This is a genomic window from Microbispora sp. H10836 (genome assembly GCF_012999525.1).
Lineage (GTDB): Bacteria > Actinomycetota > Actinomycetes > Streptosporangiales > Streptosporangiaceae > Microbispora.
Window position 1 is genome coordinate 277,293 of the sequence record NZ_JABBWU010000007.1, and the last position, 55,766, is coordinate 333,058.

Genomic DNA, 55,766 nt, shown 5'->3' on the forward strand with positions numbered 1-55,766 from the left:
GGAGGAGCGCGGCGGCAGCGCCATGGCGGTCGCCCGGCTCAGCCCCGCGCGGACCACCCACGAGAGCCACCACGGGTACGGGCGCAGCCACGACTTCGCCTCGGCGCGGGCGACCGCGGTCGCCGAGGCACTGGAGCGGATCGCCGGCATCCATCCGCGCGGGCGGCGGACCGTCGTGCGCGCCGCGTACGACGACATCGCCGACCGTGCCCTCGACCCGAGGACGCTGGGCCTCTACCCCGACGACTGGTACGACCAGCCCGACTTCTGGTTCACCCGCTTCCGGCCGGAGCGGCCCACGTCGTGGGTGTGGGCGTACTCGTTCCAGCGGGACGAGCCGGTTCTGGTGCCGGAGAGCTACGCGTACTTCGGCCCTCGGCCGGCGGAGGACCGCGGGTTCGCCTACGAGTGCTCCAACGGGTGCGCCCTCGGCGGCCACCCCGCCGAGGCGATCCTGCACGGCCTGCTCGAGGTGGCCGAGCGGGACGCGTTCCTCACCACGTGGTACGCCCGGATGCCCATCCCCCGCGTCGACCTGGCGTCGGCGGACGACCGGCGCATCCCCATGATCGCCCAGCGCGTACGGGATCGGCTGGGCTACGACGTGCACGCGTTCGCCGCCATGCTGGAGCAGCGGGTGCCGGTGTTCTGGGTGATGGCCGTCGAGGCGACGGGACGGCCAGACCGGCCGCGGGCGCTGTGCGGAACCGCCGCCGATCTGATGCCCGAGCGTGCGCTGCGCCGGGCGCTCGACGACCTCGGCCCGATGCTGGCGGGGCACATCGAGCGGTACGACCCGGCTGAGGCGGCCCGGCTGGCGGCCGACCCCGGCAAGGTGCGGCTCCTGGAGCACCATCCCCTGCTCTACGGTCACCCGGAGGCGTTCGGGCGGCTGGGCTTCCTGCCGGTCGACGGGCCCGCCCTGACGGTGCCGGAGGTCACGGCCCGGCTCGGCTGGCCGGAGCACGACGACCTAACCGCGGACCTCGCCGAGCTGGCCGGGCGCTACCTGGCGAGCGGCCTCGACGTGGTCGCCGTCGACATCACCTCTGCGGAGGCCCGGGCGGGCGGCTTCGCCGGCGCGAAGGTCATCGTGCCGGGGGCGATGCCGATGACGTTCGGGCACCGTTACCGGCGTGTCCACGGCCTGCCGCGGCTGCTGTCCCTGCCCCGGCTGCTCGGCTACCGGGACGACGACCTGCGGCCCGAGGACCTCAACCCACACCCCCATCCCTTCCCATGACGCGCCCCACCGGCACCGACGAAGGAAGCGAGGCAGACCGGATGCACGGCATCACGGCGACGAGCGCGCCCGGTGACGCCACGCGCCGCTACCTGGCCGCGATGCGTGACCGGGGCCCGCTGTCCGTCGACTGGGCCAACGCCCCGACCCGGCACAAGCGCTACCCGGGGGCCGAGCGCGTCGTCCTGCCCTGGGCCACCCGGGACGACACCGCCCTCGGCCTGGTCGGCGAGCTGCTGCGGGAGCTGCTCGGCATGGCCAGGGTGGTGTGGTTCCACCCGATGGACGACCTCGGCGACCCGCTGAGGGAGCCGCCCATGTTCCTCCTCGGCCGCCCGGCGCCGTCGGGCGGCGGGCTCTACCCCATCGAGGCGTACGTCGCGGCCGGCGAGCGCCGCGTTCCCGGCCTGCCCGCCGCCTTGTACCACTACGACCCGGTCCACCACGCGCTGGAACGCGTGCGGGAGGGCGACCACGCCCCGGCTCTCGCCGGCCTGTTCGCGGACGCGCCGGACCCGGACGTCACGCTCGTGCTGTCGGCGGTGTTCTGGCGGTCGATGTTCAAGTACGGCGACTTCGGCTACCGCCTGATGTGCCAGGAGACCGGTGTGCTCATCGCCCAGGCGCTCGCCGTCGCCGGACGGCTGCGCGTGACCGGCCGGGCGCACCTGCGATTCCCGGACGAGGAGGTCGACCGCCTGCTGGGGCTCGACGGCGCGCGGGAGGCCGCGATGGCCGTGCTCACGTTCACGCTGCCCCGAGCACGCGACTCTCTCGTCAGCCGGGAAGTCCCGCGGACCCCCGGCTGCGGGAGCACACGGCGACCGGCGACCCGGGAGGCACTCGGGGAGGCGGCCCGGGAGAGCATGCCGCTCCCCCTGCCCATGCCCGACGGCCCCGCCGCCGCTCTGCACCGGACGAGCACGGCCGGCGGCGCCGCGTCCTCGTCTTCCTCCACCCGGCTGAGGCCCGCCCCTCCCCCGGGGATCGGCCCGGCCATCCCCGTCCCTGAGCCGGAGCCCGGGGTGTGCCTGGCGACGGGGGTTCCGCGCCGCGCGTCCCCGCCGGCCGGTTACCGCCCGGTCCCCCTGCGGGCGGGTGAGCTCGGCGCCATCCTGGCGGCCGCGGGCGGTGGTTACCCCGCCGACCTGCCCGGGGCCGGGACGGGACTCGCGGCGACCGCCTTGTGCCTGCTGGCCCTGCGTGTGCACGGGCTGCCCCGCGGCGCGTACTGGTATGACCACGACCGGCGGGTGCTGCACGAGGCCGCCGGCCAGGACCCGGTGCCCGCGGTGACGGCCGGGCGCCTGCTGGGCAACACCCGGGCCGCCCTGCGGGGAGCGGCCGCCGTGCTCGTCCCGGTGGGCGATCCCCTGGCTGGCGCCGGCCTTTTCGGTGACCGCTGGTACCGCCTTCAGCAGGCCGAGGCGGGCCTGGCCGCCCAGCGGGCGGCGCTGGCCGCCGCCGCCCTCGGCCTGGCCGCGCGCATCCACTCCGACGGCGCGAACGACACCACCGACGAGGTGCTCGGGATCGCCGGAACTCCGCTGCGGAGCCTGTCCTTCCTGGCGATGGGCACGCCCCTGACCAGCGGGCCCCTCGTGGCCCGCGGGATCCCGGCCGGCTCACACGAGGAGGTGAGGCCCCCCACAGGATGACGCCGTGCCCTCCGGCGCACGGCCGTACGGCAAGCGGAAAACAGTACGGCAAGCAGTGATCTCAAAAGGAGACGCAACATGTCCAACGACAGCCTGAAGCTCGACCTGCGCGGCCTCGATGTCGACTCCATCGACGTGCTGTCCGCCGACTCCATCGTGGCGGAGGGCCACGGCGCCGTCGAGACGGGCGCCTCCTCCGCCGCCGGCTACTGCTCCTCCTACCTGTCGGCCACCAGCTGCTGGACTCCGGAGGCGTAAGCCCCGCGGCGCCCGGGCCGCGAGCCGCGGGCGGCGATCAGGACCGGTGACCCCGCTGGGCCGCCGGTGAGACGAGCAGCAGGGCCGAGGGCGCCCACGGCACGGGCGCCCTCGGCCCCCGGCGACCCACACGAGGAGCGCGTTCCTTTGACTCATCTGGCGCATGCCGCCCCCGTCACCGAGAGCGGCGGTCCCGCACGGCTCGCCGGTCGAGATTATGCCGTGTCGCCGATCTTCGCGGTACGCGTCGCGGGCCTGCCCCTGGCAGGGCTCGACCGGCTGCGCTGCACCCGCACCTGGGAGGTCGTGGACGAGCTCGCGGACGTCTCGGCGTGGCTGCGGCGGGAGGGCGCCGACCTGTCCGGCCCGCTGCACGACGTGATCGGCGGAACGGGGGCGGGCTCCCGCAAGGCGGGGCTGGTCGCCCTGCGGCGCGCGGTGTTCACCGGACGCCGGCCGTCCGGCCGGGCCGTCTCCGCCGAGGTGATGGCCGCTCTCCCCCGGGACCTGGCCGAGCGGATCAGGGAGTGGACCGCACGCAGGGACCACGCCGACACGCTGCGGGCCGCACTGCCCGCCCTGCTGGCGGAGGAGACCCGGGAGAAGACGGCCCTGCTGCGCGAGGTGGTGGCCGACCCCGCCTTCCGGCGCGGACTCGCTCTGGGCAGCCCAGTGCTGGCCGCCCGCCTCGAGGCGTGGCTCGCGGGTCCGGCGGACCGCCCGCCGGATCGGCAGGAGCTGCTGCGCCTGGCCAGGTACGTCGCCAGGGTGACGGTCAAGACCAGCCCGTACGCCACGTTCACCCTCAGCGGCCTCGGCCGGTGGACGGCGGGCGGGCCCGCGGTGCGAAGCGGCGGCGAGCCGTCCTGGCAGGTCGTCGCCGAGCTCGACCGGGCGGTCCTGCGCCCGCTGTGGTCGGCGCTCACGCGGCACCGGGCCGTGCGCGAGCGGGTGCGGCTGCGGGTCAACCCGTCGGCGGCCGACGACGGGAGCCGGATCTGGTTCCTCGGTCCCGGAGCCGACGAGCCGCTGTCGAGCGTGGCCGCCGGCCCCGCCGTGCGCCAGGCCCTCGATTGGGTCCGGGGGCGGCCCTTCCCCACCCTCATCGAGGCGCCCGGGATCGAGCCGCTGGTCGACGCGGGGCTGCTGGAGCTGGTCCCGCCGTACGACGAGCAGGCGGCCGATCCGGTGGGGCGGCTGGCGTCCTGGCTCACCGAGGGCCGGGCGGCGGCGCCGCACGCGGCGGCGGTCGCCCGGATCGCCGAAGCGCTGCGGGAGGCCGCCGGTGACTCCTCGCCCGGCATGCCGCACGAGGAGACCTCAGACCCCGCCTCCGTAGCGCGCGAGGCGCTGGTGGAGGTGCTGCCGGCCGGGCCGTCACTGCCCGACAGGAACCTGCTCTGGCACAGCGCCGTCATCCCCGGCGTCGCGGGACGGCTGAACGCGACGGCCTGGCGGCACGTGTTCGACGACCTCGACGCCGTACGCCGCCTGCTGGGCCTGTTCGATCCCGACCTGCCCGTCAAGATCGCGGCCACCGCCTTCTTCCTCGATCTGCACGGCCCCGGAGCCCGGATCCCCGCCCTGGACTTCTACCGTCAGATTCACTCCGGAGCCCCGGGGGCTGGCGGCGCGCTGCTGCGCGGAATGCTGCGCAACCCCGTCGCCGTCCCCCGCGCGGTGCCCGGGGAGGAGCCCCCGCGTGGCCTGCGCGAGCTGTCCGAGCTGCGGCGGGGGTTCTGGGAGCTGATGGGGGCCGGGCCCTCGGCGCGGAAGGCGACGGTCCAGGCCGCCGCCGCCCGCCTGGTCGAGGTGGCCGCCTCGTGGCCGCGCTTCGTCCAGCCGCCCGGGTCGGTCTGCTGTTACCTGCAGGCCGTGTCCGACGGGCCGAACGGGGTGCGCGCCGTCGTCAACTCGGTCTCCGCCGGGTACGGCCGGGGGCTGTCGCGGCTGCACCGGCTGGTCGCGCTGGCCGGAGGGGAGATCCCGCCCGCCGCGGAGCTGCGGGCCGACCAGGGTGACGTGCTGGTGGCGGAGTGCCGGGGACTCGTGGGCGGCGGGCTCAACGTGCGCCCCGCGACGGCCGACCTCGCACTCGACTACCCCTTCGCGCCGGGGGACGACGACCTGCCGCCCCTCGCGCCCGCGCACCTCGCGGTCGGCTACGACGCCGGGCGCGACCGGCTGGCCCTTCTCGACGGACAGGGCCGCACCGTCCGGCCGGTCCACCTGGGGATGACCGCCCAGCACTGGCTGCCGCCGTGGCTGCAGTTCCTCGTACGAGCCTTCGGCGAGCCGTCCACGGCCATGGTGCCGGGCTGGGTCTTCCGCACCCGCGGCGACGTGCCGGCCGAGGGCGAAGTGGAGCGGTGGCCGCGGATGGACGTCGGGCGGGTGACGCTCGCCCGTGCGGCCTGGCGGCTGCGGGCCGGCGACTTTCCCGTGCCCGCCAAGGGCGAAAGCGAGGCCGCCTACCTGCCGCGGCTCGCCGGGTGGCTGGCGACGCACGGCGTTCCCCGCCGCTTCTTCGCCCGGGTGGTCGGCCTCGGGGACGGCCTCCTGGTCGGGCTGCTGAGCAAGGACCGCAAGCCGATGTACGTCGACGTCACCGACATGCTGCTGCTGGCCGGGTTCGTGCGCTCGCTGCGCGACCCCGGATCGCTCGTGGTGCTGGAGGAGGCCCTGCCCGACCCGGCCGACGCCCCCCTGTACGGCACCGGGAGACGGGTCACCGAGTACGTCGTCCAGCTGTCGGCGAGGCCGGTCCGATGACGGCGACGCGGACGGATGCCGCCGCGCAGGATGGAGACCGTTGGGTCAGCGCCCATCTGTTCCACTTCGGCGACCTCGACGCCCTGGTCACCGGGGTCGTGGACCCGGCGGTCCGGGAGCTGGTTTCGGATGGGACGGCGCGTGGCCATTTCTTCCTCCGCTACTGGGAGGGCGGCCAGCACGTGCGGCTGCGGCTTGAGGTTCCGGACCCCTCGCGGGTCTCCCGCGTTCACCGCCTCGTGCGCGAGCGGGCGGCGGCCCACTTCGCCGCGCACCCATCTCCCCCGGTCGATCTGGAGGCGTACCGCGCTTTCGCGGCGGCCGTCGCCCGGGGCGAGCGGCGCGAGCGGTACGACGACCGGCTGCGCCCCGCCGACTCGGTGGAGTTTGCCGCCTACCGGCCCGAGCACGCGGCCTACGGTGACGCGGCCTGCGTCGCCGCCGCCGAGCGGCACTTCACGGTGTCGAGCACGCTCGCGCTCGACGTGCTGAGAGCGGGAGCGCGGATGGAGCAGCGCGCCGCCATCGGGCTCGCCGCGCTCACCATCGCGCTGGCGGCCTGCGAGCCCGACCTGCCTACCGCCGCGCGCGCGTTCGCGGAGACCATCCGGGAGGCGGACCGGCGGCCCGAGATCCCCGGCGGGGAGAACGACTGGCTGCGCCGCCGCGACGCCCTGCTCGCCCAGACCCGCGCGCTGTGGGATCTGCCGAGCCGCGCTGATCTGCCTGACTCCGCCGGCGGCCTGCTCGGCACGTGGGCGTCGTCGGTGCGCGCACTGCGCGACGACCTCGACGCGCTGCACGCCGCGGGCAGGTGCAGGCCGTCCGACTCGGGCTCGCCGCACGCCTTCCTCGCCACCGCCGTGCCGCCCGAGCGCCGCACGGTGCCGCTGATCCTGCTGCGATGCGCCCATCTGTTCCACAACCGGCTGGGGCTGCGCGCGGGAACCGAGCACCACGTGTCCTTCCTCGTCGCCCGCGCCCTCACCGACCTCGCCGGCCTGGCCGGCTCCAGGAGGTGGTCCCCCTGACCGGCTCGCCCACGCAGGACGCCCCGATCTGGCACTGCGTCCACGTCTATTACCACGCCCCCGACAAGGACGGGCTGCTGCTCGACGCCGTACGCCCCCTGCTGGAAGGACTGCGCGGCCAGGTGGAGGCGGCGTACGTGCTGCGGCACTGGAGGCAGGGCCCCCACGTGCGGATCAACGTCAAGGCGACGCCCCGGCTGTGGGAGGAGGTCGTGCGCCCGCGCGTCGACCAGGTCGTCGGGGCTTACCTGCACGGGCATCCCTCCACGACCGTGCTCGACCCGGACGAGAGTCTGACGCGGCACCGCCTGCTCGCCGTGCGCGAGCAGGAGCACGGGCCGCTCACCCCGTGGCCGCCCGACAACTCCATCCGCGACGCGACGTACGACTCCCGGCGGCACATCCTCGGCAGCGACGAGGCGGTCGACCTGCTCACCTCGTTCTACGCCGAAAGCACGCCGCTGCTGTTCGCCATGCTCGACCATGTGCGCGGGGGTGATGACAGCAGACTGGGCCTGGCGATGACCCTCATGCTGACCGTCGCGCACACCTCACACCCCATCACCCGCAGCTACCTCTCCTACAGGATGCACGCGGAGGGGTTCATCACCTGGGCGGCCGACCCCGAGGCCACCCGGGCCGCCTTCGAGCGCGACTTCCGTGAGCGGCGCGAGGCGCTGACATCGCGAGTGCGGGACGTCGTCGCCGCGCTCGACGACCCGGCCGCCCCGCCCGCGCCGTTCGCGCGGGAGTGGGCGGCGCTACTGGAGCGGTACCGCGGCCGGGCGGGCGCCCTGATCGACGACGGCCGGCTGGTCCAGCCGACGACCCGGCCGGGCGAGGTGTTCGAGGCCAGACTCGGCGACCTGCCGGTGCCGCGGCGCGAACCGAACGAGCTCCAGCGCCTGATCTTCGACAGTCCGGCCTACCACGAGGCGGTCTTCGCCGACCCCGGCTTCCTGCGCTACCGGGTGCTGCTCAACTACACCTACCTGCACCTCACCCGGATGGGCCTGACCCCACTCGACAGGTTCCGGATGTGCCACCTGCTGGCCGACGCGGTCGAGGACGTCTACGGCCTGTCGGCCCTCGACGCGCTCCGGCGGTTCGCCGCCGCGAAGGAGACTCGCCCCGGAGGGTGACAACGGTGAAAGCGGTCATGCCCTGACGGCGAAGGGACAACATGCTGTTACCCGGACGACGCGAACGCAGGGAGATCCACAACTGGGCCCGGGACCTGCTGACCTCCCTACGCGACGATCAGCAGGCAGGCGTCCTGTGGCTGAGGACCTGCGGCCCTCGCTGGACGAGCGTGCTTGGCAGACGCACGAGGTCGACAAGGCCAGAGCCCTGTACACACCGCACGCGGCCAGGAATCTGGCCCAGGCCCCGGCATGGCAGGTTCTCCAGCCCCTGATGGACGACCTGCGCGGGCCGGCTCACGGGACTGAGCTGTTACCAGCAGGAATGCTCCGGAGTCCGAACTAAGATGGTCGGTTTGAAGGCGATCTGCCCAGAAGCCGCCCTGATGCGCGGAGCGCGGGCCGGAGGGGGGCGGCCGCGTCGCGGCGAAAGATTTCTCCGGGGCGGTGTCGATCCGCGCGCCGCTCGTTCGACGTGTGGGTGCGAGGGCCGAGAGGCGGCTCCGCCGGACGAGGAGAACGCGATGCCGAAGTACCTGCTGATCATGCGGGGCACCGACGAGTCGAACGCGGCCATGATGGCCGACATCGACGAGATGATGGCCAGGACCCACCAGTTCATCGAGGAGATGGTCAAGGCCGGCGTTCTCCTCGCGGCGGAAGGGCTGGACGATCCGGGCCAGGGCGTCGTGGTCGACTTCAGCGGCGAGGCCCCGGTGGTCACGGACGGGCCGTACGGCGAGACCAAGGAACTGTTCGGGGGCTTCTTCCTGCTGGACGTCGCCTCGAAACAGGAGGCGGTCGAGTGGGCAAAGCGGGTCCCGGCGGCCCCCGGGTCCAAGATCGAGGTCCGGCGGGTGCCCGGGAGCGACGAGGTCCCGCAGGTCGCCGAGTGATCGCCGAGGGCTGGGCCGGGCGCGCGAGCAGCGGCCGGATCTGATGGGCACGGCCGATGTCGAGGCCGTCTGGCGGATCGAGTCGGCGCGGATCGTCGCCGCGCTGACCCGGTTCACCGGTGATTTCGGGGTGGCCGAGGACGCGGCCCAGGAAGCGGTGGCCGAGGCGCTGGTGTCGTGGCCGCTCGCCCCTCCGGCGAATCCGGCCGGATGGCTGATGGCCACGGCCCGGCGGCGGGCGATCGACGCGATCCGCCGCCAGGCCGCCCTCCGGGACCGATACGCCCTGCTGGCGGCGGACTTGGCGGCCGACTCCGAGGCCGACGAGGAGATCGACCCCGACAAGATCGATGACGACGTGCTGGCGCTGATGTTCGTCAGCTGCCACCCGGTGCTCTCCCGCGAGTCCCGGGTGGCGCTGACCCTGCGCGTGGTCGGCGGCCTGACCAGTGAGGAGATCGCCCGCGCGTTCCTCGTCCCCGTGGCGACCGTGCAGGCCCGCATCACCCGGGGCAAGAAGACGATCGCGGCGGCCGGGGTGCCGTTCGAGCTGCCGCCGGCCGCCGAGCGCCGGGAGCGGCTGGGCGGCGTGCTCAGTGTTCTGTACGTGATCTTCACCGAGGGGTCGACGGCCACGTCGGGCGACCGGCTGCTGCGCCCCGAGGTCGCGTACGAGGCGATCCGGCTGGCCCGCACGCTGGCCGCGCTGCAGCCGGACGAGCCGGAGGTGCACGGCCTGCTGGCGTTGTGCGAGCTGACCGCCGCGCGTTTCCCGGCCCGGACCGGCCCGGACGGTTCGCCGGTCCTGCTCGACGAGCAGGACCGGCGGCGGTGGGACTTCTCGGCGATCCGCCGTGGGCTGGCCGCGCTGGCCAAGGCATCGACTCGCGGCCTCGGCCCCTACGGCCTGCAGGCCGCGATCGCCGCCACCCACGCGTCGGCGCCCTCGGTCGAAGAGACCGACTGGGACCGGATCGTGGTGCTCTACGAGGCACTCGGCCGGATCGCGCCCTCTCCGGTGGTCGAGCTCAACCGGGCCGTCGCCGTTGCCATGGCCTCGGGCCCCGCGCAGGCGCTGGCCATCGTGGACGAGCTGATCGCCTCGGACCGGCTCCCTGGTTCGCATCTGGTCCCGTCCGTACGCGGTGAGCTGCTGGCCCGACTCGGACGGCGGCCGGAAGCGCGCGCTGAGCTGGAGCTGGCGGCCCGGCTGTGCGCCAACCAGCGCGAACGCTCAGTGCTGCTGCGCAAGGCGGCCACGCTGAGCTGACTTCTCCGGCTCGGCCATAGGGTTGGCGGCATGCCGCTGCGACTTGTTCAGGTGAACTTCAAGGCCCGGGATGACGCGGCGCTCGGCCGCTTCTGGGCGGAGGCGCTCGGCTGGGGTGTCTCCAGCGAGGGACCCGGCGTGACCAACGTCGAACCCGTGGGCTTCGCCTGGCCGGACCCCACCGCCGTCTGCGTCGACGTCGTCACCGTTCCGGACCCCGAGACGGTGAGGTATCGCGTGCACCTCGATCTCGCCACCACCTCCGCGGCCCATCAGACGGAGTTGGTGGCGCGTCTGAAGGAGCTTGGTGCGACGCCGGCCGACGTGGGCCAGGGCGAGGTCCCGTGGACGGTTCTGGCCGACCCGGAGGGCAACCTGTTCTGCGTGCTGGAGCCCCGGGAGGTCTACCGGGACACCGGGCCGATCGCCGCGGTCGTGGTTCACTGCGCCGACCCGCGGGCCATGGCCCGGTTCTGGGGCGAGGCGGTGGACTGGACCGTGCACGAGGTGACCGACGATCACGCGAGGCTGCGCTCCGCCAAGGGCGTCGGGCCCTATCTCGAGTTCCTCCGCGCAACGCCCGGCGTGGCGACCGCGTGGACCCGCGTCCATCTCGACGTGCTGCCCCACCCCGGAGACGATCAGGCGGCGGAGGTGGCCCGGCTACGGGCCCTCGGCGCGACGCTCGCCGACGTCGGCCAGGGCGACGTCCCGTGGATCGTCCTCGCCGACCCGGAGGGCAACGAGTTCTGCGTCCTCGGCCCGAGCTGACGCGAGGCCTCGTCAGGATCGAACGGATGCGGGCCCCGGCAGGCCGCGCGTACCGACGGTGCCGGTCACTGAGTCACCTTCTGGAGGAACTCGCCCACGTTGACCGCGGTCCTGCTGATCTTCTCTTCGAGCGTGAGCGACTCGGGCATCCGCCCGCCGGGCCCGACGTCCTTCTTGCCGCGCAAATACAGGGAGCAGGCCAGGTCGGTGCAGACGTAGACGCCCACGGAGTTGCCGCTGCCGCCGGCGCGGCGGGCCGTCATCAGCGACACGCCGTCGCCGCTATGGGTGGTCAGGCAGAGCGAGCACATGCTGCGCCGCACGTGTCCGGCATTGGAAGTGGCCCGCCGCAGCGCCACCCCGACCAGCCGGTCCCCCTGCTCGGCGACCAGATAGGCACGGCCCGGGGACGCGGGGTCGTGCCAGCCCAGGAAGTCCAGGTCGTCCCAGGGCCGCGCATCCAGGTCCCTCGGTACGGCGAGGCGTTTTGCTTCGCCCTTGGTGCAGTTGACGAACGAGGCGCGGATCTCGCGCTCGGCGATTGGCTTCATAGGATTCAAGCTATCCACTGCCGCTTCTAAGGGCAATCGATTAAGCTTTTACCTAGGAGTCCTAGGAAGAGAAGGATGGCGGATGGCACGAGCCGGGGTGACGGCCGAGCGGCTGACCGAGGCGGCGGCGGAACTGGCCGACGAGGTGGGGCTGGAGAACCTGACGGTCTCGGAGCTGGCGCGCAGGTTCGGCGTGAAGGACGCCAGTCTGTACTCGCACATCAGGAACGCCCACGAGCTGCGGGTCCGGGTGGCCGGGCTGGCCCTGGCCGAGCTCGCCGACCTGGCCGCGGCGGCGCTGGCCGGACGGGCGGGCAAGGACGCGCTGGTCGCCTTCGCCGGCACCTACCGCGACTACGCGAGGGAGCATCCGGGCAGGTACGCGGCGATGCAGGTGGATCTCGACCCGGATACCGAGGCGGCGGGCGCGGCCCGGCGGCACTCCGACATGACGCGGGCGATCCTGCGCGGCTACTCGCTGGCGGAGCCCGACCAGACCGACGCGGTCCGGCTGCTGGGCAGCGTCTTCCACGGGTTCGTGAGTCTCGAGATGGCAGGCGGCTTCCGCCATCATCCGCGTGCCGCGGACGAGTCCTGGAGCCGGATGCTCGACGCGATCGATGTCGCCCTGCGCAACTGGCCGGCCGAGCGCGCGGAGCCGGACACGAGCCATGGCTGAGGTGCGGGCCTGTCAGGCCATGGCGAGAAGGCCGACGGCGGCGGCCCCCAGGCCGATCAACTGGCCGCGGTGGATGCGTTCGGCGAGCACGCCGCGGGCGAGCAGGACCGTGCCGGCCGGGTAGAGGGCGGTGATCACGGCGACGACGGTGAGGTCACCGCTGCGGGCGGCGAGCAGGAACAGCAGGTTCGCCACGGAGTCCAGCACGCCCGCGCCCGTAGGCGACGGGCGCGCCGCGCCCGCACCGTGTCCGGCGCCGGCCAGCACCACCGCCACCAGCGCGAGTGGCAGGCCCACCGCCGCGGCGGCGGCCAGGTGCTCGCCCTGCAGCAGCCCCACGCCGACGGGCAGCGCGGCGGACACCAGCGCGGTCACGGGCGGCAGCACGTTCGTCGGACCGATCGCCAGCGTGCGGTAGAGCAGGGCGAACGCCGCGGCCGAGGCGATCCCCGACGCGGCGCCCCAGCCCAGAGCCCCGCTGCTGAACGAGGCGCCGAGCAACGGCCACAGCAGCAGCTCGACCGCGAGACTGGCCAGGGCCGCGACCATCACGGTACGCAGCACATGAGCCTTACGGGCACCCAGACCGCCGAGGAAGTCGGCGCATCCATAAGCGAGAGAGCTGCCGAGGGCCAGCAGCAGAGCGATCACGGCACGTCCTTTACCACCGAAGACCGCGTCCGTGTCGTCTCGGCCGACGCCGTCGTGGCCGCCCGCGGCCGGCCGCCGGAATGCTTTCCCGCCCGTCCTTCGTCGCCGAACATGAAAATCCGTCGGAAATGACATCGCGCGATGGGCGGCAGGCGACGGCCGCCGAATTTCGACCGGCCCCTATCGCCCGAACTCGCCGGTCCGATCCTCCTTCGACGCGACTCGGCGCTGACGCCGTTTCCCTTCGTCCTCCTTGTTCTCTCCGATGCATGCATCGTCCGTGATATGCCGATATATGCTGCCAAACGAGGCAAATCGGAAAGGTTGTTGACAGTGCGAGGGGGGCGCGCCATTTTGTCTAAGGAGCGATCCAGCAATTTACCTAAAGGTCGCTCTTTTTGCTTATAGAAAGGGCCGGAGCGGTTGGGGGACGTTCACGCCTTTCGCCATCGTCGACCACTGGAGGAACTCGCATATGAGGCGTTCTCATGCGCGTGGCCACGCGCCGGGTCCGTCGCACAGGGCGTTCGCCGCTCTCGGCGCGCTGGTCCTGTCGGCGGCGGCCCTGACGGCCCAGCCGGGTCCGGCCGCGGCCGACCCCGGTGATCCGGGCGTGCCCGCGTCACCGAAGACCGTCTTCGCCGAGGACTTCGAGCACGGTCAGGGGGCCACACCCATCCTGGTCAGCGACTACACCGGAGCCGCCCCCGTCAACCAGACCTACACCGCCGACCCGGCCTGGCTGACCCACTGCAACGGCTGGATCGCCTCACAGCAGAACCCCGCCGTCGCACCGGCGAACTCCGGCTGCGGCGACGTCTGGGCGACGGTGAAGCAGATGGCCGGCGCACTCGGCCAGTGGGCGGACGGGGACCCGGCCGCCAACCACGCCGTCACGGCCTACACCGAGGGCGCCGATCCCGGATCGGGCAGGACCCAGCTGGAGTCGAACTTCTCCATCGACATCGGCCCCAAGCGGTTCCTGGCCTTCTCCGTCGACGTCGCCGAGACCAACTGCTTCGCCAACCACGCCAAGTTGGGCTTCTACCTGCTGGACGCCGTGACGGCCGTGCCCGCCTTCACCACCCCGATCGAGCCGTGCGCCCACCCGGGGACGACGATCGGTTCGGTGGCCGTCGGCACCTACACCAGCGACGGGCCCATCCTCTTCGGCGGGGGCGCCCTGCGGCTCAGGCTGGTCAACTTCCAGGCCAGCGGCATCGGCAACGACGCGGCGTTCGACAACGTACGCATCCTGGACGTCACACCCCGGCTCGACGTCTCCTACAGCCCCGATTCCGCCCGCGTGGGCGAGACCGCGGCGCTGAAGTTCACGATCACCAACACCAGCGAACTGGCCGTGAAGAAGGGCTGGTCGTTCAAGGGCAGCCTGCCGAGCGGGCTCACCGTCGCCGGGGCGCCGTCCACCGACTGCGTGGACGCGACCGTGACCGCGCCGCAGGGAGGCGGGCAGGTAACGGTGACCGGGACCTTGCCCGCCGGAGCCGCCTCCTGCACCGCGACCGTCACCGTCTCGGCCGCCCACACCGGCACCTACCGCACATGCGCCGCGGACGTCACCGACCGCACCGGGATCGACCCTCCCGGCTGCGCCGAGGTCACCTTCACCCGGCCCGTCCTGGTCTTCGACGCGCACGCGCACGGCGGCCGGGTCTCGGCCCCGCTGGTGACGGTCGCGCCGCTGGTTCCCTCCGACGTCACCTGCACCGACGCCCCGGGCTCCGACGACGGCACGCTCCTGCAGGCCACGCTTCCCGGGCTCGGCTCACTGGGCGCGATCACCACGAAGGCCGCCGGCACGGTCGGAGACGACGGCCTGCGCACCGCGTCCGCCTCCGCCAAGACCGCGGGGGTGAACCTCCTCGGCGGTCTCGTCACCGCCGACGAGATCACCGCCAAGGCCAAAGCCCGGGACGGCGAGACCGGGCAGGTCGACGTCGACGGCTCGGTGTACATCACCAACCTCAAGGTCGGCGGCGTGTCGATCATCGACCCGAAACCCAACCTGACGATCAACATCCCGCTCGTGGCGAAAGTCGTGATCAACGAGCAGGTGACCACCGCCGATGGCGCCGGCGTGGTGGTCAACGCCATCCACGTGCGGACGCTGGCGGGGGTGGACATCGTGGTCAGCCACGCCCGGGCCGCCCTGACCGTCCCCGGCAAGCCGTGCCCGTCCGCCTGACCATCCTGACCGGCCCCGCCGCCCACGGCGGCCGCCTCGACGCGAGGAGACAGCCTTGACCGACAGGAGATTCCGGGCGCGCTCGCTCGCCCTTGCCGCCGTAGCCGCCCTAGGCGTGGTGGCGCCGGCCGCCGCGAGCCCGGCCCAGGCCCGGCCGCTCGCGCTGGTGCAGTGCCAGGGGACCGAGTCCGACGCCTACGACCCGGGGGTGGTCTTCCAGCCCCGGAACTTCGAGATCACCACCACCGGCCGGTTCACCTCGTGCCTGGGCGGAGGCGATGTGACGAGCGGATCGTACGACGAGCGCTTCACCATCCTCGCCGGCTGCAACGACCTCCTCGACGGCTTCCAGAGCGCGCGGACCGTCACCTGGAACACCGGGGAGGCCAGCGTCATCGAGGGCACCGGCAGCAGCACCGCCGTGGCCGGGCAGGTCGTCACCACGTTCACCGGCACCGTCACCTCGGGTCCGTTCACCGGCCGGTCCGCGGTGCAGCTCATCGCCCTCCCCCAGCCGAACCTGCTGATGTGCCTCACCACCGGCTTCACCGGAGCGACGGGGGTGACGACGCTGACCATCACCTGAGCTCCCGTACGGGCGCGGTGACGAGTACGCCCCGTCCCGGCATCCGCCGGGGCGGGGGGTTCCCTGCACGGGAAGAGGCCGACCGGCGGCTTCCCCGCGGACCGTACGGCACCGGCCCGGGGGAAAAGCCGGTGCGCGCTGCCGGCGCCGGCTGACACACTCCCCGGCATGGCCACACCGGAACCGAAGACGGACCTCCAACGTTATCTGCAGACCGCCCGCGACGCCCTGTTGTGGAAGCTCGACGGGCTCTCCGAATATCAGATCCGCCGCCCGCTGACCCCGACCGGCACCAACCTGCTTGGGCTCGTCAAACACCTCGCCGGGGTGGAGGTGGGCTACTTCGGCGACACGTTCGGGCGGCCGTTCGGCGAACCGCTGGAATGGACGGAGGACGACGCCGAAGACAACGCGGACATGTGGGCGACCGCGGACGAGTCTCGCGACCACATCGTCGGGCTGTACCGCCGGGTATGGCAGCACTCCGACACCACCATCGCCACGCTGGCGCTCGACGCGACCGGTCATGTGCCGTGGTGGCCGGACGAACGGAGCACGGCGACGCTGCACCAGATCCTGGTGCACGTGATCGCGGAGACCAACCGGCACGCCGGTCACGCCGACATCGTCAGGGAACTCATCGACGGAACGGCCGGCCTGCGGGACGGGAACCTCAACCTGCCCCACGGCGATCAGGCGTGGTGGGAGAGCTACCGCAACCGTCTGGAGCACACGGCGCGGGAAGCCGGCGAGGGCTGATCACGGGCGGAGGGGAACCTGCCGCAAGCACGGTCGCGGCGCACCGTCCTCGCGGCCGCCGCCGGGGCAGCGCGCGCCGGTGCTCAGCCACGATGCCGATCACGCTTCCGCGTGTGGTCTTCTCGAGGCGCGCGCCGCCGGGTCAGGGCGCGGCGGCGAGGACGGTCACCGGGTCGCCGACCTGGATCTCGCCGTAGTCGCGGGGGATGAAGCGGACACCGAACCAGGTCTTGCCGTCCCAGCGGCGGTGGCGGGCCAGGGTGCGAAGGGGTTCCCTGCCCTTTTCGAGGGTGATGGGGTCGTAGGTGGGCACGGCGCAGCGGTCGCACAGTTCGGACATGCGGAAGCGGAGTGCGCCGATACGGATCTCGCGCCAGCTGTCCTCGACGTAGGGGGCGAAGCCGTCCACCACGAGGTTGGGGCGGAAGCGGGCCATGTCGAGGGGGGCGGGGACCTCCTCCTGACGTTCGCGTGCCCCCTCGGCGATCCACTCGTCGAGCCGGCGCAGGGAGGAACGGGAGGTGAGCAGGAAGGGAGCGTCCCCGGCCAGGCTGACGACATCGCCGGGAAGTCCGCCGTGGGATGCCGGGACGGCGCAGCGGCGGGGGTCGTCGAGCCAGACGAGGCGGGCGGGCTTTCCCAGCAAGCGGGTGAACCAGGCATGGGCCTGCGGATGGGCGAGGACCGCCGTGTCCAGTTCCACGAAGTGGACGGGGACGTGCTCACCCGTGGCCGGGGGCACCTTCAGCTGCGGCAGACCGGGGGCCTCAAGCAGGAGGCCGTCCTCGGCCGTACGAGTGGCGACGACGGAGAGCAGGCGCGGATTCTCCCCGACCCAGTGCAGGTTGCCCGATTCGTCCACCACGGCCCACCGGCGATCCCCCGCCAGCCCCCACGGCTCCACGACCGCCGAATCAACAATCCACCCAGAAACCGACTTCACCGGATATCTACGGATCTCGGCCAGCTCCACGCCGCCAGCGTACGTCCGGGAATCACTCCTCGAAAGCGGTGAACTCCGGCCGTTCCGCCGTATCCTGCCCGGCTCCGCGACAGTTCAGTAGACAGTGTCTACAAAGTCTTGGTAGACACTGTCTATGGACGATGCGGGTTCTTTGCGGGAGCGGCTCGTGGAGGTGGGGGTGCACCTCGTGCTGACCGAGGGCACCGCCGCGCTGGGGCTGCGGGAGATCGCCCGCCGGGCCGGGGTGTCGCACGGGGCTCCGCGCCGGTACTTCCCCACGCACCACTCCCTGCTGTCGGCCATCGCCCGCCGGGGCTTCGCCGACCTCGAGGCGCGGTTCGCCGCCGCGATGGCCGGGCTGACCTCACCGCGCGATCGGCTCCAGGTGTTCGCGCGGGAGTACGTCGGCTACGCGCTGGAGTGCCGGGGCATGTTCGAGCTGATGTTCCGCCACGAGCTGCTCGACAGCGACCGGCACGGCGCGGACGGGCCGAGGCTGCGCGAGTCCACGCTCCCGCTGTTCGAGCACCTGGCCACGCTGGTCGCCCAATGCCGGGAGAACCAGCGCCGGGAGAACCAGCGTCCGAAGAAACAGGGCCGGGACCAGGCCGACCCTCCGGAGGACCCCTCGGTGACCGCCGCCGCCTTCTGGGCCAACCTGCACGGGATCGCCCAGTTGTGGACGTGGGGCAGCCTGCAGCTCGTCCTCGGCGCCAGTGGCCCGCCCGGCACCGAACGCCTCGACCGGCTGGTCGCCGAGGTGCTGGACGCCCATCTCGGGCCCGTCGTCCCATGACCGCGCGCAGTCGTCTGGCGCTGGTGGTCAGCGCAGCCGCCGCGATGATCGTCGCGTTGGACGGCACCGTGCTGGTCGTGGCGCAGCCGAGCCTGCGGCGCGACCTCGCCGCGAGCGTCACCCAGGTGCAGTGGACCAGCACCGGCTACATGGTCGCGGTGGCCGCGCTCCTCGTCATCGCCGGCCGGCTCGGCGACCGGTACGGCCATCGGCGCCTGCTGGTCGCCGGTGTGCTCGGCTTCGCGGCCGCCTCGGCCGGGATCGCGCTCGCGCCGACCGCCGGCTGGGTGATCGGCCTTCGGGTCGTCCAGGGCGTTTTCGGCGCGTTCGTCCAGCCGGCGACGCTCGCGCTGCTGCGGCTCGCGTATCCGGCCGACCGGCTCGGTACGGCGATCGCCATCCGCACCAGTGCCATCGGCGTGGCCGGCGCGGCCGGGCCGGTCCTGGGCGGCGTCGTCGTGGCGGAGCTCGGCTGGCGCACCGTCTTCGTGCTCAACATCCCGGCCGCCGTCCTGATCGCCGCGCTCACCCTCGCCGTACGGGCACCCGCGCCCGAACGGCCCGCGCACTCGCGGCTGGACCTGACCGGCGCGGCGCTGCTGGCGGGCACGCTCGCGATCGGCGTGCACACGCTGGCCGGTGTGCCCGTCCACGGCTGGACCGCCGCGCCGACGCTGCTCGGGCTGCTCACCCTCGCGGGCCTGACCGCCGTGTTCGTCGCGCACGAGCGCCGCGCGGCGCATCCGATCGTGCCCGCCGCGGTCGCCCGGTCGATGCCGGTGACCGCGTCGATGCTGCTCCTGCTGGCCGTCACCAGCGGCGTCTTCGGCGCGCTGTTCGCCGCCACCTTCGTGCTGCAGGAACGGCTCGGGCTCGGCCCGCTCGCGACGGGCCTGCGGCTGCTTCCGGTCACGGTGGTCATGGTCCTCGGAGCACCCGCGGCGGCCGCCGCCCTGCGCCGGCACGGTCCGCGCCGTACGGCGGTCACCGGGGCGACTCTGGTCGTCGTGGGCATCGCGGGCGGTTCCGGGCTCGGCTCCGGCGGCCCCTGGGCGGCCACCGGCGCCGCGTTCGCCCTCGTGGGGGCGGGATTCGCGGCCGTCATGGTCACCGCTACCGGGACCGTCGTCGGCGACGCCCCGGCCGGGTACGCCGGAGTCGTCGGCGGGCTCAAGCAGACCGTGATGAACATCGGCCCCAGCCTGGGCATCGCGGTGGCCGCCGGAGCGACCGCCCTGGACACGCCCGCGGCGGCGGGCGTGTCGGGGTCCGGCCTCACACTGCCGGTCATGGCGGGGCTCGCCACCCTCGGCCTGCTGCCGGCCGCGCTTCTGCCCGCCGGGCCTGCCCCGCGTCCCTCCCCCGCTCCGGCCGGAGCGGCCGGAGCGGCCGGAGACGCGCCCGCTGCCTGAGGCGGCGGCCGACAACGACGTGCGCCGGGTGGCCCGGTGCGCGGCACCCCTCAGCCCGGCCGTGGGGCCGTCCACCGGACCAGGAACGACTCCGCCCCGGCGACCCGTACGCGTTGCAGGTGCACGGGTGTGAGGCCGTGACGGATGCCGAGCGGCACCTCGCCGACGCCGGGCAGCAGGACCACGGCGGTCCCGCCGGGCGCGAGCACCCGGCGCACCTCCGCCCACCAGCGTCCGGCGGACGCGGCGAGCAGACCGCCCGGGGCCACCTGACCGCCCCAGGGCGGGTTCGCCAGCACACGGTGGGCGACGCCGTCCGGCAGCGGCAGGCGCCCGGCGTCGGCCCGGGCCACGGCGACGGGCAGCCCCGCGGCGTTCTCCCTCGCTGCCGCCACCGCCCGCGAGGCCAGGTCGAACCCGCAGGCGCGGATGCCCGCCCGCTGCCGCACCGCCTCCACCAGCAGGGTGCCGGCGCCGCAGCAGGGATCGAGGACCGTGTCACCGGGCTCGATGCCGGCCATGGCCACCATGGCGGCGGCGAGCGGGGGATGCAGGGTCCCCGGGACGGACCGCCGCTTGTAGGCCCGCCGGTGCAGCGGGCGCTCGGCGATGCGCAGCAGCAGCGTGGCCCGCTCCCCGTCGAGGGTGACCCGCCAGCCGCCGTGGCCCGGCGGCGGCGCGCCACCGCGCCGCGAGTGGTAGCCGACCCCCAGCCGGGCGGCCAGGGCGCGGCCGACCGCGTCCTCCACGTCGTACCGGGTGAAGTTGCGCCTGCCCAGGAACGACGCCGAAACCTCGACACCCGTGAGCGCGCCGGGGCCGCCGTGGTCGCGGCGCAGCCGCGTCAGGGTGGCGAGGTCGGCGGCGGCGGCGAGCTCCGCCAGGGCCGCGACCCCCGTCCGCGACGGGCCGACGTCGGTGCCCCGCGCGGCCAGCAGGAACACGTCGTCCGCCGTGCGCAGGCCCAGTACGAGGCCGTGCGGCGCGGGCGGCCGCGACGCGCGGAAGTGCACCTCGCGATGCCCGATGTGAGTGATTACGCCGAGGCCGTGCCGCAGTATCTCGGCGGCGACCGTCGGCTCCAGTCCGTGGACGCACCGCGCCACCAGACTCGCCGCCGTCATGGGACGGTGGGAGCGCTGGGACGCGGAGCGGAGAAAGTGACAGCGCGTACGCGCATGGTGATCGTTGTTCTCCCGCGTCGGCCCGGGACGGCGCGTCGCCGTCCCGCCTCGTCGGCGACGGGCGGGGCCTCGCTTCGCCGACGGCGGCTAGCGGAGGGGGAAGAAGAACGTGAACGTCACGGTCGCGATCGTAGGGCCGCGGGGGCGCCGGATCAACTTCTCCGCTCCGGCCTGGGCCGCCGGCCGTGGACCTGGACCCCGGCCCGGCCCCGTGCGGGTGAACGGGCGCTCTGGTGTAGGGTGCCGGTCACGGCGGCGACGACGCGAGGAGGTGAGCCCCATTACCGCTGAACAGGTCGGGTGCTCCCCTCTCCCCGCACGTACGGTCGCGTAGAGGCAGGCGACCGCGGGAGCGCCCTCGGCACACCGGAAGGTTCTCCCTTGTCACTGTCCCTCTCCCCCGCTTTTCCCTCGGTCGTGGCCCGGTTGCGGGCCGCGGGGTGCGTGTTCGCCGAAAACGAGGCCCGTCTGCTGGTCTCCGCCGCGCGTACGCCCGCCGAGCTCGACGACATGGTGGACCGGCGCGCCCGCGGCCTGCCGCTGGAACACGTCATCGGGTGGGCCGAGTTCTGCGGCCTGCGGCTGGCCGTCGACCCGGGGGTCTTCGTGCCCCGGCCGCGCACCGAGTTCCTGGTCCGCCGGGCCGCCGCGCTCGCCCCGCCTGGCGCCGTCGTCGTCGACCTGTGCTGCGGTTCGGGCGCGATGGGCGCGGCGCTGGCCGCAGCCGCCGGGCCGGTCGAGCTGCACGCCGTGGACGTCGACCCCGCCGCCGTACGCTGCGCCCGCCGCAACCTCGCCCCGGCGGGCGGCAGAGTGTACGAGGGCGACCTCTACGCGGCCCTGCCCGCCGCGCTGCGCGGCCGGGTGGACGTCCTGGTCGCCAGCCCCCCGTACGTGCCCACCGGCGCGATCGGGCTGCTGCCGCCGGAGGCGCGCGTGCACGAGCCGCAGGTCGCGCTCGACGGCGGCGCGGACGGGCTCGACGTCGTACGGCGGGTCGTCGCCGGGGCGGCCGATTGGCTCGTGCCGGGCGGCCACCTGCTGGTGGAGACGAGCGAGAGCCAGGCGGAGGAGACCGCCGAGGCCGTCGGCCGCGCCGGGCTCGCCGCCCGCCTGACCCGCGACGAGGAACTGGACGCGACCGCCGTGATCGGAACCCGGCCGGGCGGCGCGCGCAGGTGACGGCCCGCGGGGATTACCGGTCGCCGGGGTTCCGGGTGCCCTCGTCCGGGCTCTCGGGGAGCAGAGGAGCACACCCGTGACAGAAGCGACGTCTTTCCTGCTGGAACGCCTGCACGCGGCCGGTCTGACCGACGTCGTCGCGGTCGAGCCGGCCACTGGAGGTCTCGCCGCGACGGCGGGGCTCGCGCGCCGCGGTGACGGCACGCCGGTGTTCGTCAAGGCGTTCGGCGAGCCGCCGTCGGACGACGCCTTCGCCGCGGAGGCCGAGGGGCTCACCGCGCTGCGCGAGGCGGGCGGCGTCGCCACGCCCGAGATCATCCTCGCCGGCCGCGATCTGCTCGTGCTGTCCGCGCTGCGGCCCCGGCCGGGCACCGAGGCCTTCTGGGCGCGGTTGGCGCATGCGCTCGCCCACCTGCACACCACCACGCGGCACCCCCGGTTCGGGTGGCACCGCGACAACTGGCTGGGCCGTCGCCGGCAGGTCAACACCTGGGCTGACGACGGGTTCGAGTTCTTCGCCCGGCACCGTCTGCTGCGCTGGCTCGGCGAGCCTCGCGTCCGGGAGGCGCTCGACACCGCGGACCGGGCGGCGCTGGAGCGGCTGTGCGACCGGCTGCCCGAGCTGCTGCCGGTCAGGCCCGCGTGCCTGACGCACGGCGACCTGTGGGCGCTGAACGTCATGGCCACCCCCGATGGGCGGCCCGCGCTGATCGACCCGGCCGTGTCGTACACGTGGGCCGAGGTCGACCTGGCACACCTCTGGACGACCGCGCCGCCGCCCGAGGCGCACGTGTTCTTCGAGCTGTACGCCGAGCTGACCGGGCTCGACCGCGACTGGCGCGAACGCATGCCGATCATCCAGCTACGCCAGCACCTGGCCGTGATCGCCCAGTTCGACCCCGACTGGGGCGCCGCCGACCTCGTGCGGGCCACGCTCGCCCCGTTCCGGCGGAGGGGGTGAGGTCGGCGGAGGGCACGGGGAGTAGGGGCGGTTGCCGTGGGCCGAACCGGTCGATCGGCTCCCGGAGCTCTCGTCTATCGTCGGGGCCGTGCTTTCCGACGTGCGGCTGCCGCAGGCCGAGACCCAGGAGCAGTTCATGGCCGTCCGGCGGGACGAGTCCCGTCTCGGCCCGGCCGTGTCGGCCCTGCTGGGGCATCTCGGGCTCGGCGGCGAACGCCCTGAGCGCTTCGCCGACGGGTCGTTGCCGGTCTACGCGGTGGGCGACCGGCACGTGCTCAAGCTCTACCCCGAGGTCTACCTGCCCGAGGAGTACGACACGGAGCTGACCGTCCTGCGGGCCGTGGAGGGACGCCTGCCGATCCCGACGCCCCGGGTCCTGGAGGCGGGAGGGCTCGACGGGTGGAGCTACATCCTGATGACGCGCCTGCCCGGGGAGAGCCTCGCCCTGGCGTGGCCGGGCATCCCTCACGACAACCGGGTGGAGCTCGCCGCCGCCGTGGGCGAGACGCTCGCCGCGCTCCACTCGGTGTCCTCCCCCGGCCTCGACGCGGTCGTGGGGCCGCACGACTGGGACGGCTTCCTCCGTACGCGGCGGGACGCGTGCGTGGCGCACCACCGCGCCGACGGGCTGGAGGAGGCCTGGCTGGCGCAGATCCCGGACTTCCTCGACAGCGTCGAGCTCACGCCGTCCGCGCCCGTGCTGCTGCACACGGAGGTGATGCGCGAGCACCTGATGGTCGTGCGCGACGGCGACGGCCGGCGGCTGTCGGGCCTGTTCGACTTCGAACCGGCGATGCGGGGCGCGCGGGAGTACGAGTTCGCGTCGGTGGGGCTGTTCCTGTCCTGTGGCGAGGGCGAGATCCTGCGCCGCCTGCTCCTCGCGTACGGCTACCGCGACCGTGACCTGAACGAGGAACTGAGCAGGCGGCTGCTGGCCTACGCCCTGCTGCACCGGTACAGCAGCCTCGCCTGGTACCTGACCCGCTTGCCCGCGCCGCCGCGGCCCACCCTCGACCGCCTGGCCACGCATTGGTGGGCCTTGTAGGGCCGCGCACGTCCCGGCGCGCTACCCCGAGGCGCCGGCGACGTAGTCGTGCAGGCGGGCGGAGCCTTCGAGCATGGCGACGGCCGTGGCGGCGAGGGCGGCCCGGCGTTCGGCGAGGGCCGCGCGCAGCGCCTCGGTGCTGCCGGTGCGGCGCAGGCCGTCCAGCACGTCGCCGATCCGCGCCAGCGGATACCGGCCCTGCCGCAACATGTGGATCATGCGGGCGTCGCGGACCTCGGCGGGGCCGTACCACCGGTAGCCGGTGCCGGGCTCGCGCTGCGGGGTCAGCAGCCCGGCGTCCTCCCAGACGCGCAGCGCCGAGGCGCGTACGCCGAGGAGCGCGGCCACCTCCCCGATCCGCAGGGGGGACCGCGGCGCCATCGCACCGCCGGGGTCCTGCCCGGCCACCGCTTCGAGCGCCTCCCCCGTCGCCCGCAGGGCGAGCCGCTGCTGGTGCAGTGCGGCGTGGCAGGCGTCGACGAGGGCGAGCGCGCCCGCCAGGTCGCCGTCGTGCACGGCCAGCATGATCGAACGGGCGGCATCCCAGCCGTACCCCTTGGCCAGCGCCCGGTAGGCGAGCAGGGCGTCGCGGTGGCGCGTGTCGAACCTGCGGTAGCCGGCGGCCGTCCGCTCGGCGGGCGGGAGGATGCCCGCGTCTGCGTAGTTGCGGATCTGCTGGGTGGAGACCCCCGCCTCCCGCGCCAGGTCGACCGGGCGCAGCGCCCTGCGGCTCATCGCTCCCGCCTCATGCCGGCCGGCTTCACCTCGGTTGGGACTTCACGTCGCATCGGCTCATCGTAGCCGCCTGCGAGTCTCAAGTGATCTCCGTCAGGTGACGGCCCGGCGTACGGCGTAGACGACGGCGCCGGCGGCGAGCACGGCGGCCCCGGAGACCACCGAGGACAGGGGCAGGGCGAAGGCCAGGACCAGGCAGCCGGCCAGGCCGAGGATGGGCACCACCCGCGGTGGCCGTCCCTCTTCGGGCCCGAGGGTCCAGGCGGCGGCGTTGGCGATGGCGTAGTAGACCAGCACGCCGAAGGAGGAGAACCCGATCGCGCCGCGCAGGTCCGCGGTCGCGGCCAGGACCGCCACGACCGCGCCGACGGCCAGTTCGGCGTGGTGGGGCACCCGGAACCGGGGATGGACGGCGGCCAGGACGTGCGGCAGGTGCCGGTCGCGGGCCATGGCCAGCGTGGTGCGGGACACCCCGAGGATCAGTGCGAGCAGCGAGCCGGTAGCGGCGACCGCGGCGCCCCCGCGGACGACCTGGGCCAGGCCGGGATGACCGGCCTCCCGCACGGCGGCGGCCAGGGGCGCGACCGCGTCCGCCAGTCCCGTACCGCCCAGCACGGCGAGCGCGGACACCGCGACCGCCGCGTAGACGACCAGGGTGAGCCCGAGCGCGAGCGGGATCGCGCGGGGAATGGTCCGCACGGGGTCGCGCACCTCCTCACCGAGGGTGGCGATGCGCGCATAACCGGCGAAGGCGAAGAAGAGCAGGCCCGCCGCCTGCAGCACCCCGCCGGCGGTGACGCCGGCCGGCACGTACAGCTGCCCCGGGTCCGCCGCGCCGGAGGTCAGGCCCGCGACCACCACGGTGGCCAGCACCGCGACGACCACCCCGACGATGACCCGGGTGAGCCAGGCGCTCTTGTGGATCCCGGCGTAGTTGACCGCGGTCAGCGCCACCACGGCGGCCACCGCCACCAGATGGGCCCGCTCCGGCCACACGTAGGAGCCGACGGTCAGCGCCATCGCCGCGCACGAGGCGGTCTTGCCGGTCACGAACGCCCATCCCGCCAGGTAGCCCCAGAAGTCCCCCAGCCGCTCCCGTCCGTACACGTAGGTGCCGCCGGAGGCGGGGTGGCGCGCGGCCAGCCGGGCCGAGGAGGTCGCGTTGCAGTAGGCGACGACCGCCGCCAGGGCCAGCCCGAGCAGCAACCCGGACCCCGCCGCGCGCGCCGCGGGCGCCAGGGCGGCGAAGATCCCCGCACCGATCATCGAGCCCAGCCCGATGATCACCGCGTCGGGCAGGCCCAGCCGGCGCTCCAGCGGCCCCTGCCCGGCGCCGGTCGGCGTGCCCCTCATGGCGACCTCCGATGTCGAGGGCTTCGCGGTCTCAGGGCCACAGGCGGTGACGCGTCCAGGCGCCGTCCGCACGCGCATAACGCAGGCGGATGTGCCGGCGGTCGCGGTCGGCCTGCCAGAACTCGACGTCGTCGGCGCGGACGCCGTAGACGGTCCATCCCGGCGCGACCACCCCGGGATCGGCCTCGATCCGCGCGTGTGCCGCGCGGAGGGCGGCGTCGAGGTCGGACGGTTCGTCCAGGACCTGCGACTGGCGGCCGGTCAGGGCGTCGGCGCGGGCGCCGGGGGAACGCGCGAGGAAGTCGGCGGCGCCGCGCCCGGCGTCCGCCGGGACGGCCGCGCCCCGCACCCGGATCTGACGGCCCTGCTCGGGCCAGTAGAAGCTGAGAGCGGCGTACGGCGTGGCGGCCAGCTCCCGGCCTTTGCGGCTGCCCGCGCTCGTCGCGAAATACCAGGTGCCGTCCGCGTCGAGGTCCTTGCAGATCAGCACGCGGGACGAAGGCCGCCCGGCGGCGTCGGCGGTCGCCAGCGCCATGGCGTGCGGTTCCCGCACTCCGGCCTTGACGGCCGAGGTCAGCCATTCCACGAACAACGCGACCGGCTCCGCCGGCGCGGCGTCGACGTCGAACCCCGGCAGTTCGGTGCCGAAGACCGGAAGCCCCCGCAGCAGATCACGTATCGAACCCGCCGGACCGCTCTCCCCCACGATCACCCCTCCACCTCGCGGCGCGATGAATCCACGGCTGTTCCATCAAATGCGCTTGATGTATCGTCCGGGTCATGGCGTCGTCGAGTCAAGCCACCCCGGCGTTCGTGCGCCTGGCCGCGCACCCGCTGCGCTGGCGGCTGCTGACCGAGCTCGCCGCGGGTGATCTGCGGGTCCGCGAGCTCACTGCGCTGGCCGGAGCGCCGCAGAACCTGGTCTCCTACCACCTGCGTCTGCTGCGCGACGGCGGCCTGGTCACCGCCACCCGCAGCAGCCGCGACGGCCGCGACAGCTATTACCGGCTCGACCTGGACCGATGCGCGCAGGCCCTGGCCGGCGCCGGGGCCGCCCTGCATCCGGCGCTGCGCGGCGTCCCCGAGCCGCCGGCGCATCCGGCGGGGTGGCCCCGGCTCTCGGTGCTGTTCGCCTGCACGGGAAACAGCGCCCGCTCGCCGATCGCCGAAGCTCTGCTGCGCCGCCACACCTCCGGTCTCGTGACCGTGACCAGCGCCGGCAGCCGGCCCCGGCCGCAGATGCACCCGCAGGCCGTACGGGTCCTGCGCGAGCGACACGGCATCGACATCGCCGACCGGCGACCCCGCCACCTGGGCACGCTGCGCGGCCGCCGGTTCGACTACGTCATCACCCTCTGCGACAAGGTCCGCGAAACCTGCCCCGAATTCGGCGACCACGCGCGGCGAATCCACTGGAGCACCCCCGACCCGGCCGCGGCGGACCGGCCGGAGCCGGACGGCCACGCCGCGTTCGACCGGACCGCGGCGGACATCGACACGCGCGTCCGCCACCTACTACCCGTCCTGGCCCACACCCCGGAGGCTCCCCGATGACCGCGACCGACCGCTACGCCGGCGTCCGCTACCTCGTCGACGACGTCCAGGCGGCCGTCGACTTCTACACCACCCATCTCGGCTTCACCCTCAACAGCAGCGCCGCACCCGCCTTCGCCGACGTGGTACGCGGGCCGCTGCGGCTGCTGCTGTCCGGACCCGCCAGCTCCGGCGCCCGCGCCACTCCCGCCGATGTCTCCGGCGCGGGCCGCAACCGCATCCACCTCATCGTCGACGACCTGGACGCCGAGATCGCCCGGCTCCGCGCCGCGGGCCTGTCGTTCCGCGGGGAAGTGGTCGCCGGCCCCGGCGGCCGGCAGATCCTGCTCCCCGACCCCGCCGGCAACCTCGTCGAACTGTTCCAGCCCGCCAATCGGCCCTGACCTCGGCCGGCCAGGCCGATCGTTTACCTGCGCCACCGCGTGGCCTCCGGCCGTGCGGGGGAGTCTCCGATCGCGTACGAGCACGCGGGCGGCGCCCGGCGACCGGGCGAGGACGGAGACGTCGTGGACGATCGTGATTCACCGGCGGTGCGCCGCCGCGACCTGCTTGGACTGTCCGCCGCCGCCCTCGCCGGGGCGGTGACCGGCGCGGCTCCGGCGGCGGCTGAGCAGGAGGCGGAGGTGACTCCGCCCGAGGACCTCATGCGCGAGCACGGCGCGCTGAAGCGGCTCCTGCTCGTCTACCGGGAGGGCATCCGGCGCATCGAGGGCGGCGAGCGGACGCCCGCGCAGCCGCTGAACGCCGCCGCCCGCATCATCCGCGGCTTCATCGAGGACTACCACGAGCATCTGGAGGAGAAGTACGTCTTCCCCCGGCTGCGCGAGGCCGGCAGGCTCACCGGCACCGTCTCGGTCCTGCTGCTGCAACACCGCCGAGGACGCGAGCTGACCGGGCGCATCCTCACCGCCACCCGGCCTACCAGGGGGGCCAGGGCCGCCCACACCCTGGTCGCCGACATGGCGGCGTTCATCCGCATGTACGAGCCGCACGAGGCGCGGGAGGACACGGTGGTGTTCCCCGCCTTCCGTGAGGTCGTCCCCGCCAAGGAGTTCCTCCGCCTGGCCGAGGTCTTCGAAGACGAAGAGCACCGGCGTTTCGGTCCGCGCGGCTTCCAAGGCGTGGTCGACCAGGTCGCCGACATCGAAAAGGCACTCGGCATCTACGAGCTGTCCCGCTTCACTCCCGCCGGGTGACGGACGGACCTCGACCGGCTCGTCAGCGGCAGCCGGGGCGGCGGAGGGTGCGGCGCACGGCCAGGCCGCCGAGGGCCGCCGAGGCGAGCGTCAGGATCCCCGCTTCGGTCCACTGGAAGCGCCAGAACCTGGACGGCGGATGGTAGTACACCGCGTACCGATAGCCCTTGCCGAACAGGCACGCCTGCCACGCCTCGGTGTTCTTGTCGCTCTGCCCCACGTCCACCCGGCGCGGGCAGCCGCTGTCCGACAGGTCGGCGACCTCCCTCCCCGACGGTTCCACCCAGGCGGCGCTCACCAGCCGGGTGTCGTGGTCGTCCAGCACCACGGTGCCGGACAGCTCAGTACGCGCCGGCTCGGCGTAGTAGTCGCTCAGCCGGAACAGGGTGAACATCGTCATCGTCACCCCGGCCACGACCAGCGCCATCGCGGGCAGCGTACGCCGGAACAGGGTGCCGGCCACCGTGCCCAGCGCGAACGCGTACAGCCACCACGCCGCCGGATCCACCCCGACCATGTTGAATACGCCGATGTTGCCGAACGTGGAGTCGACCCCCGCCTTGAACACCGGCCGCCACAGGCTCACCATGAGCGACAGCAGCAGCCCACCCGCCACGACCGCCCCGCCCAGGATCGACAGTTTGACCGCCAGCCACCGCCCCACGGGCACGGACTGGGTCCAGGCCAGGCGGTGGGTGCCTCGCTCGTACTCCCGGCCGAGTAGCGGCGCGCCCCAGAACGCCCCGATCAACGCCGGGGCCACCAGCGGCATCCAGCCGAACAGCGAGTAGACCGCGTCATAGCGGTGCTCCAGCGCCACCGCCAGGTCTCCGCACGCCACGGCGGGCCCAGGGCAGCCGGGCGGGGCGTGCTCGGCCACGTACCAGCCGGCCTCCACCGCCGAACCCAGCAGCAGCACCCCCAGCAGCGCCAAGAAGGCCGCTGTCACGAGGATCTGCGCCCGGTGCTGGCGCCATGTCACCCAGATCACGCGCCCACCCCCGTCGGTTTCGGCAGTGCCGCCGACTCGGGGCTGCGCAGGTAGCCCATGACGAGCTCCTCCAGACTGGGGCTCCGCGCCTGCCAGCGGGGATCGAGCGGGGGCGCACCCCTGACCAGCATGCTGACCTGCCTGCCGGTACGGCTCGCGCTCACCACCCGCGTTGCCGCGATCGACGCCTCATCCGGCCCGGTGACCACGAGATGCCCGTCGAGCAGTTCCTCGATGTCACCACTGACCTGCAGCCGACCTGCGTTGAGCACGATCAGCCAGTCGCATGTCTCCTCCAGGTCGGAGACGACGTGCGAGGACAGCAGTACGGTCAGCTGCCGCTCGGCCACCTCCGCCATGATGGAGCGCATCACGTCGTGGCGGGCGAGGGGGTCGAGGTTTGCCAGCGGTTCGTCCAGCACGAGCAGGTCGGGCCGGCTGGCCAGCGCCAGTGTCACCGCCACCTGCGCCTGCTGGCCGCCCGACAGCCTGCTCACCTTCCGCTGCAGTGGGATGCCCAGCCCGGCGAGCCGAGCGGCAGCGGCGTCGTCGTCCCAGCGCCGGTTCATGCGGCGGCCGAAGGTGAGCATCTCGGCGACGGTGAAGCTCTCGTACAACGGTTTGTCCTGCGCCACGAACGCCGCTTCGCCGGTTACGCAGACGCTACCCAGTGCGGGCCGCAACAGGCCGACGGCAGTGTGCATGAGGGTGGTCTTGCCCGCGCCGTTGGGCCCGACGAGCGCCGCCACGCGTCCTGAGGGCACGGACAGCGAGCAGTCGCGCAACACCCACGTACGGCGATACCGGACGCCGAGCCCGGTAGCCTCCAGCGCGGAACTCATGCCACGCCCTCCTTCGCCGCGTCGGCCAGGACCACGGTGAACAGCGCTCGGAGGTCCTCCTGATCCAGCCCGGCCGCGCGGGCCTCACGCACCCACGCTTCCAGACCGCGCCGCAGCCGCGTGTGCTCTGCGAGCGTCGCGCCCGCGATGCCCTGTCGGACGAACGTCCCCATCCCCGGCCGGCCCTCGACCAGCCCTTCGCGCTCCAGCTCCCGATACGCCTTGAGCACGGTGTTGGGGTTGATGGCCAGGCTCTCGACCACCTCGCGAGCGGTCGGCAACTGGTCGCCGGGCCGCAGCATACCGAGCCGGAGTGCCTGTTTCACCTGGTGAACGAGCTGCAGGTACGTCGAAACCCCGGAGCCGCGATCCAGGTTGAACTCGATCAAGCAATATCACCCTTTCACTATTTGATTAGTGAAAGCGTGGTGAACTGCCTGCCTGTTGTCAACCCTGGTCGCCGGCTTCGTCCAACGGCGGGACGTGCGGCCTACGATCTGTCCGTCCAGGCGTCGTCACCGAGGCGGGCGGCGCGGGCGTTGAGATAGCGCCGGCGCGGCAAGCCCGCCGCCCGCCGGGCCGCCGTGAGGTAGGCCTCCCGTGCCGCGGCCCGCTCCCCCGCCATCTCCAGCAGGTGCGCGCGCACCGCGGGCAGGCGGTGATCGCGGGCGAGCCGCTCGTCGTCCTCCAGTCCCGCGAGCAGATCCAGCCCCGCCCGCGGGCCCCGGCTCATCGCCACCGCGACCGCGTGGTTCAGCGCCGTCACGGGATTGGCCGACATCCCGGTCAGCACCGCGTACAGCGCGGCGATCTGCGGCCAGTCGGTCACCTCCGCGCTCGGCGCCTCGTCGTGCAGGGCGGCGATCGCCGCCTGGATCTGGTACGGCCCGGGCACGCCCCGGGCCAGAGCGGCGTCGACCAGCGCCACGCCCTCGGCGACGCGGGCGGCGTCCCACAGGGTCCGGTCCTGCTCGGCCATCGGGATCGGCGTGCCGTCCGGGGCGGCGCGGGTCGCACGGCGGGCGTCGGTGAGAAGCATGAGCGCGAGCAGCCCGGCCACCTCGCCGTCGCCCGGCAGCAGCCGGTGGAGGATGCGGGCCAGCCGGATCGCCTCGGCCGCCAGGTCCTCCCGGCGAGGCCCGGCCCCGCCGGCATCCCCGGCGTACCCCTCGGTGAAGACCAGGTAGAGCACGTGCAGGACGGCGCGCAGCCGCGCGTCGCGGTCGGCTTCCGCGGGCATGCCGAACGGAACGCCGCTGTCCCTGACGCGCTGCTTGGCCCGGGTGATGCGCCGGGTCATGGTCGCCTCCGGCACCAGGAACGCCCGCGCGATCTGCGCGGTGGTCAGGCCGCCGACCGCACGCAGGGTGAGGGCGATCTGCGAGGCGGGCGACAGCGCGGGATGGCAGCACATGAACAGCAGGGTCAGCGTGTCGTCGGCCCCGGCCGCGGACCTGTCCGCCGCGGGCGCGGGCCGCCATTCGGGCAGCGCCCGCCTGCCGGCGGCCTCCTCCCGGCCGCGCCGGGCCTGCTCGGCGCGCAGCAGATCGGTGAGCCTGCGGCCGGCGACGGTGACGAGCCAGCCCATCGGGTTGCCCGGCAGGCCGTCCTCCGGCCAGCGGACGGCGGCGGCGAGCAGCGCCTCCTGCACGGCGTCCTCGGCGGTGTCGAAGTGGCCGTACCGCCGCACGACCGCGCCGAGGACCCGCGGCGCCAGGCCGCGCAGCAGGTCCTCGGTCTCGCCGCGAGGCGTCGTCACAGCTCCAGCTCGGCCTGCGACTCGGCGATCGGACGCACGTCCACGTACCACTCGTGCGCCAGGGCCGCGCCCTCGGGATGCGGGGTGCGCGCCAGGCGTGCGGCGATCTGCGTCGCCCGGTCGAAGCTGTCGCACTCGACGATCGTGTAGCCCGCCAGGACCTCCTCGGTCTCGGCGTACGGGCCGTCGGTGACGACGGGGACGCCCTCGCGCAGCCGGATCCTGCGGGCGTGGACGGGGGCGGTCAGGCCCTGGGCGTCGACGAACTCGCCCGACTTCACCAGGTCGTCGTTCCACTCCGTCATGAACGCGTGCATCGCCGCGACGTCGGCGGCCGACCAGGCGGGCGTGTGGCCCGGCCGTCCCGCGAGGACGTCGTAGTCCTGCTGCGAGCCGTACAGCATGATCATGTATTTCACGGTTCGCTCCTCTCCGGCGGGCGCCTGCCGCACCGCCGCGCAAAGGACGTCGGAGCCGGCCGTCCGATCCGGACACACTCTCACGCACACGGGAAAGTTTCACGCCCGGGCACGAAGGCCGCGTCCCGGAGCAGCGCGATCTCTCCCACAGCCGGACACGCGGACCCGGGCCGTTGGCGCGCGCGCCCGCGTCGTCCATGGTGTGCGGCATGGCTCACTGGGCACGCGTGTCACGGATCCTGGCCGGCGTGGTGGTCACCGTGGCATCCACGGTGGCATCCACGGTGCTGCTCCCGCCGATGGTCCCGGCGTCGGCGGCGGGCGCGGAGGCGGCGGCCCTCGCCCCGCGGCAGGATCCGGGGGAGCGGCCCGGGCGGCCGCCGGGGCGGCAGCTGCGCTGGGGCGACTGCGCGGGGGTCGGCGACCCGGCCCTGCGCTGCGCGGAGGTCACCGTGCCGCTCGACCACCGCCGTCCCCGCGGCCGGACGATCACGATCGCGATCTCGCGGCTGCCCGCGACCGACCCGGCCCGCCGCCGGGGCGTGCTGCTCACCACCGGAGGCGGCCCCGGCGGACCGGGCGTGCCGCTGCCGTCGACCCTGGCGCCCCTGCTGTCGCCCGAGGTACGGGCCCGATACGACCTGATCGGCTTCGACATGCGCTTCGTCGAGCGGAGCACGCCCATCGGCTGCGGGCAGGACCTGGAGGAGACCGGCGGCTACTGGGTGCGCACCGCCACCCCCGGGAGCTTCCCCGCCGACGCCGCCGAGGCCCGCGCGTACGCCCGCGACTGCGTGCGCGCCGCCGGGTGGGCCCTGCCGTACGCCACGACGGCGAACGCGGCCCGCGACATGGACGTCATCCGGGCCGCGCTCGGCGAGGAGAAGATCTCCTACCTCGGCGGGTCGTACGCGGGGATGCTCGGGGCGACCTACAGCACCCTGTTCCCCGGCCGGGTGGACAGGTTCGTGCTGGACAGCCCGCCCTACGGCGACACGGCGTGGCGGCCGTACGAGCTGGCGCGCACCCCCGCGTTCGAGGCCGGCACGGCCGCCTTCGCCGCCTGGGCGGCCGCGCGCGACGCCGACTACGGCCTCGGCGCCACCGCGCAGGAGGTCACCGGCGCCGTCACCGGGCTCATCCGCCGTGCCGCGACGAGCCCCCTCGTCGTCGCGGGACACGCCTGGACCGGCGGCGAACTGGGGTCGCTGCTCGTGGCCGGCATCTACGACGAGCGTTCCTTCGGGCTGGTCGCGGCGGCCTTCGCCGACCTCGCCGCCGGGCGGGAGCCGTACGTGCCGTTCCCCCTCCGGCCGCTGCCGCCCGCCGGGGTGCCGGGCGTCCCCGCGGACAACCACACCGCGACCAACATGGCCTACCGGTGCGGGGACGGCCCCTGGCCGCGCGACCCCCGCGACTACCTGCGCGACCTCGCCTCCTACGGCGCGCGGTATCCGCTGTTCGGGCCGACCAACGCCAACATCACGCCGTGCGCCTTCTGGCCCCGTATCAAGGACGAGCCGGTGCGGCTGTCGGCCAACCGGGCGCCCGGGGTCCTGGTGACCGCGGCGCTGCGCGACGTGGCCGTCCCGATCGCCAACAGCCGCGCCGTCGCCGCGCACATCCCCGGCTCGCGCCTGGTGACCATCGACGCCCACACCCACGCGCCGTACCCGTCGTTCGGCGACGCCTGCCTCAACGGCGCCGTCGACGCCTTCCTCACCACCGGGACGCTCCCGCCCGCCGACGTCGCCTGCTGACCGGATCGGCGGGCAGGCCGCGTTCGCCCGGCTCAGCGGGTGAGAAGGGCGCGCAGGGCCCCGGCGACGACGGCCGGGGCCTCCTCGGCCATGAAATGCCCGCAGGCGACCGTGGAGTGCACCAGGTCGGGGGCCCAGGCGCCCCACAGCGCCACGGCGTCGTACCCGAGCGCGGCCCCCCAGTCCTGCTGGAGCACGCTCACCGGCATCCGCAGCCGGGCCCCGGCCTCCCGGTCCGCCCGGTCGTGGTCGGCGTCGATCCCCGCCGACGCGCGGTAGTCCGCCACGATCGAGGGCACCGCCGTACGGCAGGCGTCCAGGTAGGCGGCGCGTACGTCGCCGGGGATCGCCCCGCGGTCGAGGGTCCACAGGTCGAGGAAGTGGCCGAAGAACGCGTCCGCGCTCGCGCCGATCACCCGCTCGGGCAGGCCGGGCGGCTGGGCCATCAGGTACAGGTGGAACCCGACCGCGGCGGCGGCGCCGTGCATCACCTCCCACATGTCCAGCGTGGGGAGCACGTCGAGGCAGGCCAGGTGGCTGATCGCCGCCGGGTGGTCGAGCCCGGCGCGGAAGGCGACCAGGGCGCCGCGGTCGTGCCCGGCCAGCGCGAACCGCTCGTGTCCCAGCGCCCGGGCCAGGGCGACGACGTCGGCGGCCATCGTGCGCTTGGAATAGGTCTCGGGACCGGCCTCGGCAGGCTTGTCGCTGGCGCCGTAGCCGCGCAGGTCGGGACAGATCACGGTGTGGCCGGCGGCCAGGTCCGCGGCGACGTGCCGCCACATCAGGTGGGTCTGGGGGAAGCCGTGCAGCAGCACGATCGGGCTCCCCGACCCGGCGACGGCGGTGTTCAGCGACACACCGTCGGCGACCGGCACGCGCAGGTAGTCGAAACCGGGAAGGACAGGCGCCATGACGCGTTCCCTTTCTGTGCGGGATCGGATGTGCCCCCAGGCTGCCGGGCGTGAATGAGCATCCGGTCAGCGCGCTACCGTGACAGGTGCCGTGACCTGGAGGGGGGCGCAGGTGGGGATCGCGTTCGGGGTGCTGGGGCCGGTGACGGCCTGGGACGGCGCCGGCGCCGCGATCGCCCTGAAGGGGCCCCGGCACCGCGCGGTGCTGGCCCGGCTGATCGTCGCCCGCGGCCGCGTCGTCCCGGTCACCCGCCTCATCGACGACCTGTGGGACGAACCGCCGGCGGGGGCGCTCGGGGCCGTACGGACGTTCGTGGCGGCGTTGCGCCGCGCCCTGGAACCCGACCGGCCGCCCCGCACCCCCGCGCGGCTGCTGGTCACCGAGGGACCGGGGTACGCGCTGCGGGCCGCGACCGACGCGGTGGACTCCTGGCGTTTCGAACACGCGGTGGCCGCCGCCGCGGCGCTGCCTCCGCACGACGGGCTCGGGCGGCTGGAGGAGGCGCTGGGGTGGTGGCGCGGCCCCGCCTACGCGGAGTTCGCCGACCAGGACTGGGCTCGCGCCGAGCGCTCCCGCCTGGCCGAGCTGCGGCTGCACGCGGTCGAACGCCGGGCCGAGGCGCTGCTGGCCCTGGGCCGGACCGCCGAGGCGGTGCCCGACCTGGACGCGCACACGGCCGGGCATCCCTGGCGCGAGGAGGGCTGGCGGCTGCTCGCGCTCGCGCTGTACCGCGGCGGGCGGCAGGGCGACGCGCTGGCCGTGCTGCGCCGGGCGCGGGCGCTGCTGGTCGACGAGCTGGGAGTGGACCCCGGCCCGGGGCTGCGCCGCCTGGAGACCGACATCCTGCGCCAGGCCGGCCACCTCGACCCCACCCCGGCCGGAGCCGCCGGCGCGGCCGAACGGGTGTGGGCCGAGGCGACCACCGCGTACGACCGCACGGTCGCCACCGGAGCACGGGCCCGTCTGGAGTCGACGGCCGGGCTGCTGCGCGACCTCGCCGTGACCGGGGGCGGCGGCCTGCGGGCGGCCCGCGAGCACCGCGTGGCCGCCGTCGAGGCGGCCGAGGAACTGGGTGACGCGGAGCTGACCGCCCGGGTGATCGGCGCCTTCGACGTCCCGGCCATCTGGACCCGCTCCGACGACCCCGGTCAGGCGGCGCGGATCGTGGCGGCGGCCGGGCGCACACTGGCCGCCCTCTCCGCCGGTCACGAGGCCGCCGGTCACGAGGCGGCCCGGGCCCGTCTGCTGGCGACGATCGCGCTGGAGTCGCGCGGCGCCCGCTCCGGCCCCGGGCCGCGGGCGGCGCGGCAGGCCGAGGAGATCGCCCGCCGCCTGAACGACCCCGCGCTGCTGGCGTTCGCGCTGAGCGGCGTGTTCATGCAGACCTTCCACCGCACGGGCCTGGCCGCCCGCCGCGACGGAATCGGCGCCGAACTGGTGGACCTGTCCGCCCGGCACGGCCTGGTCACCTTCGAGGTGCTCGGCCACCTCGTCCGGATGCAGGCCGGGTCGGCCCTCGCGGACTTCCCGGCCGCCGACGCGCATGCCGCCGCCGCCGAGGGCCTGGCCGTACGGCACGAGCGGCCCCTGGTGCGGGTGTTCACCGGCTGGTACCGGGCGCTGCGCCTGGACGCGACCGGGCGGGCACCGGTGGAGGAGGCCGAGGCCGCCTACCGGGAGGCCGCCGCGCGGCTGGACGGCGCCGGCATGCCCGGCATGGAGCGCGGCCTGCTGCCGCTCGCGCTGCTGTGCCTGCGCCTGCGGCACGCGCAGCCCGCACCGGACGACGTACACGCCGATTGGGGGCCGTACGCGCCGTGGGCCCGGCCTCTGGTGCTGCTGGCACGCGGCCACCGGATGGAGGCCGCGGCGGCGCTGCGCGCACTTCCCGAGCCGCCGGGCGACCTGCTGACGGAGGCCCTGTGGTGCCTGGCCGCCCGGGCGGCCCTCACCCTCGGCGACCGCACGACCATGGAACGCGCGTACGCCGCGCTGCTGCCCGCGGCGGGTGAACTGGCCGGGGCGGGCAGCGGCGTGCTGACGCTCGGCCCGGTGGCGGGACACCTGGACGACCTCGCCGCCGCGCTCGGCTACGAGACGAGCAGGGGCGCTTGCCTCAGCGGCGGCGGGGGCGCGGCCTGCGGGCGGGCGCCCGGCCCGCCGCCGCGGGCGGACGGGCCGCGGGGCCCGACCAGTGCGTCGGCCGGGTGAGGCCCGGGGGCAGCTTGGTGGCCTCGTCCCCCTTGGCCGCGTTCACCTGGGCCTGGGTGAGGAAGACGCTTTCGGTGAGGTCGGCTCCGCCGAGATCGGCGCCGCGCAGGTCCGCCCCGATGAGGTCCGCCCAGCGCAGGTCGGCCCCCCGCAGGTCCGCCCCGATGAGGTAGGCGCCCCTCAGGTTGGCGCCGCGCAGGTCGGCCTTCCTCAGCCGGGCGCCGATGAGATCGGCTCCCCTGCGGTCGGGAGCGCGGCCCCCGGCCGGCGCCCGCACCAGCTCGCTCGTCCGCAGCAGCAGCACGTTGACCTTCTCGCGGTGGGCGGCGACGTCCACGCCAAGCAGGTCGTCGGGGGTGCCCGTCGTCAGCCGCTCGGTCTCCTCGAACGCGCCGCGCAACTCGGCGTGGATCGGGCGGGCCGCCGGCAGGGCCAGCGCCTCGTCCAGGTACCACAACAGCTCGTGCAGGTGCCGCATGACCGGGAAGACCTCGAACATCCGGGCCGCGGTCCGCGGTTCGTCCCGCCAGCTGCGCCCGAAGGTGACCTGCGAGACCTTCTGCCCGGCGCCGAAGCAGTCGTAGACGGTGCAGCCGGGGAAGCCGCTGTCGCGCAGCCGGGCGTGGATGCCGCAGCGGAAGTCGTCCCGCAGGTTGGGGCACGGTCGTCCGGCGTCCTTGGTGATCGCGAAGTCGGCCGAGGCGGCGAAGGGCAGCGCGACGCAGCACAGCCCGAAGCAGTTCGCGCAGTCGGCCCGCAGGCCGATCCGCCTGCCGCCGGGGCCCGCCGGGGCGTCCGCGCCGGTGCCTGCGGGGTCGTGCGTGTCGGGCAACGTGCCTGATCTCCTCGTGTTCCGCGGGCGATCGGCCGCTCGCTGGCCCGGCGCCCAGCTAGAAACGTATCCCACCCGCCGAGCGCCGTACGCCGGGCCGCCCGCGCGGACCAGGTCCGCGGGCTCGAAGACGATCGGAGGCGAACTGGACGATTTCGTCCAGTTTATGGTGGTATGTCGGGTATTATCGGGCTGATCTCCAGCGGGACCGGGTGCGCGAAGGCGGGGTTGTCGCATGGCCGATCGAGGGTCGAGGAAGGATTCCCCACGGCTCACCGCGCGCGGCGCGGCCACTCGCGACCGCATCGTCGCCACCACCGCCGACCTCATGTTCAGGCAGGGGGTCGCGGCCACGACCCTCGATCAGGTGGTGGACGCCTGCGGCATCAGCAAGTCACAGCTCTATCACTACTTCCCGGACAAGGAAGCCCTGATCGCCGAGGTGATCGCGATGCGGAAGCATCGCATGGTCTCTACCCAGAAGCCGCAGCTCGACCAGGTGCGCTCGATGCGAGATCTCGAACGATGGCGCGACTGGCTGGTGACGAGCCGCCGGGAGCGCGGCGAGCCCTACAGGTGTCCCATCGGCTCACTGGCCAACGAGGTCGCCGGCCGGTACGACGACGCCCGCCGCTCCCTGGCGGGCATCTTCGACACCTGGCAGGGACTGCTCGCCGACGGCCTCGCCCGGATGCGGGAAAGCGGCGAGCTCGACCCCGGCACCGATCCCCGGGAACTCGCCGTCGCGGTCATCGCCGCCCTTCAGGGCGGCTACCTGCTCGCCGAGACCATGCAGGACGAACGGCCCCTCATGGTCGCCCTCGACATGGCGTTGGACCACGTGAAAGCCCACGTCAGGGCCCCTGTCGCCAATTTGACACAATCGGACAACTGACCGCAAAGTGGACGAAATCGTCCAATCTGCCCTTCGTGGTACCGACCGTCCACGGGTGCGGCAGGAGAATGGTGAGGCCGATGCCGTTCCTGCGCTCGATCCAGAAGCGCTACACGACAGCCGTGGCGGTGTTGTCCCTGCTCTTCACGGTCCTGGGCGGCGTGAGCCTTGACCTGGCGATCCGCTACAGGGTCGAAGACAGGGTGTTCTTCGACGCCGAGCAGGTCGCCGCCCTGTGGAGCGCGCAGGTGCGCAACGGCACGCTGCCGCGCACCGCCCCCGTCTCGGGCACAGTCGACCTGGTCCAGCTGGTGGACGCGCGGGGCAGGGTCGTGGACGCCAGCCCGGCGGCGACCGGACGGCCGCCTCTGAGTGATTTCAGGCCCGGGCCGGACGACCGGCTCCAGCGGCGCGTCGAGTGCGGGCCGGGCGAGCGATGCGTCCTGCTCATGGCCAACCGCGTGTCGCCGGCCCCCGACGCCCCCGTCGTCTACGCCGGAACGGCCGAGCCGCCCCTCCTGGCGACACACCACCTCGAATACCTCATCGCGGGGGCCGCGCTCCTCATCGTCCTGTCGGGTGGCCGCCTCATGTGGTGGATCATCGGTCGAGCGCTACGCCCGGCGGAGCAACAGTGCCGGCTCGCCTCCGTCACCTCCCACGAGCTCAGAACACCGATCGCCGGACTCAGGCTGCAACTGGAGGAAGCGCTGCTCCACCCCGACCACGTCGACCCCCGCGACACCATCCGGGGAGCGCTGTCGGCCACCGGCCGCCTGGAGGCGATCGTGCAGGACCTGCTGACGATGACCCGGCTACGCGGCGGCCAGCCGGCACCGCACGAGCCGATCGACCTCGGCGCGCTGGTGACCGAGGAGGTGAAGGCACACCCCGGCCGTACGCCCGTGGAGGTCCGCACGACCGGGGACGTGTGGGTGCACGGCTCACGGGTGCAGCTGGTCCGGTTGGTGAACAATCTGCTGAGCAACGCGCGCAGGCACGCGGCGACCGGCGTCACAGTCCAGGTCGGGTCCGCCGGCGGCCAGGCGGTCGTGACGGTGACCGACGACGGGAACGGCATCGCGCCCGACGACCGCGAGCGGGTCTTCGACCGGTTCACCCGGCTGGACGAGGGGCGGCGCAGGGACGCCGGCGGCACCGGGCTGGGTCTTGCGATCTCCCGCGACATCGCCCGGGCGCATAGGGGAGCCCTGCGGATCGAGGACTCTCCCCGCGGCGCGCGGTTCGTCCTCCGGGTGCCGCTCATGCACCGGAACGCGATGGGCGGCCTCCCGCCCACACCGGAGCCCTCGAGAAAAATCTTGAAAAAATCCGGGAGAGGTGTCGATACGGGGTCGTCCCGTTCGAGGAGTGAGTGAAGGGCCGGTGAGGGACCGGCCCTCGCCCGAAGGGACAACCGCCCATGACCACCGCCACCGCTCACGCCGGCACCCCGTCCCGCGCCTGCGACCGCGAGAGCGCCGTCACCCGCAGCCTGCTGGGGTACGGCGTGATCGCCGGCCCGATCTACGTCGGGGTGTCGCTCACCGAGGCCCTCACGCGGGACGGCTTCGAGCTGACCCGGCACGCCTGGAGCCTGCTCGCCAACGGCGACCTCGGCTGGATCCACATCACGAACCTCGTCCTGGCCGGGGCGATGACCATCGCCTTCGCCGCGGGCCTGCGCCGGGCCGCCGGACGCGGCTGGGCCCCCCGCCTGCTGGCCGTCTACGGCCTGAGCCTGCTGGCGGCCGGGGCCTTCCGGGCCGACCCGGCCCAGGGTTTCCCCCGGGGCGTGCCCGGCGGCGAGGTCAGCTGGCACGGCATCGCGCACCTTGCCTCCGGCGGCGTCGGATTCGCCTGCCTGGTCGCGGCCTGCTTCGTCCTCGCCCGCCGCTTCGCCCGCAGCGGGCGGGCGGCCTGGGCGTGGGGGTCGCGGGCGACCGGCGCGCTGTTCGCGGCCGGCTTCCTGGCCATGGTCTCCGCCGCGGGCGCGGCCTGGTCCAACCTCGCCTTCACCGGCGCCGTGGTGCTCGGCTGGGCCTGGATCGGCGCCCTGGCCGTGCACGTCTACCGGAACGCCTGACCCGTCCCACGATCACCTGATAGATCATTGCTTGGAGGGAGACGACCGATGCGATACATGGTTCTGCTCAGGGCCGCCCAGCCCGCCACCCCGCCGCCCGCCGACCTCATGGAGGCCATCGCCAAGCTCGGCCAGGAGGCGACCGTCGCCGGGGCCCTGCTCGACACCGCCGGCCTGGCCCCCAGCGCGTCCGGGGCGGCCGTACGGCTCGCCGAGGGCGGGCTCAGCGTGACCGACGGCCCGTTCGCCGAGTCGAAGGAACTGATCAGCTACGCCCTGTACGACGTGCGGTCGAAGGAGGAGGCGGTCGAGTGGACCTCACGCTTCATGCGCCTGCACCGCGACCTGTGGGAAGGCTGGGAGGGCGAGGCCGAGGTGGTCAAGGTGCTCGGCCCCGAGGACTTCGCCCCGCCGGCCTGAGCACCCCGTGACCGGCACCGAGCCGCGGCTCGCGGCGCACCGCGCGATCGAGGCGGTCTGGCGGATCGAGTCGGCCAGGCTCGTCGCGGGGCTGGCCCGCCTCGTCGACGACGTAGGCCTGGCCGAGGAACTCGCCCAGGACGCGCTGCTCATCGCGCTGGAGCAGTGGCCGGAGGCGGGCGTGCCGGACAACCCGGGCGCCTGGCTGATGGCCACCGCCAAGCACCGCGCGATCGACCACCTGCGCCGGCGCGGCCGCTACGAGCGCAAGCTCCAGGAGATCGGCCGCGACATCGGCAGCAGGCCGGAGCCGGACCCGGACGCCGACATGGACGACCACATCCGCGACGACATGCTGCGGCTCATCTTCACCGCCTGCCATCCCGCCCTGACCACCGAGGCCCGCGTCGCGCTGACGCTGCGCCTGCTCGGCGGCCTGACCACCGGGGAGATCGCCCGGGCCTTCCTCGCCACCGAGCCGGCGGTGGCCCAGCGGATCGTCCGCGCCAAGCGCACCCTGACCGCGAAAGAAGTCAGGTTCGAGATGCCGGCCCCGGACGAGCTGGCCGGACGGCTGGCGTCCGTGCTGGAAGTCGTCTACCTGATCTTCAACGAGGGCTACTCGGCCACGGCGGGCAACGACTGGACCCGTCCCGACCTCTGCCACGAGGCGCTGCGCCTGGGCCGTCTCCTGACGGGCCTGCTCCCCCGCGAACCGGAGGTGCACGGCCTGGCCGCGCTGATGGAGCTGCAGGCCTCCCGCCTGCGCGCCCGCACCGGACCCGGCGGCGCCCCGGTCCTGCTCGCCGACCAGGACCGGCGGCTGTGGGACCGGCTGCTCATCCGCCGCGGGCTGGAGGCGCTGGAGCGGGCCGAGTCGCTCGGCGGCGTCTTCGGCCCCTACGCCCTGCAGGCGGCCATCGCCGCCTGTCACGCCCGCGCGGCCCACGCCGGCGACACCGACTGGGAGCGCGTCGCCGCCCTCTACCGGGTGCTCGCCCACGTCTCCCCCTCCCCCGTCGTGGAGCTGAACCGCGCCGTCGCGGTCGCGATGGCCGGCGACCCCGCGCGCGGGCTGGAGATCGCCGACGCCGTCGCCGCCGACAAGGCCCTGCGCGGCTACCCCCAGCTGCCCGCCGTACGCGGGGACCTGCTGGCCCGGCTGGGCCGTACGGAGGAGTCGCGGCGGGAGTTCGAACGGGCGGCGTCGCTGACGGGCAACGAGCGGGAGCGAGCCCTGTTCCTCGGCCGCGCCGCCGGCGGCCGATAACCCCCGCCGGGCGGCGACCACGCCGTACGGCCCGACGAGTCGAGGAGAAAGCCGGTCATGTCGGTGACGCGGGAAGTGCGCGCCTACTACGAGCAGGACAGGGAGCACGGCAGGCTCCGCGCGGGGCGAGGCCGGCTGGAGCTGTGGCGGACACAGGACGTGTTGCGCCGGGCACTGCCGTCGCCGCCCGCCCGGGTGCTCGACGTCGGCGGCGGCACCGGCGTGCACGCCGAATGGCTGGCCGCGGACGGCTACGAGGTCGAGCTCCTCGACCCGATCCCGCTCCACGTCGAGCGGGCCGGGGCCCTGACCGGGGTGACGGCCCGGCTGGGCGACGCACGCGACCTGCCCGCACCGGACGCGAGCACGGACGCGGTCCTGCTGCTGGGCCCGCTCTACCACCTGGCCGACCGCGCCGACCGGGTCACGGCCCTGACCGAGGCGCGCCGCGTGGTGCGCCCCGGAGGACTGGTGGCCGCCGCCACCATCAACCGCTACGCCGCCGTACACGACACGATCTACCTCGGGCACTACACGCAGGAGCCGGAGCGGCGCGCGGCGCACGAGGCCGTGACGGACGGCGTCATGCTGTCCCCCGGGCACGGCTTCTCCGCCTACTTCCACGAGCCCGACGAGGTTGTCGGGGAGTTCGCCGACGCCGGACTGCCCGAGGCCGAGCGGTACGGCCTGGAGGGCGCCTTCTGGCTGTACGGCGACGTCGACGACTGGCTCGACGACCCCGAACGCCGCGCGCTCATGCTCGACGCCCAGCGCGCCCTGGAACGCGTGCCGTCCCTCCTCGGCGTCAGCGGCCACCTGCTCACCCTCGCGCGCCGCCCCGCGTAGACCCCCTACAGCGCAGGCTCCTGCTTGGCCTTCGGGCGGGCACGCAGGTGGGCGCGCTCACCCTGCTGCCCGAACAGGCTGAGGAACTCCACCGCCTGCGCGTCGGCGGCCCCGAACCAGTGCGGCAGCCGGGTGTCGAACTCGGCCGCCTCACCCGGGGAGAGCACCAGATCCTGCTCGCCGAGGACCATCCGCAGCCGCCCGTTGAGCACATAAAGCCACTCGTAGCCCTCGTGGGTCTTCGGCTCCGGCTTCCTCCTGCCGCTGCCCGCCGGAATCACCAGCTTGTACGCCTGGATCCCCCCGGCCCTGCGGCTCAGGGGCAGCATGGTCATGCCGTTGCGTACGACCGGGCGCAGATGCACGCGGGGATCCCCGGTCGGCGGGGCGTCGACGAGCTCGTCCAGCGTGACACCGTGCGCCCGGGCCAGGGGCAGCAGCAGTTCGAGGGTCGGCCGGCGCGCGCCCGACTCCAGGCGCGACAGCGTGCTCACCGAGATGCCGGTCGCCGCCGACAGGTCGGCCAGGGTCGTCTCGCGCTGCCGGCGCAGCGCGCGCAGCCGCGGCCCGACCGCGACGAGCGCGTGTTCGAGGTCGTCGTCCACCCCGACAGCTTGCCATACCTCCAGCGACGCCAACGAAGAGCCGGAAATGAGACGTCAGCCCATCATTGGTAGGTTCCTGGGCAGACATTGACCTATTGAACGGAGGAGCAGCGCCGTGGATGTCGAGCAGACGGTGTTGCCGGGGATCGGGTTGCGGCACGAGTTCACCACCCGCTCGGGACGGCGAATAGGAGTCGTCTCCCACCGCACCGGGCGACGCGACCTGGTGATCTACGACCCCGACGATCCCGACAGGGCCTGTGAGACGGTGAAACTCAACGACGAGGAGGCCGACGCGCTCGTCGAACTGCTCGGCGCCCCCCGCATCGTCCAGCGGCTCAACGCACTGCACCGCGAGGTCGAGGGCCTGGTCAGCGTCCAGCTGCCGATCTCGCCGGGCACCCCCTACGCCGGCCGCCCCATGGGTGAGGCCCAGGTGCGCACCCGCACCGGAGCCTCCATCGTGGCCGTGGTCCGCGCCGGACGCGTCTTCGCCAGCCCCGCTCCCGACTTCGTCCTCGCCACGGACGACGTCGTGGTCGTGGTGGGCAGCGAGGACAGCACCGCCGCCGTCGCCGACATCTTCGCCAGCGGCTGAGGGCAGCGCGTGCACAATACCGCGATACTGTTCCTGGAATTCGGCGCCGTCGTCCTCGGACTCGGCATCCTCGGGGCACTGGCGCTGCGCGTCGGCATCTCCCCGATCCCCCTCTACCTCATCGCGGGCCTGGCCTTCGGTACCGGTGGCATCCTCCCGCTGGCAACCAGCGAGGAGTTCATCGCCACCGGCGCCGAATTAGGTGTCATCCTGCTGCTGCTCACCCTCGGCCTGGAATACAACGCCGACGAACTGGTGACCAGCCTCAAGGGCAACGCCCGCGCCGGCCTGGTAGACCTCGTGCTCAACGCCGCCCCAGGCGCGATCCTGGCGCTGCTGCTCGGCTGGGGTCCGGTCGCCGCGGTCGCCATGGCCGGTGTCACCTACGCCACCTCCTCCGGCATCACCGCCAAGGTCCTGTCCGACCTGGGCTGGATCGGTAACCGTGAGACCCCCGTGGTGCTGTCGCTGCTGGTCTTCGAGGACCTCACGATGGCGGTCTACCTGCCGGTCCTGACCGCCATGCTGGCGGGCCTGAGCGCCGTCGCCGGGGCGATCACCGTGGCCATCGCGCTCGCCGCGGTGAGCGTGGTGCTGCTGGTCGCGCTCCGCTTCGGCCGCTACATCGAGGCGTTCGTCGCCAGCCCCAACTCCGAAGTGCTCATGCTCAAGGTGGTCGGGCTGGCGCTGCTGGTGGCGGGACTGGCCCAGCAGCTGCAGGTGTCGGCCGCGGTCGGCGCGTTCCTCGTCGGCATCGCCCTGTCGGGCGAACTGGCCGAAGACGCCCAGGCGCTGCTCGCGCCGCTGCGCGACCTGTTCGCCGCGGTCTTCTTCGTCTTCTTCGGCCTGCAGACCGACCCCACCAAGATCCTGCCCGCCGCGGGCCTGGCCGCCGGTCTCGCCGTGGTGACAATGATCACCAAGCTGCTGACCGGCGGGTACGCCGCCCGCCGCGCCGGCATCGCCCGCGCCGGACGGGTCCGGGCCGGCATCGCGCTCATCCCCCGCGGAGAGTTCAACATCGTCATCGCGGGGCTGGCGGTGGCCGCCGGCGCCCACCCCGACCTCGGCGCCCTGGCCGCCGCGTACGTCCTGATCCTGGCGGCCTTCGGCCCCCTGGCGGCGCGCCTGGTCCAGCCGATCCTCACCCGGATAGCCGCCCGCGCCTGACGACCGTCACCCCCCCACACCGGCCTGCCCCCGCACCGCGGCGGCAGGCCGGTGTGCTGTCAGGGCATGCGCGTTCGCTCTCGCCGGGCTCAGCGGGTCACGGCGGTCTCCCGCTCCAGACGCGACAACTTCTCGGGATTGCGTACGCTCGCCCCCGGCGCGCCCGCCCCGGGAACACCGACCCCCGAGATCGCCGGCCCCCGCACGCAGACCATGGCGGAGGCGGCCCGGCTTCTCGGCGCCCGGCGAGGCGTCAAGGTCGTCGGCGTCGACGGGTCCGGCATGCCCGATGCCGAGATCGCCGCCGACGGCGCCTTCCTGCCCGGCCCGCACGCCAAGCTCGCCGGACCCGCCTTCCAGGAGTGGCTCGGCACCCAAGCCTGAGCCCGGCCGTACGGCGGCACGGCCTTGCCCGTGTTCTCGGGTGTCCTCCTGGCCTACACGGGGTCGTGTGCCAGCCGCGGCCGGCGCGCCGGTCCCCCGCGGCGATCACGGCGATCGGGGCGCCAGGTCGTGACCAGGGCGGCGGCGAGGAGCAGCTCGGCGATGTCGCCGCCGTAATACATGATCTCCGCCCCGCCCCGCAGCTCGGCCACGGGGGCCCGCACGCCCACCCGGAAGCCGGCGTACATCAGCTGCGCGACGACCGCGTGCACGGCGATGGCACAACCGAGGTAGACCAGGCGGGCACGGACGCCCGGCCTGGCGGGCGCGGGATCGGGACCGGCGATGACATGGGCGAACAGGCAACCCGACAGCAGGAAGTGGGCGTGCAGCAGCCAGTGCCCCGCCGGGTGCGCCGCGGCGGCGTCGTAGAGCGGCGTGAAGTAGAGCGCCACGAGGCTGCCGGTGGACAGCAGCAGGGCGGTCGCCGGATGGGCCGCCAGCCGGCCGGGACGGCTGTGCACGACGGCGGTCAGCCGCCGCGCCCCGGCGACGGGCAGGGTCCGCAGCAGCAGGGTGACGGGGGCGCCCAGCACCAGGCCGATCGGGGCGTACATCCCGATCAGCATGTGCTGCACCATGTGACCGCGGAAGTCGGCGTGGGCGAGGGACGCGACGGGCGGCAGGAGCGCCGCCGCCACCAGGACGAGCCCGGCGGCGAAGCTCGCCGTACGCCACCCTCTCCAGCCCAGGACCGGGTTGCGGCGGCGCGCCCGCCGGGCCAGGTGAAGGTACACGAGCAGGACGAGGACCGGCGCGAGCACGCCGGAGACCCCTGCGAAGTGGGCGCCGTGGTCGTTCACGCGGGAGCCCCGGCGGGGTCGAAGGACCGCCCGCTACGCGCGAGCAGGTAACCCCCGGCGAGCAGCAGCGCGCCCAGGACGAGGAAGCCGAGGTCCCACCACAACTGGTCGGGGCCGCCGCGGACGTGATGGATGCCCAGGATGTGGTGGTCCAGGACGCCCTCGACGAGGTTGAAGACACCCCAGCCGACCAGGACCCACCCCCACAGCACCCGCGAGGTCCACACCCGGCGCCGCTCGCGGGTGACGCGGGAGTACAGGATCGCGAGGCCGATGAGCACCGCGAGCCAGCACACGGTGTGGAACAGGCCGTCCCACACCGTGTTCATCTCCAGCCCCGAAACCGTGCGGGGGTCGTAGTACCGCACCCCGATGCGGTCGCTGTCGGTGCTGCTCAGCATGTGGTGCCACTGCAGGAGCTGGTGCAGCAGGATCCCGTCGACGAACCCGCCCAGCCCCACCCCGAGCACGATGCCCGGCAGGCGCAGACTGGCCGGCGCCGGACCGGTCCCGGCCTCGCCCGCGGTGGTCGCCATCGCCCTGCCCCCGTCCCCCGGCCGCCGCTGTGCGGATCTCCGCCTGGGCAGGTTCCCCGGACCGGGGGGCGTAGTCACGCAGGCACGCGCGGATCCTCCGCCCGGCCTACCGACTCTTTAGACGGCGCCTCTTAGACAGGGCCTCTTAGACAGGGCCTCGTCCGGCGGTGCGGGCGGCGACGAACGCCCCGATGCCGTCGAGCACGCGCTGCAGGCCGAACTCGAACGCCTGGTCCGGGTCGTAGGCCGCGTTGTAGGCCTCGCCCGCCGCCGCGCCCACCCGGGCCGCCAGCGGATGACGCCGGGGATCGAACGCCTTGGCCAGATAGGGCGCGTGGGCGTACCACCACTGCTCGTCGGTGACGCCCGTCTCCCCCGGCGCCTGCGCCGCCTCCACCGCGCCCCGCGCCGCGCCGCTCACGTAACCGTTGAGCAGCGTGACCACCGAGTCCATCTCGAGGTCGTCCAGGCCGATGCCGTCGACCGCCCGCAACTCGTAGTCGTACTTGGCGATGAGGTTGGGGCCGAGCGGGGGGCGACTCGTCGTCGACACCTGCAGCATCCACGGATGCCGCCGGTAGAGCGCCAGGTTCTCCCGGGCGATCAGCTCCAGCCTGCCCCGCCAGCCGCCCGCCACCTCCGCGGGCGCGGGCAGCTCGCCGTACGCCGTGTCGACCATGACATCGATCAGCTCGGCCTTACCCGGGACGTAGGTGTACAGGGACATCGTCCCCACACCGAGCTGCTCGGCGACCCTCCGCATGGACAGCGCGGCCAGGCCCTCGGCGTCGGCCACCGAAATCGCCGCGCGCACGATCCGGTCGACACTGAGATCCGGTTTGCCCCTGCGTCCGGTCCGCTCACCCGTGCGCCACAGCAGGGCCAGACTCCGCGCCGGGTCTCCCTGCGAGCTGTACTCCGTCATCGCCTGCGAATTCTATGCGCACCCTGGTTCCGTATGCTGTACGGTACGCCGTACCAACCCTGAACGGAGAAACGCGATGACGCACGCGGTCACAGCGGAAGGCCTGCGCAAGCGGTACGGCGACACCCCCGCCCTCGACGGCGTCGACCTCGCCGTCCGCGAGGGCACCGTGCACGGCCTGCTCGGACCGAACGGCGCCGGCAAGACCACCGCCGTCCGGATCCTCACCACGCTGCTGCGGCCCGACGGCGGCACGGCCCGCGTCGCCGGCTTCGACGTCGTACGCCAGGCCGCCGACGTACGCCGCAGCATCGGCCTGGTCGGCCAGCACGCCGCCCTCGACGAGATCCTGAGCGGCCGGCAGAACCTCGTCATGTTCGGCCGCCTCCACCATCTGCGCCCGGCCGCGGCCCGCGCCCGCGCCGACGAACTGCTCGCCCGGTTCGGCCTCGCCGGCACCGGGACCAAACCCGTCGGGCAGTACTCCGGCGGCATGCGCCGCCGCCTCGACCTGGCGGTCGGCATGATCTGCTCCCCGCCGGTGCTGTTCCTCGACGAGCCCACCACCGGACTGGACCCGCGCGGCCGCACCGAGGTGTGGGACGCCGTCCGCGCCCTCGTCGCCGCGGGCACCACCGTGCTCCTCACCACCCAATACCTGGAGGAGGCCGACCAGCTGGCCTCCCGCGTCTCGGTCGTCGACGCCGGCCGCGTCGTCGCGGAGGGCACCCCCGACGAGCTGAAATCCGCGCTCGGCGGCGACCGCCTCGACGTCGTCGTGCGCCACACCGCCGACCTGCCGTCCGCCGCCGCGATCGTCGGCCGGGTGACCGGCGCCCCGGGTGACGCCTCCGTGGACGTGGACGCCGACGCCCGCCGCGTCAGCGCACCCGTACGCGACCGATCCACCGCGCTCCCCGAGGTCCTGCGCGCCCTGGACGCCGCCGGGATCACCGTGGCCGACATCGCCCTGCGACGGCCCACCCTGGACGAGGTGTTCCTCCACCTCACCGGCGCACGGAACACCACGGAGAACACCACGGAGAACACCACGGAGAACACCACAGGAAAGGCGGCCGCGGCATGACCGTCACCGCACCCGAGATCCCCCGCACCGCGGCCGCGCGGCTGCGGTGGGCCCTGGCCGACGGCTGGACCGTCACCCTGCGCAGCCTTCACCACTGGGCCCGCACACCCGGCCGGCTCGTGGCCGCTCTGCTGTTCCCCGTCATGATCGTGCTGATGTTCGGCTACCTGTTCGGCGGCGCGATGGCCGTACCGGGCGGCGGCGACTACCGCGAATTCCTCATGCCCGGCATGTACGCCATGACCATGCTCTTCGGTATCGAAGCCACATTCACCGCCGTCGCCCGCGACGCCACCAAGGGCGTCACCGACCGCTTCCGCTCCATGCCCATCGCCTCCTCCGCCGTCGTCCTCGGCCGCAGCGTCGCCGACATGCTCAACACCGTCCTCGGCCTCGCCGTCATGATCGTCTGCGGCCTGGCCGTCGGCTGGCGCTATCACGAAGGCCCCGCCCGCGCCGCACTCGCCGTCGGACTGCTCTTGCTGCTGCGCTTCGCCTTCCTGTGGGTCGGCATCTACCTCGGCCTGACCCTGAACGGCCCCGAAGCCGTCATGGCCGTCCAGATCCTCGTATGGCCCGTCGGCTTCCTGTCCAGCGCCTTCGCCTGGACCGGCACCATGCCCGGCTGGCTCGCCGCCGTCGCCGAATGGAACCCCCTGTCGGCCACCATGGCCGCCACCCGCGACCTGTTCGGCAACCCCGGCGCGGGCGGCACCACCTGGGTCGCCGAGCACGCCGCGGTCATGGCCCTGGTCTGGCCGCTGCTGCTCATCGCGGTCTTCCTCCCGCTGTCGGCCCGCCGCTACCGCCGCCTCGACCGCTGACACCCCTTTGTGACCCATGACACATGCGGTTCCTGTCAGGAATCGGGGCGCTGTTCCGCTCAAGTCAGCGAAAAGCAAGCGAGAACAAGCGAGCCGACAGGAGCATCACATGAAGCACCGCATCGTCGTCCTCGGCGCCGGCTACGCCGGGGCCTACGTGGCCGGGACCCTGGCCCGCCGGCTGTCCCCGGCGGACACCGAGATCACCGTGGTCAACGCCGTGCCGGACTTCGTCCAGCGGCTGCGGCTGCACCAGTTGGCGGCCGGCCAGGACATCGACGCTCCCAAGCTCGCCGACGTCTTCGCGGGCACGGGGGTACGCCTGCGCCTGGCCCGCGTCACCGCCCTCGACCCCGAGAACCAGGTCGTCGCCGTGGCCGACGCCGACGGCGGCGGCGAACTCGGCTACGACACGCTTCTGTACGCGCTCGGCAGCCACGGCGACGACCACGCCCTCCCCGGCGTGGCCGAGCACGCCTTCGACGTCGCCGCCAGGCCCTCGGCGCTGCGCCTGCGCGAGCGCCTGGACAGCCTGGGCAGGCGGGGCGAAGGCGGGCGTGTGGTGGTCGTCGGCGACGGGTTGACCGGCATCGAGACCGCCACCGAGATCGCCGAATCCCGGCCCGGCCTGTCGGTGGCGCTCATCGCCCGCGGCGAGCTGGGCGCCCGGCTCTCCGCCGGGGCCCGCGGCCACCTGCGCCGGGCCTGCGACCGGCTGGGCATCACCGTCCTGGAGCACACCGCCGTCGAAGCCGTCGAAGCGACGCGCGTGCTGTGCGCCGACGGCACCGCCCTGGCGTCCGACGCCACCGTGTGGACGGCCGGGTTCGCGGTCACCCCCCTCGCCGCCGCCGGCGGGCTGGAGGTCACCGAAAACGGCCGTATCGTCGTCGATCGCACCATGCGGTCGGTCTCGCACCCGAACGTCTACGCCGCCGGCGACAGCGCCTATGCCATCGGCGACAACGGCCGACCGCTGCCGATGTCCTGCGCTTCGGCCGGCTTCACCGGCCGGCAGGCCGTCGAGGCGATCGTGGGACGCCTGACCGGCCGCAAGATCGCGAACACCACGCTGGCCTACCCGGGCAACCACATCAGCCTCGGGCGGCGGGACGGGATCCTGCAGCTGGTCGACGGCGAAGCGCAAGCGAAGCCGAAGTACCTGGGCGGCCGGAAGGCCGCGCGGATCAAGGCGGGCATCCTCACGATGTCGCTGTGGACCACCTCGCACCCGACCTTCGGGATGCCCAAGCGCAAGCACCGCCTGGCCGCCGCGGCGGACGCGACCGCCGACAAGGCGATCTCCCACAGGGAAGGCGGTCACGTTGCCGCCTAGGGAGTGTCTGACAAATGCTGCCCGTCGCGAGCGGGGATCCAGGTGGATGCATCGCAAGGCCGAGGAGGAGCCCATAGCGGAGCTATGGGCGACGACGAGAACGCAGCGAGGCGCCGCCTGGGCCACGCGCAGCAGGCCATGATTTGTCAGACACGACCTAGGGTGGGCCACGTGGACAGCACCGCCACGGATCGCTTCGACACCAGCGTGTTCGAGGCCGGCCGGAACCGGCTGGCCTCACTGGCCTACCGGCTGCTGGGCTCCGCCGCCGACGCCGAGGACGCCGTGCAGGACGCGTTCCTGCAGTGGCAGTCCGCGGACCGGCAACGGATCGAGGTGCCGCAAGCATGGCTGACCAAGGTCGTCACCAACCTGTGCCTCGACCGGCTCCGCTCGGCGCGAGCCCGCCGCGAACGCACCGTCGGCGCCTGGCTGCCCGAACCACTCCTCGACGGCGACCCGATGCTGGGCCCGGCCGACTCGTTCGAGCAGCGCGAATCGGTCTCCCTGGCCGTGCTGACGCTCATGGAGCGCCTGTCGCCCCTCGAGCGAGCCGTCTACGTCCTGCGCGAAGCGTTCTCCTACAGCCACGCCGAGGTCGCGGAGATCCTCGACATCACCGAGTCCGCGAGCCAGCAGCACCTCCACCGGGCCCGGCGCCGCATCACCATCGCGCGCCGCAGCGGCGGCGAAATCGACCCCGCATCCGCCCGCAGGGTCGTCGAGGAATTCCTCGCCGCCGCCTCCTCGGGCCGCACCGAACGGCTGGTGGCGCTGCTCACCGACGACGCGACCGCGATCTCCGACGGCGCCGGCCTGGCCGGGAAGCTGGTGTGGTACGACACACCGCAGCGCGTCGCCGCCGTCGTACGGGCCGGTTTCAAACCCACCCCCGCGAAGCGGCGATTCGCCGGCGGCACGCCCGCCATCCACTACGCGCTCGTCAACGGCGGCCCCGCCATCGTCTTCGTGATCGGCGACCGGGTCATCGGCGCCGTGACGTTCGACATCACGGGCGGCAAGATCGCGACCGTGCGCAGCATCGCCGCCCCCGCCCGCCTCCGCCGCCTCACCGAAGCCTGGCGACAGCACGAACCGGGCACGCCGCTCATCGGCCAGTGGTGACCCCAGCAGGCCGGACGCGAGGCGAACGTGCGCTAGCGTCATCGCCATGCTGCGCCGATGGATGCTGCCGATCCTCTTCGTCGCCCTCGGGCTCGCCGCGGCGGCCCGGCAGACCGCCCAGGGATCCCCGGGCGGCGCAGTCACCCTGCTCCTGCTGTTCCTGGTGGCGGGCGCCCTGCTGTCCCCTCTGGCGTTCCCGAAGTCCGTGAGCGCCGCCGAGGCGCTGCGCCGCAGCGAGGCCGATGGCCGGCCGATCGTCTACTGGCGCCCCGGCTGCCGCTACTGCCTGCGCCTGCGCACGCGGCTCGGCAGGCACGCCCATCGGGCGCACTGGGTCGACATCTGGCGCGACCCGGAAGGCGCCGCCGCGGTCCGGGCGGCCACCGGCGGCGACGAGACCGTGCCGACCGTGGTGGTGGCGGGCACCCCGCACGTCAACCCCGATCCCCGATGGGTGCGCGCGCAACTGCCCTGACGTACCTCAGCTCCCCTGGCCCCAGCTCCCCCGGGCCCGTGCGCCGTCCAGGCCGCGCAACGTCCGCGCGGCACCGGCGAGCAGCGCGGCACGCGACAGGTCGCCGCCCGGCGCACCACTCCGCCACCGCCTCGAGCACCATCGCCCGCACCGTCTCGTCACCCGCGAGCCCCGACAACTCCAGCGCCGACCGCAGCGACCGCCACGCCGACTCGCGGTCACCCCGCTCCCCCGCACCCGGGCCAGCTCCACATGGACCGTGGCCAGGAACTGCGCGGGCAGACCCGTCTCCTCCACCGCGCGCAGCGCCTCGGGCGAGGCGTACGGCCCGCCGGACGCCGGCAGCGCACACACCATGGCAGGCAGCTCCAGCCCGGGCGGCACGTCTCCGCCCAGCGCCGCCCGGATCGCCCGCGCCCACCTCGCCGCCTCGTCACCCCGCCCCCGCACCGTCCACGCCCACAACCTGGCCATGAACAGCCGCAGCGCCACCCGTTCCCGCCCGGCGCGTACGGCATGGCCAAGCGCCGCGTCGAGGTCGCCAGGCTCGGCGTCCAGCGTCGCCAGCAGGCGAAGCTGCTCACCCGTCCGCAACCCGGGCTCCGCCTCCTCCAGGCGTCCGGCGGCGTACGCTCGGACGGTTTCCAGCAGCCGATAACGCACCTTTGCCGCCTGGACCGACGATCCACCCGGCTCGGTCACCACGACCAGCGACTTGTCCACCAACGAGGCGACCGTCTCCGGATCGGCCCCGCACACCCGCCGCACCGCCTCCGCCGTCGCCCCGCCCGCGAACACAGACAACCGGCGCAACACCACGCGCTCCCCCGGCGACAGCAGACCCCAGCTCCAGTCGATCACCGCCCACAGCGTCCGGTGCCGCGGCTCCGCCGTACGGCTGCCGCGCAGCGTCAGCCGTACCCCCATCGCCTCCGCGCGCTGCCGCATCGTGAACGACCGCAGCCGGGCCGCGGCGAGCTCGATCGCGAGCGGCAGGCCGTCGAGGTCCCGGCACAGCGCGACCACGTCCGCCACCACGGAGTCGTCCACGGCGAACCCCGGACGGACCGCCGACGCCCGCTCCGCGAAGAACGCCACCGCCGGGAACTCGAGCGCCCGCGCCGCGTCCACACCGCCGGCCGGCAGCGCCAGCGGCCGCACCGGATGAAGGTGCTCACCGGGGACGTCCAGGGGCTCCCGGCTCGTGGCCAGGATCCGCAGCCCGGGCACCCCCGACAGCAACCGCTGCGCGAACGCCGCCGCACCGTCCACCACGTGCTCGCAGTTGTCCAGCACGAGCACGAGCTCCCGGCCGGCCAGCGCCTCCACCAGTGCGCCGAGCGGCGACGCGGCGGCCGCCCGGCAGGATCCCCGTCCGGCTCGCGCGCGGCCGCCGGTATGGTCGCGCCCACCGCGGCGGCCACGTCCGCCGGGTCCCCGACGGCGGCAAGCTCGACCAGCCAGACGCTCGAGGACGCGGCGAGCCCGCCCGCCACCTCCACCGCCAGCCTGGTCTTGCCCGCGCCGCCCGGCCCGGTCAGCGTGACCAGCCGCGCGGCCGACAGCAGGCTCCGCACCCGTGCCACGTCCTCCCGCCTGCCGACCAGGCTCGTCACCGGCGCCGGCGCGTTCCCCCGTACGGGCCGCTCCGGTACGACCCCGGCCGTGGGGGGGATCGCGCAGCTCCTCCAGGCGGGCCGCGGCCACCCGCGCGAACGGCAGGTCCGCCGCGTCGGCGAG

Annotated in this window: 56 protein-coding genes (2 of these 56 cut by a window edge); 37 read left to right on the top strand and 19 right to left on the bottom strand. The window is 74.0% G+C overall.

What is annotated here, in order from left to right; all coding sequences use genetic code 11:
• The 9 genes from HHX30_RS16025 to HHX30_RS16065 all read left to right on the top strand — a co-directional run.
• On the top strand, positions 1–1,243 hold the 3' portion of the coding sequence (locus HHX30_RS16025; RefSeq protein ID WP_169982728.1) for a TOMM precursor leader peptide-binding protein. It extends 731 nt beyond the left edge of the window; only the last 1,243 of its 1,974 coding nucleotides appear in the window; its start codon lies beyond the left edge, outside the window; it ends in the stop codon at positions 1,241–1,243.
• Entirely contained in the window at positions 1,240–2,901 is a 1,662-nt protein-coding gene (locus HHX30_RS16030; RefSeq protein ID WP_169982729.1) for a SagB/ThcOx family dehydrogenase, read from the top strand. Before HHX30_RS16025 ends, HHX30_RS16030 begins: the two co-directional genes overlap by 4 nt.
• A gap of 78 nt (positions 2,902–2,979) precedes the next feature.
• On the top strand, positions 2,980–3,159 hold the full coding sequence (locus HHX30_RS16035; RefSeq protein ID WP_169947010.1) for a hypothetical protein: 180 nt from the start codon (positions 2,980–2,982) through the stop codon (positions 3,157–3,159).
• Positions 3,160–3,306: 147 nt separating this feature from the next.
• The gene (locus HHX30_RS16040) at positions 3,307–5,931 is read left to right on the top strand and encodes a lantibiotic dehydratase (protein WP_169982730.1); all 2,625 of its coding nucleotides are present in this window, start codon (positions 3,307–3,309) and stop codon (positions 5,929–5,931) included.
• Complete coding sequence (locus HHX30_RS16045; protein ID WP_169982731.1) at positions 5,928–6,962, top strand: lantibiotic dehydratase C-terminal domain-containing protein; 1,035 nt, start codon at positions 5,928–5,930, stop codon at positions 6,960–6,962. The genes HHX30_RS16040 and HHX30_RS16045 overlap by 4 nt, the downstream gene beginning before the upstream one ends.
• The gene (locus HHX30_RS16050) at positions 6,950–8,104 is read left to right on the top strand and encodes a thiopeptide maturation pyridine synthase (RefSeq protein WP_169982732.1); all 1,155 of its coding nucleotides are present in this window, start codon (positions 6,950–6,952) and stop codon (positions 8,102–8,104) included. The genes HHX30_RS16045 and HHX30_RS16050 overlap by 13 nt, the downstream gene beginning before the upstream one ends.
• Before the next feature lie 524 nt (positions 8,105–8,628).
• Positions 8,629–9,000, top strand: a complete 372-nt coding sequence (locus HHX30_RS16055; RefSeq protein ID WP_169982733.1) for a YciI family protein — start codon at positions 8,629–8,631, stop codon at positions 8,998–9,000.
• A gap of 43 nt (positions 9,001–9,043) precedes the next feature.
• Entirely contained in the window at positions 9,044–10,270 is a 1,227-nt protein-coding gene (locus tag HHX30_RS16060; protein WP_169982734.1) for an RNA polymerase sigma factor, read from the top strand.
• A gap of 30 nt (positions 10,271–10,300) precedes the next feature.
• Entirely contained in the window at positions 10,301–11,041 is a 741-nt protein-coding gene (locus HHX30_RS16065; RefSeq protein ID WP_169982735.1) for a VOC family protein, read from the top strand.
• A gap of 65 nt (positions 11,042–11,106) precedes the next feature.
• Here the strand turns inward: HHX30_RS16065 and HHX30_RS16070 are convergent, their stop codons facing one another.
• The gene (locus tag HHX30_RS16070) at positions 11,107–11,592 is read right to left on the bottom strand and encodes an FBP domain-containing protein (protein ID WP_169982736.1); all 486 of its coding nucleotides are present in this window, start codon (positions 11,590–11,592) and stop codon (positions 11,107–11,109) included.
• A gap of 82 nt (positions 11,593–11,674) precedes the next feature.
• Between HHX30_RS16070 and HHX30_RS16075 the strand changes: the two genes are divergently transcribed.
• Positions 11,675–12,271, top strand: coding sequence for a TetR/AcrR family transcriptional regulator (locus HHX30_RS16075; protein WP_169982737.1), 597 nt, complete (start codon positions 11,675–11,677; stop codon positions 12,269–12,271).
• 12 nt (positions 12,272–12,283) lie between these two features.
• On the opposite strand, the gene HHX30_RS16080 is transcribed toward HHX30_RS16075, so the two are convergent.
• Entirely contained in the window at positions 12,284–12,922 is a 639-nt protein-coding gene (locus tag HHX30_RS16080; RefSeq protein ID WP_169982738.1) for an EamA family transporter, read from the bottom strand.
• 475 nt (positions 12,923–13,397) lie between these two features.
• On the opposite strand from HHX30_RS16080, the gene HHX30_RS16085 reads away from it, so the two are divergent.
• The 3 genes from HHX30_RS16085 (at position 13,398) to HHX30_RS16095 (ending at position 16,473) form a co-directional block, all read left to right on the top strand.
• Positions 13,398–15,128 (top strand): choice-of-anchor P family protein, encoded by a 1,731-nt coding sequence (locus tag HHX30_RS16085; protein ID WP_169982739.1) that lies wholly within the window; start codon positions 13,398–13,400, stop codon positions 15,126–15,128.
• Positions 15,129–15,183: 55 nt separating this feature from the next.
• Positions 15,184–15,714: a hypothetical protein gene (locus HHX30_RS16090; protein ID WP_169982740.1), complete on the top strand. Its 531-nt coding sequence runs from the start codon at positions 15,184–15,186 to the stop codon at positions 15,712–15,714.
• A 168-nt stretch (positions 15,715–15,882) separates the two neighbouring features.
• Complete coding sequence (locus tag HHX30_RS16095) at positions 15,883–16,473, top strand: DinB family protein (protein ID WP_169982741.1); 591 nt, start codon at positions 15,883–15,885, stop codon at positions 16,471–16,473.
• A gap of 142 nt (positions 16,474–16,615) precedes the next feature.
• Here the strand turns inward: HHX30_RS16095 and HHX30_RS16100 are convergent, their stop codons facing one another.
• On the bottom strand, positions 16,616–17,446 hold the full coding sequence (locus HHX30_RS16100; protein WP_169982742.1) for an MOSC domain-containing protein: 831 nt from the start codon (positions 17,444–17,446) through the stop codon (positions 16,616–16,618).
• 124 nt (positions 17,447–17,570) lie between these two features.
• Here HHX30_RS16100 and HHX30_RS16105 point away from each other — a divergent pair, with 124 nt between their 5' ends.
• Positions 17,571–18,233 carry a TetR/AcrR family transcriptional regulator gene (locus HHX30_RS16105; RefSeq protein ID WP_169982743.1) on the top strand — a complete coding sequence of 221 codons (663 nt, stop codon included), beginning with the start codon at positions 17,571–17,573 and terminating at the stop codon, positions 18,231–18,233.
• Positions 18,230–19,645, top strand: coding sequence for an MFS transporter (locus HHX30_RS16110; RefSeq protein WP_169982744.1), 1,416 nt, complete (start codon positions 18,230–18,232; stop codon positions 19,643–19,645). Before HHX30_RS16105 ends, HHX30_RS16110 begins: the two co-directional genes overlap by 4 nt.
• A gap of 50 nt (positions 19,646–19,695) precedes the next feature.
• On the opposite strand, the gene HHX30_RS16115 is transcribed toward HHX30_RS16110, so the two are convergent.
• Entirely contained in the window at positions 19,696–20,769 is a 1,074-nt protein-coding gene (locus HHX30_RS16115; RefSeq protein ID WP_169982745.1) for a methyltransferase domain-containing protein, read from the bottom strand.
• A 441-nt stretch (positions 20,770–21,210) separates the two neighbouring features.
• Here HHX30_RS16115 and HHX30_RS16120 point away from each other — a divergent pair, with 441 nt between their 5' ends.
• The 3 genes from HHX30_RS16120 to HHX30_RS16130 all read left to right on the top strand — a co-directional run bounded on the left by HHX30_RS16120 (position 21,211) and on the right by HHX30_RS16130 (position 24,017).
• Positions 21,211–22,011 (top strand): putative protein N(5)-glutamine methyltransferase, encoded by an 801-nt coding sequence (locus HHX30_RS16120; RefSeq protein ID WP_211592067.1) that lies wholly within the window; start codon positions 21,211–21,213, stop codon positions 22,009–22,011.
• A gap of 76 nt (positions 22,012–22,087) precedes the next feature.
• The gene (locus HHX30_RS16125) at positions 22,088–22,972 is read left to right on the top strand and encodes a fructosamine kinase family protein (RefSeq protein ID WP_169982746.1); all 885 of its coding nucleotides are present in this window, start codon (positions 22,088–22,090) and stop codon (positions 22,970–22,972) included.
• A gap of 88 nt (positions 22,973–23,060) precedes the next feature.
• A complete protein-coding gene (locus HHX30_RS16130) occupies positions 23,061–24,017 on the top strand; it encodes a phosphotransferase (RefSeq protein WP_211592068.1) in 957 nt (318 codons plus the stop codon).
• A gap of 21 nt (positions 24,018–24,038) precedes the next feature.
• Here HHX30_RS16130 and HHX30_RS16135 read toward each other — a convergent pair whose 3' ends face one another.
• The 3 genes from HHX30_RS16135 to HHX30_RS16145 form a co-directional block, all read right to left on the bottom strand.
• Positions 24,039–24,752, bottom strand: coding sequence for a MerR family transcriptional regulator (locus HHX30_RS16135; protein ID WP_169982747.1), 714 nt, complete (start codon positions 24,750–24,752; stop codon positions 24,039–24,041).
• Positions 24,753–24,845: 93 nt separating this feature from the next.
• Positions 24,846–26,105 (bottom strand): APC family permease, encoded by a 1,260-nt coding sequence (locus tag HHX30_RS16140; RefSeq protein ID WP_169982748.1) that lies wholly within the window; start codon positions 26,103–26,105, stop codon positions 24,846–24,848.
• Between the two features lie 31 nt (positions 26,106–26,136).
• The gene (locus HHX30_RS16145; RefSeq protein ID WP_169982816.1) at positions 26,137–26,811 is read right to left on the bottom strand and encodes a pyridoxal 5'-phosphate synthase; all 675 of its coding nucleotides are present in this window, start codon (positions 26,809–26,811) and stop codon (positions 26,137–26,139) included.
• Between the two features lie 74 nt (positions 26,812–26,885).
• Between HHX30_RS16145 and HHX30_RS16150 the strand changes: the two genes are divergently transcribed.
• From HHX30_RS16150 to HHX30_RS16160, 3 genes are all read left to right on the top strand, one after another.
• Entirely contained in the window at positions 26,886–27,659 is a 774-nt protein-coding gene (locus HHX30_RS16150; RefSeq protein WP_169982749.1) for a metalloregulator ArsR/SmtB family transcription factor, read from the top strand.
• Positions 27,656–28,042, top strand: a complete 387-nt coding sequence (locus HHX30_RS16155) for a VOC family protein (RefSeq protein WP_169982750.1) — start codon at positions 27,656–27,658, stop codon at positions 28,040–28,042. Before HHX30_RS16150 ends, HHX30_RS16155 begins: the two co-directional genes overlap by 4 nt.
• A 123-nt stretch (positions 28,043–28,165) precedes the next feature.
• A complete protein-coding gene (locus HHX30_RS16160) occupies positions 28,166–28,855 on the top strand; it encodes a hemerythrin domain-containing protein (RefSeq protein WP_169982751.1) in 690 nt (229 codons plus the stop codon).
• Between the two features lie 22 nt (positions 28,856–28,877).
• On the opposite strand, the gene HHX30_RS16165 is transcribed toward HHX30_RS16160, so the two are convergent.
• The 5 genes from HHX30_RS16165 to HHX30_RS16185 all read right to left on the bottom strand — a co-directional run bounded on the left by HHX30_RS16165 (position 28,878) and on the right by HHX30_RS16185 (position 32,857).
• Positions 28,878–29,846, bottom strand: coding sequence for an ABC transporter permease (locus tag HHX30_RS16165; protein ID WP_169982752.1), 969 nt, complete (start codon positions 29,844–29,846; stop codon positions 28,878–28,880).
• Positions 29,843–30,688 carry an ABC transporter ATP-binding protein gene (locus HHX30_RS16170; RefSeq protein WP_169982753.1) on the bottom strand — a complete coding sequence of 282 codons (846 nt, stop codon included), beginning with the start codon at positions 30,686–30,688 and terminating at the stop codon, positions 29,843–29,845. The genes HHX30_RS16165 and HHX30_RS16170 overlap by 4 nt, the downstream gene beginning before the upstream one ends.
• Entirely contained in the window at positions 30,685–31,077 is a 393-nt protein-coding gene (locus HHX30_RS16175) for a GntR family transcriptional regulator (RefSeq protein WP_169982754.1), read from the bottom strand. The genes HHX30_RS16170 and HHX30_RS16175 overlap by 4 nt, the downstream gene beginning before the upstream one ends.
• Positions 31,078–31,178: 101 nt before the next feature.
• Positions 31,179–32,447, bottom strand: a complete 1,269-nt coding sequence (locus tag HHX30_RS16180; protein ID WP_169982755.1) for an RNA polymerase sigma factor — start codon at positions 32,445–32,447, stop codon at positions 31,179–31,181.
• Entirely contained in the window at positions 32,444–32,857 is a 414-nt protein-coding gene (locus HHX30_RS16185) for a YciI family protein (RefSeq protein ID WP_211592105.1), read from the bottom strand. Before HHX30_RS16185 ends, HHX30_RS16180 begins: the two co-directional genes overlap by 4 nt.
• 218 nt (positions 32,858–33,075) lie before the next feature.
• Between HHX30_RS16185 and HHX30_RS16190 the strand changes: the two genes are divergently transcribed.
• Complete coding sequence (locus HHX30_RS16190) at positions 33,076–34,626, top strand: alpha/beta fold hydrolase (protein ID WP_169982757.1); 1,551 nt, start codon at positions 33,076–33,078, stop codon at positions 34,624–34,626.
• Between the two features lie 32 nt (positions 34,627–34,658).
• Here HHX30_RS16190 and HHX30_RS16195 read toward each other — a convergent pair whose 3' ends face one another.
• Positions 34,659–35,537: an alpha/beta fold hydrolase gene (locus tag HHX30_RS16195; RefSeq protein WP_169982758.1), complete on the bottom strand. Its 879-nt coding sequence runs from the start codon at positions 35,535–35,537 to the stop codon at positions 34,659–34,661.
• A gap of 91 nt (positions 35,538–35,628) precedes the next feature.
• On the opposite strand from HHX30_RS16195, the gene HHX30_RS16200 reads away from it, so the two are divergent.
• Positions 35,629–37,749, top strand: coding sequence for a BTAD domain-containing putative transcriptional regulator (locus HHX30_RS16200; protein WP_396704064.1), 2,121 nt, complete (start codon positions 35,629–35,631; stop codon positions 37,747–37,749).
• On the opposite strand, the gene HHX30_RS16205 is transcribed toward HHX30_RS16200, so the two are convergent.
• Positions 37,655–38,581 (bottom strand): pentapeptide repeat-containing protein, encoded by a 927-nt coding sequence (locus tag HHX30_RS16205; RefSeq protein WP_249350094.1) that lies wholly within the window; start codon positions 38,579–38,581, stop codon positions 37,655–37,657. The two genes, HHX30_RS16200 and HHX30_RS16205, sit on opposite strands and share 95 nt — an antisense overlap.
• Before the next feature lie 235 nt (positions 38,582–38,816).
• On the opposite strand from HHX30_RS16205, the gene HHX30_RS16210 reads away from it, so the two are divergent.
• The 6 genes from HHX30_RS16210 to HHX30_RS16235 all read left to right on the top strand — a co-directional run bounded on the left by HHX30_RS16210 (position 38,817) and on the right by HHX30_RS16235 (position 44,098).
• Positions 38,817–39,476, top strand: a complete 660-nt coding sequence (locus tag HHX30_RS16210; RefSeq protein ID WP_169982760.1) for a TetR/AcrR family transcriptional regulator — start codon at positions 38,817–38,819, stop codon at positions 39,474–39,476.
• A gap of 80 nt (positions 39,477–39,556) precedes the next feature.
• Complete coding sequence (locus HHX30_RS16215) at positions 39,557–40,855, top strand: HAMP domain-containing sensor histidine kinase (RefSeq protein WP_169982761.1); 1,299 nt, start codon at positions 39,557–39,559, stop codon at positions 40,853–40,855.
• Between the two features lie 44 nt (positions 40,856–40,899).
• Complete coding sequence (locus HHX30_RS16220; protein WP_169982762.1) at positions 40,900–41,562, top strand: DUF998 domain-containing protein; 663 nt, start codon at positions 40,900–40,902, stop codon at positions 41,560–41,562.
• A gap of 48 nt (positions 41,563–41,610) precedes the next feature.
• Entirely contained in the window at positions 41,611–41,982 is a 372-nt protein-coding gene (locus HHX30_RS16225) for a YciI family protein (RefSeq protein ID WP_169982763.1), read from the top strand.
• Between the two features lie 7 nt (positions 41,983–41,989).
• The gene (locus HHX30_RS16230) at positions 41,990–43,252 is read left to right on the top strand and encodes an RNA polymerase sigma factor (RefSeq protein WP_311922473.1); all 1,263 of its coding nucleotides are present in this window, start codon (positions 41,990–41,992) and stop codon (positions 43,250–43,252) included.
• Positions 43,253–43,309: 57 nt separating this feature from the next.
• A complete protein-coding gene (locus HHX30_RS16235; protein ID WP_169982764.1) occupies positions 43,310–44,098 on the top strand; it encodes a bifunctional 2-polyprenyl-6-hydroxyphenol methylase/3-demethylubiquinol 3-O-methyltransferase UbiG in 789 nt (262 codons plus the stop codon).
• Between the two features lie 5 nt (positions 44,099–44,103).
• Here the strand turns inward: HHX30_RS16235 and HHX30_RS16240 are convergent, their stop codons facing one another.
• Positions 44,104–44,703 carry a helix-turn-helix domain-containing protein gene (locus HHX30_RS16240; protein ID WP_169982765.1) on the bottom strand — a complete coding sequence of 200 codons (600 nt, stop codon included), beginning with the start codon at positions 44,701–44,703 and terminating at the stop codon, positions 44,104–44,106.
• A gap of 115 nt (positions 44,704–44,818) precedes the next feature.
• Here HHX30_RS16240 and HHX30_RS16245 point away from each other — a divergent pair, with 115 nt between their 5' ends.
• From HHX30_RS16245 to HHX30_RS16255, 3 genes are all read left to right on the top strand, one after another.
• Positions 44,819–45,301: a cation:proton antiporter regulatory subunit gene (locus HHX30_RS16245; protein WP_169982766.1), complete on the top strand. Its 483-nt coding sequence runs from the start codon at positions 44,819–44,821 to the stop codon at positions 45,299–45,301.
• A gap of 9 nt (positions 45,302–45,310) precedes the next feature.
• Positions 45,311–46,471, top strand: coding sequence for a cation:proton antiporter (locus HHX30_RS16250; RefSeq protein ID WP_169982767.1), 1,161 nt, complete (start codon positions 45,311–45,313; stop codon positions 46,469–46,471).
• A gap of 66 nt (positions 46,472–46,537) precedes the next feature.
• Complete coding sequence (locus HHX30_RS16255; RefSeq protein WP_211592069.1) at positions 46,538–46,855, top strand: hypothetical protein; 318 nt, start codon at positions 46,538–46,540, stop codon at positions 46,853–46,855.
• A gap of 53 nt (positions 46,856–46,908) precedes the next feature.
• On the opposite strand, the gene HHX30_RS16260 is transcribed toward HHX30_RS16255, so the two are convergent.
• From HHX30_RS16260 to HHX30_RS16270, 3 genes are all read right to left on the bottom strand, one after another.
• Positions 46,909–47,718: a cytochrome c oxidase assembly protein gene (locus tag HHX30_RS16260; protein ID WP_169982768.1), complete on the bottom strand. Its 810-nt coding sequence runs from the start codon at positions 47,716–47,718 to the stop codon at positions 46,909–46,911.
• Positions 47,715–48,254, bottom strand: a complete 540-nt coding sequence (locus HHX30_RS16265) for a DUF2243 domain-containing protein (RefSeq protein ID WP_169982769.1) — start codon at positions 48,252–48,254, stop codon at positions 47,715–47,717. The genes HHX30_RS16260 and HHX30_RS16265 overlap by 4 nt, the downstream gene beginning before the upstream one ends.
• A gap of 145 nt (positions 48,255–48,399) precedes the next feature.
• The gene (locus HHX30_RS16270; RefSeq protein WP_169982770.1) at positions 48,400–49,179 is read right to left on the bottom strand and encodes a TetR/AcrR family transcriptional regulator; all 780 of its coding nucleotides are present in this window, start codon (positions 49,177–49,179) and stop codon (positions 48,400–48,402) included.
• Between the two features lie 76 nt (positions 49,180–49,255).
• On the opposite strand from HHX30_RS16270, the gene HHX30_RS16275 reads away from it, so the two are divergent.
• The 5 genes from HHX30_RS16275 to HHX30_RS16295 all read left to right on the top strand — a co-directional run bounded on the left by HHX30_RS16275 (position 49,256) and on the right by HHX30_RS16295 (position 54,026).
• Positions 49,256–50,266 carry an ATP-binding cassette domain-containing protein gene (locus tag HHX30_RS16275; protein WP_169982771.1) on the top strand — a complete coding sequence of 337 codons (1,011 nt, stop codon included), beginning with the start codon at positions 49,256–49,258 and terminating at the stop codon, positions 50,264–50,266.
• Complete coding sequence (locus tag HHX30_RS16280) at positions 50,263–51,090, top strand: ABC transporter permease (protein WP_169982772.1); 828 nt, start codon at positions 50,263–50,265, stop codon at positions 51,088–51,090. The genes HHX30_RS16275 and HHX30_RS16280 overlap by 4 nt, the downstream gene beginning before the upstream one ends.
• Positions 51,091–51,199: 109 nt before the next feature.
• Positions 51,200–52,426, top strand: a complete 1,227-nt coding sequence (locus HHX30_RS16285) for an NAD(P)/FAD-dependent oxidoreductase (protein WP_169982773.1) — start codon at positions 51,200–51,202, stop codon at positions 52,424–52,426.
• Positions 52,427–52,597: 171 nt separating this feature from the next.
• Entirely contained in the window at positions 52,598–53,551 is a 954-nt protein-coding gene (locus HHX30_RS16290) for a sigma-70 family RNA polymerase sigma factor (protein ID WP_169982774.1), read from the top strand.
• Positions 53,552–53,597: 46 nt separating this feature from the next.
• On the top strand, positions 53,598–54,026 hold the full coding sequence (locus HHX30_RS16295) for a glutaredoxin domain-containing protein (protein ID WP_169982775.1): 429 nt from the start codon (positions 53,598–53,600) through the stop codon (positions 54,024–54,026).
• A 6-nt stretch (positions 54,027–54,032) separates the two neighbouring features.
• Here HHX30_RS16295 and HHX30_RS16300 read toward each other — a convergent pair whose 3' ends face one another.
• A protein-coding gene (locus HHX30_RS16300) for a BTAD domain-containing putative transcriptional regulator (protein WP_169982776.1) crosses the window boundary here: on the bottom strand, positions 54,033–55,766 show its 3' portion. Its footprint extends 396 nt past the window's final position; 1,734 of the gene's 2,130 nt are visible here — the last part of the coding sequence; its start codon lies off the right edge, out of view; its stop codon occupies positions 54,033–54,035.

Bases quoted from the DNA above. Each gene is read 5' to 3' on its own strand.
- HHX30_RS16030 (WP_169982729.1), top strand. From the start codon at position 1,240: ATGACGCGCCCCACCGGCACCGACGAAGGAAGCGAGGCAGACCGGATG.
- HHX30_RS16035 (WP_169947010.1), top strand. From the start codon at position 2,980: ATGTCCAACGACAGCCTGAAGCTCGACCTGCGCGGCCTCGATGTCGAC.
- HHX30_RS16045 (WP_169982731.1), top strand. From the start codon at position 5,928: ATGACGGCGACGCGGACGGATGCCGCCGCGCAGGATGGAGACCGTTGG.
- HHX30_RS16055 (WP_169982733.1), top strand. From the start codon at position 8,629: ATGCCGAAGTACCTGCTGATCATGCGGGGCACCGACGAGTCGAACGCG.
- HHX30_RS16060 (WP_169982734.1), top strand. From the start codon at position 9,044: ATGGGCACGGCCGATGTCGAGGCCGTCTGGCGGATCGAGTCGGCGCGG.
- HHX30_RS16065 (WP_169982735.1), top strand. From the start codon at position 10,301: ATGCCGCTGCGACTTGTTCAGGTGAACTTCAAGGCCCGGGATGACGCG.
- HHX30_RS16070 (WP_169982736.1), bottom strand. From the start codon at position 11,592: ATGAAGCCAATCGCCGAGCGCGAGATCCGCGCCTCGTTCGTCAACTGC.
- HHX30_RS16075 (WP_169982737.1), top strand. From the start codon at position 11,675: ATGGCACGAGCCGGGGTGACGGCCGAGCGGCTGACCGAGGCGGCGGCG.
- HHX30_RS16085 (WP_169982739.1), top strand. From the start codon at position 13,398: ATGAGGCGTTCTCATGCGCGTGGCCACGCGCCGGGTCCGTCGCACAGG.
- HHX30_RS16095 (WP_169982741.1), top strand. From the start codon at position 15,883: ATGGCCACACCGGAACCGAAGACGGACCTCCAACGTTATCTGCAGACC.
- HHX30_RS16105 (WP_169982743.1), top strand. From the start codon at position 17,571: ATGGACGATGCGGGTTCTTTGCGGGAGCGGCTCGTGGAGGTGGGGGTG.
- HHX30_RS16110 (WP_169982744.1), top strand. From the start codon at position 18,230: ATGACCGCGCGCAGTCGTCTGGCGCTGGTGGTCAGCGCAGCCGCCGCG.
- HHX30_RS16115 (WP_169982745.1), bottom strand. From the start codon at position 20,769: ATGACGGCGGCGAGTCTGGTGGCGCGGTGCGTCCACGGACTGGAGCCG.
- HHX30_RS16135 (WP_169982747.1), bottom strand. From the start codon at position 24,752: ATGAGCCGCAGGGCGCTGCGCCCGGTCGACCTGGCGCGGGAGGCGGGG.
- HHX30_RS16140 (WP_169982748.1), bottom strand. From the start codon at position 26,105: ATGAGGGGCACGCCGACCGGCGCCGGGCAGGGGCCGCTGGAGCGCCGG.
- HHX30_RS16150 (WP_169982749.1), top strand. From the start codon at position 26,886: ATGGCGTCGTCGAGTCAAGCCACCCCGGCGTTCGTGCGCCTGGCCGCG.
- HHX30_RS16155 (WP_169982750.1), top strand. From the start codon at position 27,656: ATGACCGCGACCGACCGCTACGCCGGCGTCCGCTACCTCGTCGACGAC.
- HHX30_RS16170 (WP_169982753.1), bottom strand. From the start codon at position 30,688: ATGAGTTCCGCGCTGGAGGCTACCGGGCTCGGCGTCCGGTATCGCCGT.
- HHX30_RS16185 (WP_211592105.1), bottom strand. From the start codon at position 32,857: ATGATCATGCTGTACGGCTCGCAGCAGGACTACGACGTCCTCGCGGGA.
- HHX30_RS16190 (WP_169982757.1), top strand. From the start codon at position 33,076: ATGGCTCACTGGGCACGCGTGTCACGGATCCTGGCCGGCGTGGTGGTC.
- HHX30_RS16195 (WP_169982758.1), bottom strand. From the start codon at position 35,537: ATGGCGCCTGTCCTTCCCGGTTTCGACTACCTGCGCGTGCCGGTCGCC.
- HHX30_RS16210 (WP_169982760.1), top strand. From the start codon at position 38,817: ATGGCCGATCGAGGGTCGAGGAAGGATTCCCCACGGCTCACCGCGCGC.
- HHX30_RS16215 (WP_169982761.1), top strand. From the start codon at position 39,557: ATGCCGTTCCTGCGCTCGATCCAGAAGCGCTACACGACAGCCGTGGCG.
- HHX30_RS16220 (WP_169982762.1), top strand. From the start codon at position 40,900: ATGACCACCGCCACCGCTCACGCCGGCACCCCGTCCCGCGCCTGCGAC.
- HHX30_RS16225 (WP_169982763.1), top strand. From the start codon at position 41,611: ATGCGATACATGGTTCTGCTCAGGGCCGCCCAGCCCGCCACCCCGCCG.
- HHX30_RS16235 (WP_169982764.1), top strand. From the start codon at position 43,310: ATGTCGGTGACGCGGGAAGTGCGCGCCTACTACGAGCAGGACAGGGAG.
- HHX30_RS16255 (WP_211592069.1), top strand. From the start codon at position 46,538: ATGCGCGTTCGCTCTCGCCGGGCTCAGCGGGTCACGGCGGTCTCCCGC.
- HHX30_RS16265 (WP_169982769.1), bottom strand. From the start codon at position 48,254: ATGGCGACCACCGCGGGCGAGGCCGGGACCGGTCCGGCGCCGGCCAGT.
- HHX30_RS16270 (WP_169982770.1), bottom strand. From the start codon at position 49,179: ATGACGGAGTACAGCTCGCAGGGAGACCCGGCGCGGAGTCTGGCCCTG.
- HHX30_RS16275 (WP_169982771.1), top strand. From the start codon at position 49,256: ATGACGCACGCGGTCACAGCGGAAGGCCTGCGCAAGCGGTACGGCGAC.
- HHX30_RS16280 (WP_169982772.1), top strand. From the start codon at position 50,263: ATGACCGTCACCGCACCCGAGATCCCCCGCACCGCGGCCGCGCGGCTG.
- HHX30_RS16285 (WP_169982773.1), top strand. From the start codon at position 51,200: ATGAAGCACCGCATCGTCGTCCTCGGCGCCGGCTACGCCGGGGCCTAC.
- HHX30_RS16295 (WP_169982775.1), top strand. From the start codon at position 53,598: ATGCTGCGCCGATGGATGCTGCCGATCCTCTTCGTCGCCCTCGGGCTC.